This window comes from Paraburkholderia sp., assembly GCF_047605525.1.
Taxonomy (GTDB): Bacteria; Pseudomonadota; Gammaproteobacteria; order Burkholderiales; family Burkholderiaceae; genus Paraburkholderia.
The window spans coordinates 228,919-286,589 of sequence record NZ_JASGFN010000008.1; the positions used below are offsets into that span (position 1 = coordinate 228,919).

A 57,671-nucleotide genomic window follows, 5' to 3' on the forward strand; every position below is an offset into this window, starting at 1 on the left:
GCGCTGCCGGTCGTGCCGCTCGCGCCGCGTCCGGCGCGCTTTCCGCTGCTGTTCGCGCAGGAGCGCCTGTGGTTCCTGTGGTGCCTCGATCCGAATCATGCGGGCTATCACATCACGCATACGCTGCGGCTGTCCGGTGCATTCGATGTCGCCGCGCTGCGGCGCGCGCTCGCGCAATTGATGCAGCGTCACGAAGCGCTGAGGCTGCGCTTCGACGCGCGCGACGGCGTGCCGGTGCAGTATCCGGCCGACGATGCCGGCTTCGGCTTCGTGCACACGCGCGTCGCGAACGCCGCTGCGTCGCTCGACGACGCGTTGCGCGCGTTCGCGTGCGAGCCGTTCGATCTCGTCGACGGACCGCTGTTTCGTGTCGGCCTGTTCGAAACCGGCCTGGACACGCGCGTGCTTCAGTTCGTCGTCCATCACATCGTCGCCGATGCGTGGTCGATGGAAGTGTTGTTCCGCGATCTGCTCGCGTTCTATCACGGCGAACGCGAGCTGCCCGCATTGCCGGTGCAGATGACGGATTTCGCGCTGTGGCAACGCGAATGGGCCGCCGACGATCTGCTCGAACGGCAGATCGGCTACTGGCGCGCGCGGCTCGACGGCGCGCCCGCCGCGCTCACGCTGCCGCGCGACGTGCCGCGGCGCGCGACGCGTTCGCATGACGGCGGGGTCGTGCGGCTGTCGGTTCCCGCCGCGCTCGCCGATGCGGCGCGCGGTATCGCGCGCAACTCGCGCACGACGCTCTTCACCGTGCTGCTCGCGACGTTCGACGTGCTGCTGTACCGCTACTCGGGACAGCGCACGGTCGTGGTCGGCGTGCCCACCGCGGGCCGCGCGCGAACGGAGCTCGAAGAGCTGGTCGGCTTCTTCGTCAATACGCTGATCGTGCGGGCCGATCTCGACGGCGCGCAGCCGTTCGACGCGATGCTCGCCGGCCTGCATGGCCGGGTGCTCGAGGCGCAGGCGCATCAGGACGTGCCGTTTGCGCGGCTGGTCGAGGCGCTGGCGGTCGAACGCAATCTCGACAGTTCGCCGTTGTTTCAGGTGATGTTCGATCTGTCGGTCGACGCGGCGAGCGTCGCCGATGCGGGGATGCCCGATGCCGCGCACGGGCTCGCCGTCGAAGCGATCGTCGACGTCGCCACCACCGCGCGTTTCGATCTCGCATTGAACGCGCGCGACCGCGGCGCGGGCGGCGCGATCGATATCGCGTTGACCTATGCGAAAGACCGCTTTGTCGAAGCGACCGCGCAACGCATGCTCGACGACTACGCCGCGTTGCTCGAACAGATCGCGGCGCAGCCGGCACGCCGGATCGGCGACCTGGCTGCGCATCGGAGCGTTCCGCCCGGCAGCGTCGCGGCGCCGGTCAGCAGCCCGGCGCCCGCGCATGTTCGCGTCGCCGCGCGCGTGCGTCTGTGTCCGGCGCGGGTCGCGCTGCGTTGCGAAGGCGCGTCGCTCACCTATGCCGAACTCGATCGATGGGCGGACCGTATCGCGCTGGCGCTGCGCGCCGATGGTCTGGTGGCGGGCGAGCGTGTCGGCTTGCTGCTCGAACGCTCGCTGGCGCTGCCGGCCGCGTTGCTCGGCGTGCTGAAGGCCGGCGGCGCGTTCGTGCCGCTCGATCCCGAGTATCCGGAAGCCCGCCTGCGCGCGATGATCGACGACGCGCAGGTCGCGCGCGTCGTCGTCGACGCGACGACGCGCGAGCGCTGGCGCGACATGCTGGCACCGCTGCGCGAGATTTCGGCGCCGGACGCGCGCGTCGCATCGAACGGGTTGCCTGCCGGCGAGCTCGCGTGGGACGTGCGGCCGGATGCGCTCGCGTACGTGATCTACACGTCCGGATCGACCGGCACGCCGAAGGGCGTCGCGATCTCGCATCGCTCGCTCGCACTGCATCTCGAGGACTTCCTGCGCGATCACCGCATCGTCGACACGGACATCGTGCTGCAATCGTCGACGATCAATTTCGACGTCGCGCTGCACGAACTGCTGCCCGCGCTGATCGCGGGCGGGCGCGTCGTGATGCGCGGGCCGCAGGCCTGGGAACTGGAGACGCTGAACCGCACACTGATCGACGAGCAGGTCACGTTCGCGCGGATTCCGACCGCGCTGTGGCAGCAATGGCGCATCGCGTTGCCGCCGGCGACCGACATCGCGCTGCGGCAGATCACGGTGGGCGGCGAGGGCTTGCCGGGCGACGCGTTGCAGCGTTGGTACGAAGGGCCGCTCGCGCATGTCGCGATCGACAATCTGTATGGCCCGACCGAAACCACCGTCGCGGCGCTTCATCATCCGGTCACGCGCGACGACGTGGGACACGCGATCGTCGCGATCGGCCGCTGCTATCCGTCGCGCCAAGCGTACGTCGCGGACCTCGACGGCAATCGCGCGCCCGATGGCGCGCTCGGCGAGCTGTGCATCGGCGGCGCGACGCTCGCGCAAGGCTATCTCGCGCGCCCGGCGCTGACCGCCGAGCGCTTCGTTCCCGATCCGTACGGCGCGCCCGGCTCGCGCGTCTATCGCAGCGGCGATCTGTGCCGCGCGCGCGTCGACGGCACGATCGACTTTCTCGGCCGCATCGATCAGCAGGTGAAACTGCGCGGTCACCGGATCGAGCTCGGCGAGATCGAAGTCGCGCTGCGGCGCATCGGCGGCGTGCGCGAGGCGATCGTCGACGTGCGCGGCGATGGCGCGCAGCGCCGCCTCGTCGCCTGGTTCACCGGCGACGCCCACTCCGATGCGGTGCGCGATGCGCTGGCGGGTACGCTGCCGGCGTCGCACGTGCCGTCCGTCTGCATGCGCCTCGATGCGCTGCCGACGCTGCCCAACGGCAAGCTGGACCGGCGCGCGCTGCCCGAACCGGACGACGTGCTCGAAACCGGTTCGATGGCGCCGCAAGGCGCGCTGGAAACCGCGTTGCTCGAGGTCTGGCAGACCGTGCTGGGGCGCCGGGACTTCGGTGTCACCGACAATTTCTTCGCGCTCGGCGGCGATTCCATTTCGAGCTTGCGGGTGATCGCGCAAGCGCGCGCGGCGGGCTGGGCGGTGACCGCGCGTCAGGTGTTCGAGCAGCCGACCGTGCGCGCGCTCGCGCGCGTCGCGCACGCGATCGATCCGCAAGCGGCGCCGGCCGTCGCGGCGTCCGGACCGGTTGATGTGCCGCTCGCGCCGATGCAGCACTGGTTTTTCGAGCGTTTTCCGCAGGCGCCGTCGCGCTGGAACCAGGCAGTGCTGCTGCGCAGCGCGGAAACGCTCGACGCCGATGCGTTGCGCACGGCGCTCGGCGCGCTGCTCGAAGCACACGATGCGTTGCGCGCGCGCTTCCGGCGCGAGCCGAAAACCGGCGCGTGGACGCAAACGATCGAGCCGGCCTCGCATGCGCGCGCGCTCGCGGCCGACGCGCTGGTTGTCGAAGATCTGCGCGCGGCGGCCGATCCCGCCGCGGCGATCGAAACGGTCGCGGAACGAATCCACGGCAGTCTCGATCTGGCGAACGGGCCGCTGCTGCGCGCCGCATGCATCGCGACGCCGGACGGTTCGCGCCTGCTCGTGGTGGTCCACCATCTCGTGGTGGACGGGGTGTCGTGGCGCATCATCCTCGACGATCTGATGACCGCGTACGAAGCCGCGCGCGTCCCCGGCGCGAGTGTCGTCGCCTTGGCCACGCCGGGCACGACGTGGTCGCAGTGGATCGACGCGCTCGGCGCCTATGCGAATCTTCCCGAGCATCTCGGCGAACTCGCGTGGTGGCAGGCACAACTAGGTGACGGCACGGCCATCTCGCAGCCCGTTGCCGCGCCGGACGGCAGCGGCACCCGGCACGCCGACTGGACACTCGACGCGCGGACCACGCGGCGTCTGACCGATACCGGCCTGCGGATCGACGAAGTGCTGCTCGCGGCGCTCACTCATGCGTGCGCTGAACATCTGCCGGACATGCCGGCGATCGTCGAGATGGAAGGGCACGGCCGCACCGATCGCATCGCGGGTGTCGATCTGAGCCGCACGGTCGGCTGGTTCACGACGCAATATCCGCTGCGGCTGACCGCCCAGCGCGATCCACGGGAAACGCGCCGGGCGATTTCGGCCGCGCTGCGCGCGGTCCCCGCGGAGGGCCTTCACTACAATCTGTTCCGCTACGCGGGCTCGGCCGCGACACGCGCGACGCTGGCCGCGCTGCCGGCGGCGACGATCGGCTTCAATTATCTCGGCCGTTTCGAAGAGCGCCTGAGCGAAGGCCGCTTTGCGTTCGCGTCGGAACACAGCGGCGACGGTATCCGCGATAGCGTCGCGGCGGGGCCGCGTCATGTGCTCGACCTGAATGGGCTGATTGCGGACGGCTGTCTGAAAGTGGACTGGAGCGCGGCGGCGTCGGTGCTCGGCGACGCACAGCTCGACGCTCTCGTGGCGGCGTTCGATACGCATGTGCGCGCGTTGGCGCGGGACGCCGGCGCCGCCGCGGATGATCTTGCGGGCAGGCCCGCCGCGCCGGCGCTGGCGCTGTTCGACGGCCTCGCGCGAACCGCGCCGGCGCGCGGACACGACGGCAGCGACGAGCAGGCCGCCTTCGACGTGTGGCGCCAGCGGTTCGTCACCGAGGCGATGCTGTGCCCGTCGGCGGATCCGTGCGTTCAGCCGCTCAATGCGAGCGGCGCGCCGCTCACGCTGTTCTGCTTTTATCCGGGTTTCGGGCTGGTCGGCGAATACCGGTTTCTCGCGGCAGCGTTGCAGGGCGTCGCTTCGGTGATCGCGCTGCGCTCGCCGGGCTTCGCCGCTGACGTGGATGCGGCGGATGGCGCGCAAGCGCCGGCTGAAGCGGCGCCTTCGTTCGAAGCGCTCGCCGAAGCATGCGCCGCGCGCGTGCTCGCCGCGCAACCGGCGGGACCGTTTCGCCTGCTGGGCTGGTCGTTCGGCGGACGGCTCGCGGTGGCGGTAGCCGCTTTGCTGCGCGCGCGCGGTCATGCGGTCGATTTTCTCGGTTTACTCGACACCGCGACGCGCACCAGCGACATGCCGGAGACGACAGGCGCCGACGACGCGCTCGCCGCGTGGCTCGATGCGCAGCCGGACGGCGCGCGGCTGCGCGCGCTGTTCGAGCGCACCGCCACGCTCGACGAATTGCACTACCGGTTGCGGCTCGCGCACGAGCTGCCCCGCATCGACGTGCCGGTGACGTTCTGGCGCGCGGCGCGAGACACGTCGGCGCAACGCGAACGCGACTGGCGGCCGTATACGAGCGGGCCGGTCGACGAGATCGCGATCGACGCGACGCATAGCGGCATCGTGCATCATCCGGTGCTGCACGAGAGCGTCGCGGGCCGGCTGCGCTCGCTCGCGCTATCGCACGGCGGCAATACGGTGAACGAATCGACGTAAGGCAACACGGCAACATGAGTAGTGGAGTTAGTGGATATAAACAAACAGGGCGGCGCGCTTGCGCCGCTTTCCCCATTTCCGACAAGGCAGTTTCGTCATGCAGGCATCCGGCGATCATTCGCTTTACAGGTTGTGCAACGTCGATTTCGAAATCGGCGACAAGCAGTTGCTGCACGATATTTCTCTCGACATCACCGCCGGTCAGGTGGTCGGCCTGATCGGGCACAACGGTTCGGGCAAGACTTCGCTGATCCGTCTGCTCGCGCGTTTGCATCAGCCCACGCGCGGCACGATCCATTTCGACGGCGCGCCGCTCGCGAGCTGGCCGCATCGCCGGTTCGCGCAGCAAGTCGCGCATCTGCCGCAGTACACGCCGGCCACCGACGGCCTGCTGGTCCGCGAACTGGTGTCGCTCGGCCGCTATCCGTGGCATGGCGCGCTCGGCCGCTTCGGCGGCGACGACCATCGGCGCGTCGAGGAAGCGATGGCATGGACCGACGTCGCTCATTACGCGGATCGTCCGGTCGACAGTCTTTCCGGCGGCGAGCGCCAGCGCGTCTGGCTCGCGATGCTGATCGCGCAGGATAGCCGCTGCGTGCTGCTCGACGAACCGACCTCGGCGCTCGACATCAGCCATCAGCTCGAAGTTCTCGGCCTCGTTCGCCAGTTGTGCGACGAGCGCGGGATGACGGCGATCATCGTGCTGCACGACGTCAATATGGCGACGCGCTTCTGCACCCAACTGATCTCGCTGCGCGGCGGCAAGCTGCTGATGCAGACCAGACCCGCCGAGACGATGCGCCCGGAAGTGCTCGAAGCGATCTACGGCGTGCCGATGGGCGTGATGACCGACGCGGTCAGCGGCCATCTGATCGGGTTTCCGCGATGAAACGCCGGCGTGCCTGGTTGCCGCCGGCGCCGGTGGCGTTCGAGCCGGCGCGGCGTCGCTGGCTCGCGCGGAGCGGGACGCTGGGGCTGGCCGCCGTGCTAGGCGCGTTCGGTGCGTTCGGCGGGCTCGCTGTGCCGCTTGCGCTGGCCGCCACGCAACCGCCGGCCGCGCCGGACGCACCGCGTCGCGTCGTCACGATGAACTGGGAATTGACCGAGACGCTGCTCGCGCTCGGCGTCGTGCCGGTCGGCACCTCGCTGCCCGACTGGTATCGCGCGACGATCGTCGAGCCGCCGTTGCCGCCCGGCGTCGCCGACATCGGGCTTCTCTACCAGCCCAATTTCGACGTTCTGCGCATGCTCGATCCGGATCTGTTCGTCATCACGATCGACCATGCGCCGGCGAAACCCGCGCTCGAACGGCTCGCGCCGACGATCACGCTGGGCGCCTACATGTCGAGTCCCACGCCGTTGCAGTCGTTGCGCGACGAGACGGTCGAACTGGCGGCGCGGCTGCAACGGCCCGCGCGCGCGGCCGCGCTGCTCGCCGAAGCGGACCGCACGATCGACGCGGTGCGCGCGCGGATCGCGGCGCGCCCGGTGCTCACCGGCGCGCCCGTGATCGTCGCGGATCTGGTCGACGACCGGCATTTGCGCGTCTATGCACGCGGCAGCCTGTTCGACGAGATGCTCACGAAGCTCGGCGTCGTCAACGCCGCGCATCCGCCGTCCGGAACGGGCGCCTGGGCGACCCAGGCAGGGGCTGCGCTGGTGCCGCTGCAGCGAATCGCCGAGGTCCAGCAGGCGAGTCTGCTGCTGGTCGGGCCGGTTGCCGCGCCGGCGCTCGCTGGACTCGAACGCAACGAAATCTGGCACGCGCTGCCCGCGGTGCGCGCGGGACGCGTCGCCAGACTGCCGGTGATCGCGCCGTATGGAGGACTGGTCTCGATGCAGCGTTTCGCGCACGCCGTCCACGACGCGCTCGATCTGATTGCGGCAGGAGGCGGCGGTGTTGCGTGATCTGACCGCGGTACCCGGACCGCGCGCGCCGCGCGACTATCGTTTCGCGCTCGTCGGCGCGCTCGGTCTGGTGGCGCTGGTGCTGGCGCTCGTCGGCATTCACGCGCAACTGAACGGCGCGTCTTTCTGGTCGACGGTGCTTGCGCCGGATCGCACCGACCTGCGCCAGGTGCTGGTGCGCGACAGCATGTTGCCGCGCATCGCAATGACGCTGTTGTGCGGCAGCGCGCTCGCGCTGGCGGGCACGCTGGCGCAGCAGGTGTTGCGCAATCCGCTGGCCGAGCCGATGACGCTCGGCATTTTCCCCGGTGCGTATCTCGCGCTGATGCTCGCCGAGCTATGGGCGCCGTCGCTGCTTGCCAGCGGGCGCACCGCGGTGGCGCTCGCCGGCGGCGCGCTGGCGATGACGGCCGTGTTCGGTCTGGCGTGGCGGCAGCGGATGTCGTCGCTCGCGGTCATCCTGTCCGGCATGATCGTGAACCTCTACTGCGGGGCGATCGCGCTGGGCATTACGCTCGCGCATTTCGATCTGATGCGCGGTCTGATGATCTGGGGCGGCGGCGCTCTCGATCAGACCGGCTGGCACGAAAGCGCTCGCCTGTTCTGGGGCGTTTTCGCCTGCTTCGCGGCTACCGTACTGATGATCCGTCCGCTCGGCGTTTTCGAGGCGGGTGACTCGACGGTGCAGGGGCTGGGCATCGCGTTGCAGCGCACGCGCTTTGCCGCGCTGCTGATCGCCGTCGTGCTGACCGCGTGCGTGGTATCGGCGGTCGGCGTGATCGGCTTCATCGGCCTCGCCGCGCCGACACTCGCGCGGCTCGCCGGCGCGCGCCGGCTCAGGCAGCGGCTGGTGTGGGCGCCGGCCCTGGGCGCGGTGCTGCTCTGGTGCACCGACGAACTCGTGCGCGTGATCGCGGCGGGCGAGCTGTTTTCCGCGCATCTGGTGCCGACGGGCACGGTCACGTCGCTGCTCGGCGTGCCGCTGCTGTTGCTGTTGCTGCCGCGCCTGCGCACGCAACCGGACCTGCATACCGTGGCGGTCGCGCATGCGCCGCCCGCGAAGCTGCGCAGGCGTTTGCCATTCGCGCTCGCCGGGCTCGTGCTGGTGCTCGTGCTGTGTTTCTTCGTGTCGCGCGGACTCGACGGCTGGTACATCGCCGATCGCGCGGACCTCGACGCGCTGATGTTCTGGCGCTTGCCGCACACGGTCGCGGCGCTCGCGGCGGGCATGCTGCTCGCAATCGCCGGCACGCTGATCCAGCGCGTCACCGCCAATCCGATGGCGAGTCCCGATCTGCTCGGCGTCAGCTCGGGCGGTGCGCTCGGCATCGTCGTGGTGCTGTTCGCCGGCTTCACGCCGTCGCCGGGCGCGCTGTTCGCGGGGTGTCTCGCCGGCGCGATAGCGACGCTTGCGCTGCTGTTGTGGCTGGGTGCGCGCGCGTCGTTCGCTCCTGAACGCCTGCTGCTGATCGGCGTGGCGATCAGCGCGCTGTTCCAGGCGGTGGTCGGCGCGTTGCTCGCCAGCGGCGATCCGCGCGGCGGGCTGCTGATGAACTTCATCATCGGCTCGACGTATTACGTCGAGGCGTCCGCCGCCTATACCGCCGGCGCGATCGCGCTGGCCGGGCTGGCGCTCGCGCCGCTGATGTCGCGCTGGCTCGAAACACTCGGGCTCGGGACGACGATCGCCGATGGTCTCGGCGTGCCGGTCGTGCGCGCGCGCTTTGCGGTCCTGGTCGTGGCGGCGGTGTTGACGGCGGCCTCGACGCTGATCGTCGGGCCGTTGTCGTTTGTCGGCCTGATCGCGCCGCATGTCGCGCGCTATTCGGGAGCGCGCCGGCCCGGTGTGCAGATATGCGTCGCGGCGATCTTCGGCGCACTGTTGATGGGTTTCGCCGAATGGCTCGGACGTCAACTGATGTTTCCCGAAGAGATGCCGGCGGGACTCGTCGCGACTTTGATCGGCGGCCCCTACCTGATCGCGCTGACGTTGCGCAAGTCCGTGTCATCCACATGACGGAACAGCCGGCGCCCGAAGCGTCGGCTGTGCGCCACATGTCGCAAATTGTCCTAGACATATCTTGCAAATAAGAATCATTATCGATAGTATCTTTTCCGAGATACAGGCGCGTGCCGGTGCCATGAGCTTTTCAAAACGCATGAATGGCACGCGATGCGTTCTCCTCCCGTAGCGGGAAAAAATCGTGGCGCTTTCTCCGGAAAGCCCAGTTAGTTATCCGACCAATCACCTTTGGCAGCCCTGATCAAGTCCATCTCGCATGGGCGGGGCGGGCTTTTGACTTCACGCGGAATGCGTCGATAAAGATGAATATAAACAGAGACCGGCGCCGCCTACCGCGGCGTAACCAGGCTTTTGCCGCGCAACCGGGGCTGACGCCGATCACGCTGGCACTTCTTGCGATCTGGGCCAGTCCCGCGCTGGCGCAACAAAGCACGGGCACGCCGGCGAACAGCACGTTGCCGACGGTCGAAGTGATTGCGGTGCCGGATGCGACGACCGAAGGCAGCGGTTCTTACGCGGGCCGCACGGCGACGATTGCGGGCAAGACGGAGCAGCCGATCAAGGAAATTCCCGCTTCGGTGTCGGTGCTGACGCGTCAGCGGATGGACGACCAGAATCTGACGTCGATCCAGGATGCGTTGAGATACGTGACGGGCGTCCAGTCGATCGATTACGGCGACGGCACCGCCTATTTCAAGTCGCGCGGTAATTACCTGAGTGTCCAGTTTGACGGCGTCTCGGTCATCAGCGGTCTGCAGTTTCTGCAGCAGTTCGATCTCGCGATGTACGACCGCATCGAAGTGATGCGCGGGCCGACCGGCGTGATGGACGGCGTAACCGACCCCGGCGGCACGATCAATCTCGTGCGCAAGCGTCCCCAGGACACCTTCCACGTGTCGACGGAAACGCAGTTCGACTCGTTCGGCAGCGCGCGGCAAATGATCGACGTAACCGGCCCGCTGAACAAGGACGGTTCGCTGCGCGGCCGCGCGGTGGTGGTCGGCAGCACCGCATTGCAGTCGGTCGACCGCACGCGCCAGAAAGAAGCGATGGCTTACGGCGCGCTCGACTACGATTTCAGCCCGCGTACGACGCTGTCGTTGTCCGCCGGCTATCAGGTCAACCCGATCAATGGGCTCGACTACGGCGCCCCCGGCGTCACCGACGCCGACGGCAATCTGCTGGGCCGCGTGCAGAGTCCGTTCACGCAGAACTTCAGCCCGAGCTGGAACTACGGCTATACGTCGTTGCAGGAAGTCAACGGCAACCTCGTTCATCGTTTCGAGAACGGCTGGAAGTCGCAGACGACGCTGTTCTACCGGCACGAACTCACCAAGGCCGACTACGCCTATTCCGGTCCCGGCGCCACCGCGGACGGCCTGTCGTACTTCGGCGAGCAGCGCCAGCGCAATACCTACGACTGGTGGGGATTCGACTCGAACGTGACGGGGCCGATCCAGGCATTCGGCCAGACCCACACGCTGACGATCGGCGCGAATTACTCGCTGCTGAACACCACGCAGCAGTCCGGTTTCGTCGCGCTGAACGGCCCGTTCGACGATCAGACGTTCAGCCTGTTCGATCCGAACGCGGTGCTGAAAACCGACGTGCCGTTCACCTTCGGCTCGAACGGCCGCACCGAGCAATACGGGGTGTACGCGCAGGCCCGCATCCATCTGGCGAAGCCGGTGACGCTGGTGCTCGGCGCGCGCGAAGCGTTCCTCTCGGTGGAGTCGCAAACGACGCTGCCGAGCGTCGAAGACTGGCAGACGCAGGCGGATATCAAGCACCGGTTCCTGCCGAACGTCGGCCTCGTGTATGACATCACGCCGTCGCTGACCGCGTATGCGAGCTACTCGAAGTTCCTGACCGCGCAGACGGCGACCACGTTCTCCGGTTCGCTCCTTCCGCCGCGCACGGGCGAGCAGTACGAAATCGGCCTGAAGACCAGCCTGCTGAACAACCGGCTGCAGACGACGACGGCCCTGTTCCGCATCAACGACGACAATCGCGCGGTCACGGACCCGGATCACCCGACGGGCTCGATTGCCGCGGGCAAGTCGACCGACGAAGGCTTCGAGCTCGAAGTGAGCGGTCAGCCGTTGCCCAACTGGAATCTGTATGCGGGCTACACGTATCTGAACGTCAACTACGAGAACGACGCGCCGAATCTGACCGACGGTACGGATCCGCGGCATCTGTTCAAGCTGTGGACCAGCTACAAGTTCACGCAAGGCGCGATGAGCGGCGTGATGATCGGCGGCGGGATGCTGGCGCAAACGCGTATTTCGCGGGGCGTGGAGCAGGGCGGTTATGCGATCTTCAATGCGCAGGTCGGGTATCGCTTCAACAAGCACGTGGAAGCTTCGCTGAACCTCAACAACATCTTCAATCGCGACTACTACCTTCGTCCGCCCGGCACGTTCTTCAGCACGTTCGGCAACAAGCGCAACGTGATGTTGACGGTACGTTCGGACTTCTGATGAGCGTGGCGGCGTGGCTGCTATTTCCATGCCGCAACGTCGTGCCCCGGGTTTCGATGCCGCGTGCATCGGCCTGCAAATCCGGGGCCATCCCTGCTTTTTTCCCACTGCATAAGGCCCTACGGGTTTCTGCATTCAGAGAGGGCTGCTAAAGACTTGACAGCATGCAGCCAGCGCTTTAATTTTCTCGCAATTGACAATCATTCTCATTCCCATTTCGTGAGCGCGACAGCGTTCAGTTCGTATCGCTGAGTGTTTCGCCATCCGGCGCTGGCCGGGGCGAGCAGTACGCAGGCCGCTTCGACAACCGCCCCTGGCCAGTTTCGTCCCGGTTCCAGTATGGCCGCGCCGGCCCTCCCATCGAGTCAGTCGCAGGAATATCGCCATGACGCAATCCACGTCTTCGCTGTTTGATTTTTCGCCCTTCGTCGGTCAAAGCGAACGCTATGTCGACCTCATCAGGCAATTTGCCGCCGCGCAGCCTTTTCGCAGCGCGGAAGTCAGCGAATTGCTTCTCGACGACGACTATCACCGCCGTCCGCTGCGTCCGGAGGACTTCGGGTTCCTGAAGTTTGCGAAGCCGGTTCGCATGCACAACGTGAGCCGCCTGCCGGCGCTCGCGTCGAACCGCACGTTGCTGTCGATCTACGAACTGGGCACGGCGCGTCTGCCGCGCAACGCCGACGCGAACGAATGGGCACACTTCACCGGTTTCTATCGCGACGACGTGCAGGTGCTGGGCGCCCAGATCGCGCCGTTTCTCGAGGCCTATGCATTCGAGTACCTGTCGCAGAACCAGCCGTTGCCGTCCGACGCGGCTAGCGCGGCCGAACGCCTGGCACGCATCGTCGATGACGAAGCAGCTTTCTGGGATCAAACGTTTGCGCGCCTGCTGCGCAACGACTATCTGGAAGAAGGCCTGCGCTTCATCATGGTCCAGCGCTGGGCGCTCGCGCCATCGAAGCACCGCGCGCTGGCACGCGCGGCCGCGAGCGGACTGCTGGACATGCTTGCCGATGACCTGCGCGCTCCGCTCGACACTCCGCCGGACGACGCGGCGCTCTGTCAGCGGGTCGCGGCATCGGTCGGCGTAACGCGTCGGCAGCACGCTTACTGGCAGTTCTATCTGCCGACCAGCATGGCGAAGTGCAATCTGCTGTATGCGCTCGCGCGCCGCCCGGATCGTGCGTTCGGTCTGGCGGGCGCCGCGTTCGCCGCCGCGGCCGAATCGCTCGCGTTCAGCACGGCGCTGGAGCGCGCCTGCGCGCATCTGAATCCGGCCAGACGTGGCGCCGACGACGCCCGGCAGCGCCAGGCGGCGCTCGCCGAGCGTTTCGACTCGGCGTTGCAGTCGATCGGCGCGGCGTTCGGTCCGGCCGCGCAGGCGCAGACCATCCAGGGCATGGCCGCCGGCGAACGGCTGTGCGAACGCGCGCGCTGGGACCTCGGCGAACAGTTGCTGTGGCTGTCGTCGATCCGTCACTACGTCGCGTTCGCGCATCGGATCAGCACGCGGATCGACGCCGAATGCCCGGACATCGACCGTGAAACCTTCGTCGAGCCGCACGAAATGTGCTCGACCACGCACGTGCACAACGACCACCGGCTCGTGACCATTCAGGAAGGCGAGATGCTGTTCTGGGGCAACGTCGGCATGCAACTGAAGATGAACGAAGGCGACATGGTGCTGATTCCCGATGGACGCCTGCATGGCTCGACGGTGATGTCGGGCGAATGCACTTATCACCAGCCGATCATTCCCGACGATTGGGTTCGGGCGCTCGTCGCCGAACTCGACGCGAAGGCCGCGGCCTGAACGTCGTCGCGGCGCCGCGCGCCGCGACCAGCCGTCCCAGAGCGTCCGGTACAGGACGCCTGTTCCCCACGTCAAACCGCTTTCACCCGCAAGCCGCCGGTCTATGCGGCTTGCTGCGTTCGCTCGCATGACGCGAGCGAGCGTGCGACGAACGAGGATATCGAAGATGCGAGCAAACGAGGGAACGGTGGGCGACGAACCGCAGAGCGCCGACACCGCAACGACAGGGCAGCGCGCGCCGGGCGCCGCCGGCGAAACGGCGCCGGCGGGCGCGGGTTTCGATCCGGGCGACTGGAAAAGCCGCATCATCGCGGGCCGCGCCACGGGCGCGGACGTGGAGCCGCCCGCGTGGCTCGACGCGTCCTACCAGACCTTGCGCGCGCAGGTGATGCACCCCGCCTATCCATGTTTTTTCGGCACGATGGCCGAGAAGCGCGGCGAAATGTTCTATTCGTACGTGAACGGCAAGGACATCAGCACGCTCGCCGCCACGATGGAGACGTTCGCACGGCTCGTGTCGCTGCCGCAATATCGCAAGAACAACATCGCGATCTTTTTCGAGCCCGACGCCGAGCCGCTCTCGCACGACGCGTATCACGCGCTGTTCTGGAAGATCCTGCAGCATCTGCACGATGTCGATCCCGATCCGCGCGCGGACGATCAGCCCGAGCCGTCGAGCGAGGACTGGGAATTTTCGTTTGCCGGCGTGGAGACTTTCGTGGTGTGCGCATGCCCGTCGTTTCGCGCGCGCCACAGCCGCAATCTCGGCCCCGGCATGGTGTTGCTGTTCCAGCCGCGCAGCGTGTTCGTCGACACGATCACGAACAAGGTGATCGGCCGCGAAGCGCGCAACCAGGTACGCAAGCGCCTCGAGACATGGGACGAGATCCCGGCGCATCCGGACCTCGGATTCTTTGGCGATCCGGGCAATCTCGAATGGAAGCAGTACTTTCTCGACGACGCCAACGTCCCCGCCGACGATCGCTGCCCCTTCCTGAAACGGCAGCGCATCGCTAGACAGGAAGCCGCCCAGCGCGAACACGCGGAGCCCGCGATGGCCACCGCCGCGCCGTTGCAAGGCAGCGCGCCCGCGCACGATTCGCAGGAGCGCCACACATGGTGGCAACAGCGTCCGCTCGCGCCGAACGACAAGCCGTTCACCCCGCGTCCGGGGTCGCACGCAGTCGAACGCCGTTTCACGCCACATGGCGACAGCGCGCTTCGCGAGTACGAGGAAGAGTGACCCCGAATGATCCGGCGTGAGCGCGTAAACGGGTCCGGGAATCCGGGGATCCGCACAGGCGCTGCGCGCAGACGAGATGGTGATATGGCTGAAAACATGATTGAGCAGTTGCGCGCGCTGGCCGCGTCGCGTGCGCTGGACACCGCCCTGGTGACGGTCGACGCGAGCGGCGACACGCGCTATGGCTATGCGGAACTGGATCGCCGCGCGGCGGCGCTCGCGACGCGGCTGCGCGGCGCGAACGGCTGGGCGGAAGGCGAGCGCGTGCTGCTGATGATGGATAGCGGCATCGACTACGTGGCCGCATTCTTCGGCTGTCTATACGCGGGCGCGATCGCGGTGCCGGCCTATCCGCCGGAGTCGCTGCGCGGGCAGCATCTCGAGCGGTTGCAGTCGATCGCCGCCGACGCGGACGCGCGCTTCATCGTCACCACGCGCGCGCTCGAAGACAGACTCGGCGATGCGTTCGCCGCGATCGCGCCGCATGCGTCGCGCGTGACGATGGACTCTCTCGACGCGGTAAACGATACGAGCGTTTTCGAGCCGTATCGCGCCGCGCCCTCGGATATTGCATTCCTGCAGTACACGTCGGGCTCGACGTCGGCGCCGAAGGGCGTGATGGTCACGCACGGCAGCCTGTGGGCGAACGAGGTGGCGATCCGCGAAGGGCTCGGCGTCACCGGCGACGACGTGTTCGTCAGCTGGCTGCCGCTCTATCACGACATGGGCCTGATCGGCACGCTGTCGCAGCCGGTGTTCAGCGGCATTCCGCTCGTGCTGATGTCGCCGCAGTATTTTCTGGAGCGGCCGGTACGCTGGCTCGACGCGATTGCGCGGCATCGCGGCACGATTTCCGGCGGTCCCGATTTCGCGTACCGGCTCTGCGCGGACCGCGTCAGCGACGACCAGCGAGCCGCGCTCGATCTGTCGAGCTGGCGGGTCGCGTTCTCCGGTTCGGAGCCCGTGCGCAAGGCGACGCTCGACGCCTTCGTCGAACGCTTCGTGCCGGCGCGCTTCGATGCGAACGCGGTGTTTCCGTGTTACGGGCTTGCCGAGGCCACGCTGTACGTGACCGGCGTCACGCGCGGCGCGGGCGCGCATGCGCCGGCATTCGCGAGCGCCGCGCTGGAAAGCGGGAACGCGCGCCCCGGCACAGACGAAGCGCCATCGACCGCGCTCGTGTCGTGCGGCAAGCCGGCGAGCGGACACACGGTCCAGATCGTCGACCGCGAAAGCGGTGTGGTGCTCGATGACGGCCGGCTCGGCGAAATCTGCGTGAGCGGTCCGAGCGTCGCGGCCGGCTACTGGCGGCGCGCCGACGCGAGCGCGGCGAGCTTCGTCGAGCGCGCTGGCGCGACATGGCTGCGCACCGGCGACCTCGGCTTCATCCATGCAGGCGAGCTGTTCGTCGCGGGCCGGATCAAGGATCTGCTGATCGTGCGCGGGCGCAATCTGTATCCGCAGGATCTGGAGCTCGCGATCGAACGCGAAGTCGAGGTCGTGCGACGCGGCCGCGTCGCGGCGTTCGCGGTCGAGATCGACGGACAGGAAGGCATCGGCATCGCGGCCGAAGTGTCGCGCAACGTGCGCAAGCTGATCGCGCCGGAAGATATTGCCGCCGCGCTGAGCGAGACCGTCGCGACGAGTTGCGGCGAGCCGGCGAGCGCCGTCGTGCTGCTCAATCCGGGCGGCTTGCCGAAGACGTCGAGCGGCAAGGTACAGCGCGCGGCGTGCGTGCGCGGCTGGCAACAGCGTTCGCTCGACGCGTATGCGATGTTCGCGCCCGGTCGCCGCATCGATGCGGACGATGCGGAACAACAACGCGAGCCGAATACGGCGGCCGAGCCGCTGTCCGGCATCGAACAGACACTCGCGGCGCTATGGCGCGACGCGTTGCCCAACGGCGGCACGCCGCAAGCCGACAGCAACTTTTTTGCGCACGGCGGCAACTCGCTCGCGGCGGTGCAACTCGCCGCCGCGATCCGGGCGCGCTGGTCGATCGATTTCACGCCGCGCGACGTCTTCGCGGCGCCGCTATTGCGCGACGCGGCGGCCCGCGTCAGCGAGCGGATCGCGCGCGGCCCGGCGCCGGCACTGCCGCAGATGGCCCGGCTGCCCGACGCCGAACGGCTGAACTCGCGCGCATCGGACGCGCAACGCGGTCTGTGGCTGACATGGCATCACGATCCCGCGAGCGCCGCGTACAACCTGAGCGGCGAATTGCGCCTGAACGGCGCACTCGACGTGCCCGCGCTACAACGCGCGTTCGACGTCGTCATGCAGCAGCACGACATCCTGCGCGCGCGCTTCGTGCTGGACGACGAAGGCGAGCCGTTGCAGGTGATCGACGACACGCTCGCTGTCCGTCTCGAACTGACGCGTCTCGATTCGATACCGGAAGCAGCGCACCGGGCGGTGCTCGACGCGCTGATCGAACGTGTCGCGCGCGAGCCGTTCGACCTCGAACGCGGACCGCTGATCCGCGCGCATCTGGTCGGCATCGGCGCGCGCGAGCATCGTCTGTTGCTGGCGTTGCATCACATCGTCGCGGACGGTTGGTCGGTCAACGTGCTGCTGGCGTCGCTGGCCCGCGCTTATGACGCGTGCCGCAACGCGGGCGGCGCCGTGACCGGACCGGCATTACAGGCTGACGCGCCGCGTCCGTTGCAGTATGCGGACCACGCGGCATCGGAACGCGCGACGCTCGACGCCGCCACGCTCGCGCATCAGCTCGGCTATTGGCGCGCGCAACTCGCGTCCGACGGCGACGCCGCGGCGGCGGCCCGTCTTTTCCCGGCTGCCGATGCATCCCGCACGGGCCGTCAGCGCAGCGAATCGTTCGCGTTGCCGTCCGCTGTGGCCGCGCGGCTGCGGCGCTTCGCGGCCGCGCATCGCGCGTCGTTGTTCATGGCCGTGCTGGGCGTTTTTAACGTCGTGCTGCATGGCCTGAGCGGCAAGAACGATATTCGCGTTGGCGCGCCGGTGTCGCTGCGCAAGCGGCCCGAAGCGCACGATCTGGTCGGCTACTTCATCAACATGCAGGTGCTGCGCACGCGCGTCGCGAAGGATCGCGACTTCGATGCGCTTATCGATGCGGTGCGCGAAACGGTGCTCGCCGCGCATGAACATCAGGACGTGCCGTTCGACCGTCTGGTCAGCGAGTTGCTGCCGAATCGCGCGAAGGCCGGTGACGTGCTGTTCCAGGTCAAGCTGACCGAGCAGCGCCCGTTCGACGCGCAGCTATTCGCGCCGCTCGACGCGTCGTTGCGCGTGCTGCTGAACGATGCGCCGCATTTCGACCTCGCGGTCGATTTCACCGACACGGGCGAGCATATCGACTTCCTGATCGCCTACGACGACGCGGTGTTCGACGCTGCGTTCATCTCGCGTCTGGCGCGCGTATTCGCGGCGCTGGCCGCGCGGCTCGTCGACGAACCGGCATGGCCGCTCGAGCGCCACCTGCGCGACATCGCGCACGACACCGGCGACGCCGAAGCACGGCCGCCGCGCGACACCGCGCCGAACGTGTTGACGCTATGGCAAGCGAGCGTGGCGCGCCACCCCGACAGGATTGCATTGCATGACGGCACGCGCCGCGCGACGTTTGCCGAACTCGACGCGGCAGCGAGCGCACTGGCCGCGCAACTGATCGCGCGTGATGCGGTGCGCGAAGCGCGCGTCGGCGTGCTGGCCGAGCGTTCGATCGAGCACGTGCTCGGCATGCTCGCCGCGCTGAAAGCGGGCGCGACGTGGGTGCCGCTCGATCCGCACGCGCCCGTCGCGCGGCTCGGCGCACAGCTTCGCGATTGCGGCGCGCTTGTCGTGCTGCACGCGGCGCCGTTGCCTGCCGGGCTCGATACCGCGCGCGCGGCGCCGCTCGCCATACGCTTCGCGCCTGAAGACATTCCCGCCGCGGCGGCAGCCGGCGACGTGACGCCGCGCGCGACGCGCATCGTCCATCCGGATCAGGCCGCGTACATGATCTACACGTCCGGCTCGACGGGCGAGCCGAAGGGCGTCGTCGTCACGCATCGCGCGCTCGCCAACTACGTGCAGGGCATGCTGGAAACGCTGAACGTCGACGCGCACGCATCGTTCGCGATGGTATCGACGCCCGCGGCCGACCTCGGCCACACGGTGCTGTTCGGCGCGTTGTGCTCCGCGCGCACGCTGCATCTGCTCGGCTCCGAGCTCGCGTTCAATCCCGACCAGTTCGCGCAGTACATGGCCGTGCACCGGGTCGGCGTGCTGAAGATCGTGCCGAGCCATCTGTCGGCGCTGCTCGCCGCCGCGCAAGCGCGCGACGTGCTGCCCGCCGATGCGCTGATCGTCGGCGGCGAGGCGACCTCGGCCGCATTGCTCGACCGGCTGCGCGCGCTCGAACCGTCGTGCCGGATTTTCAATCACTACGGGCCGACTGAAACCACGGTGGGCGTCGCGATGCACGAGTTGCGCGCGACGCTCGACGCGCATCGCGATCTGCCGCTCGGCACCGCGTTGCCGAACCTGCGCATTCATCTGCTCGACGACACACTGGCGCCGGTCGCGACCGGGACTGCCGGCGAGCTGTACGTGGGCGGTCCGGGCGTCGCGCGCGGTTATCACGGCCGCGCGGGCCTGAGCGCCGAACGCTTCGTGCCGGACCCGTTCACCGCGGGCGAGCGCCTGTATCGCACCGGCGACCGTGCGCGGATCGGTCCCGACGGATTGCTCGACTACCTCGGCCGCGCGGACGATCAGGTGAAGGTACGCGGCTATCGCGTCGAACCCGCCGAAGTCGAACGTGCGCTGCGCCGGGTCGAGGGGCTGCGCGACGCGGCGGTGCTCGCGCACGACGGCGCGTCGGGTACGCGGCTGGCGGCGTTCGTCGTGGGCGAAATCGCCGCGGACACGGTGAAGGAGCGCGTGTCCGCGTGGCTGCCCGACTACATGGTGCCCGCCGACGTGGTGACGCTCGCCGCGCTGCCGTTGAATGCGAACGGCAAGCTGGACCGTGCGGCATTGCGCGCGTCGCTGCCTGCCGCGTCCGCTGTCGCGAGTGCTTCGACGAACGATGCCGACGCGCCGCGCACCGCGACGGAAATCGCGCTTGCGCAAATCTGGGCCGACGTGATCGGCCTGCGGGCGGAATCGATTGGCCGTGATTGCAACTTCTTCGAAGCGGGTGGCGATTCGATTCTCGGACTGAAGGTGGTCGCCAAAGCGCGCAAGGCCAGGCTGTCGATCACGCCGAAGCAGCTATTCCAGCGGCTCACGCTCGCGCAACTGGCACAGCGGATCGAGCAGGCGTCTTCCGCGTCCGGCGCACAGCAGCCGCAGGCCGCCACGCAGACGCCGATTGCGCGTCTGCCGGATGCGCGGCGTATGCGCACGCCCGCGTCGTATGCGCAGCAGCGGCAGTGGTTCCTGTGGCAACTGTCGCCGCAAGGCAGCGCGTATCACGTGGCAGGTGGGCTGTGGCTGGATGGCATTGTCGATGCGGCGGCGTTGCGCGCGAGCTTCGAGGCGATCGTCGCGCGTCACGAAGTGCTGCGCACGCGCTTCGTCGCGAACGACGCGGGCGAGGTCGAGCAGTGGATCGACGCGCAGGCTGCGCTCGACTGGCGCGAAGCATCGTTGCCGGAAACGCGGATCGACGAAGCCGCGCGCGCGCTCGCGAACGAGCCGTTCGATCTCGCCCGAGGACCGTTGCTGCGCGCCGCGCTCTATCGCGATCAAGCCGACACGCGGCGCAGCCTGCTCGTGCTGGCGATGCACCATATCGTGTCGGACGGCTGGTCGGTGCAGGTGCTGCTCGAAGAGCTGGTCGCGCATTACCGCGCGGCGGTGCTGAACGAACCGTTGACGCTGCCCGCGCTTGCCGTGCAATACGCGGACTATGCGGCGTGGCAGCGCGAATGGCTCGAAGCGGGCGAGAAGGACCGACAGCTTGCGTACTGGCGCGCCGCGCTCGGCGAAGCGCAGCCGGTGCTCGCGCTGCCGGTCGATGCGCCACGCCGGGCGCACGCGTCGTATCACGCCGCGCGTTACTGGATGAGCCTGCCCACCGGGTTGGCGCAGGCACTCAGGGCGCGCGCGCAGGCGAGTTCGGCGACGCCGTTCATGGTGCTGCTCGCGGCGTTCCAGGCGCTGCTGCATCGCTACACGGGGCAGGAGGACATCCGCGTGGGCGTGCCGGTGGCGAACCGTCATCGTGTGGAGACGGAGCCGCTGATCGGTTTTTTCGTCAACACGCAGGTGCTGCGCGCGCGGGTCGACGGCGAGGCGACGCTGGGGGCGCTGCTCGAGCAGACGCGTGAGGCGACGGTGGGCGCGCAGGCGCATCAGGATCTGCCGTTCGACGTGCTGGTCGACGCGCTGCGCCCCGAGCGCAGTCTCAGCCATACACCGCTGTTCCAGGTGATGTTCAACCATCAGCGCAGCGATTGGCGCGTGCTGAAGCAACTGCCGGATCTGTCGATCGAACCGTACCGGCTGCCCGCGCCGATGGCGCAGTTCGAGCTGCTGCTCGATACCCGCGATGAAGCCGACGGCGCGTTGTCGGTCGAATGGACCTATGCGCGCGAGCTGTTCAGCGAGGCGACGATCGCGCGCGTCGCGCGGCACTATCAGCGCATGCTCGCCGCGTATGCGGACGAGGCGCCGCTCGACCGGCGCATCGGCGCGATCGAACTGGTCGACGCTGCGGAAGCGGCGACCTTGTCGCGCTGGAGCGTAAACCCGACGAGCTATTCCGGTTACGAGCCGGTGTTCCGCGCGTTCGAGCGTCATGCCGCCACGCATCCGAACGACGATGCGCTGCTGTTCGGCGACGCGACGATCAGCTACGGCGACCTGAACGCCCGCGCGAACCGCCTCGCGCACTGGCTGCGCGCGCAGGGCGTCGGCGTCGAATCGCGCGTCGGCATCGCGGCGGTGCGTTCATTCGAGCTCGTCGTCGCGCTGTATGCGATCGTCAAGGCAGGCGCCGCCTATGTGCCGCTCGATCCGTCGTATCCGGCCGAACGGCTCGCGTACATGATCGGCGACAGCAAGCCGGACCTGCTGTTGTGCCAGCGCGATGTGACGCTGCCGGCAGTCGACGGCGTGCCGCGTTTCGATCTCGACACGATCGATACCACCGGTCAGCGCGCCGACAATCCCGGCGCCGCGCTCCACGGCGCGAACCTCGCCTACGTGATCTACACGTCGGGCTCGACCGGGCGGCCGAAAGGCGTCGGTAACCGGCACGACGCGCTGTGGAACCGGCTCGAATGGATGCAGCGCGAATACGGCCTGCGGCGCGGCGAAACGGTGCTGCAAAAGACGCCGTTCAGCTTCGACGTGTCGGTGTGGGAGTTCTTCTGGCCGCTGATGGTCGGCGCGCGGCTCGCGATCGCCGCGCCCGACGCGCATCGCGATCCCGCGTCGCTGGCCGCGACGATCCGCCGCCATGCGGTCAGCACGCTGCATTTCGTGCCGTCGATGCTGCAGGCGTTTATCGCGAGCGGGGCCGCGGCTGGGTGCGGCGAGACGCTCGCGCGGATCGTATGCAGCGGTGAGGCGCTGCCTGCCGATTTGCGCGAGCGGGCCGCCGAGGTGTTGCCGTCGGTCGCGCTGCACAACCTGTACGGGCCGACCGAGGCCGCGATCGACGTCACCGCGTGGACCTGTGTCGACGAACCGGGGCGTCCGGTGCCGATCGGCCGGCCGATCGCGGCGACCCAAACATGGGTGCTCGACGCGCGGATGACGCCGGTGCCGCCGGGCGTGCCGGGCGAGCTGTATCTGGGCGGCGCGGGACTCGCGCGCGGTTATCTGGGCCGCGCGGGATTGACGGCCGAACGCTTCGTGCCGGACCCGTTCGCAACCGAGGCCGGCGCGCGCCTGTACCGCACCGGCGATCTCGTGCGCTGGCGCGAAGACGGTGCGCTCGACTATCTGGGCCGCCTCGACCATCAGGTCAAGATTCGCGGCCTGCGTATCGAACTCGGCGAAATCGAGGCCGCGCTGACCGCGCAGCCGGGCGTGCGCGAGGCGGTCGTGATCGCGCGCGACGCGCGGCTCATTGCCTACGTGACGGGCGACGGCGATGCGCGGGACGCCGCCGCGTTGCGCGCGCGCGTCGCGCGGCAGTTGCCGGACTACATGGTGCCGTGGCGCATCGTGCCGCTCGACGCGTTGCCGCTGAACGCGAACGGCAAGGTCGATCGGAACGCATTGCCGCCGCCGGCCGCCGAGGCCGCCGATGCAACCGGCGACACGCATTGGGAAGCGCCGCGAGACGGCGTCGAGACGGAACTCGCGGCGATCTGGTCGGCGCTGCTCGGTGTCGAGCGGATTGGACGCAATGACGATTTCTTCGATCTGGGCGGCCATTCGCTGCTCGCGGTGCGGCTGAACGCGCGGATCGGCCTCGAACTGGGCGCGAGCCTGCCGCTCGCGGCGCTGTTCAATGCGCCGAGTCTCGCCGCGCAGGCCGCCGCCATCGCGCGGGCACGCGACGCACAGCCGTCGGACGACGCGCTGCGCAGCCTCGATCTCTTTATGGATACGCTTTGAGCATTGCTATGGAAAAGGACGCGGCGCGACGTATCGCCGAACGATTCAGCGAGTTGACGCCCGACAAGCGCCGGCTGTTCTGGCAAAAGATGAACGAGCAGGGCATGAGCCCCGCGCAATTCCCGATTCTGGCGCGCGCGCGTTGCGACGGACAGCGCGTGCCGACGTCGTATGCGCAGCAACGGCAGTGGTTCCTGTGGCAACTGTCGCCGCAAGGCAGCGCGTATCACGTGGCGGGGGGGCTGTGGCTGGACGGCAGCGTCGATGCGGCGGCGTTGCGCGCGAGTTTCGAGGCGATCGTCGCGCGTCACGAAGTGCTGCGCACGCGCTTCGTCGCGAACGACGCGGGCGAGGTCGAGCAGTGGATCGACGCGCAGGCTGCGCTCGACTGGCGCGAAGCATCGTTGCCGGAAACGCGGATCGACGAAGCCGCGCGCGCGCTCGCGAACGAGCCGTTCGATCTCGCCCGAGGACCGTTGCTGCGCGCCGCGCTCTATCGCGATCAAGCCGACACGCGGCGCAGCCTGCTCGTGCTGGCGATGCACCATATCGTGTCGGACGGCTGGTCGGTGCAGGTGCTGCTCGAAGAGCTGGTCGCGCATTACCGCGCGGCGGTGCTGAACGAACCGTTGACGCTGCCCGCGCTTGCCGTGCAATACGCGGACTATGCGGCGTGGCAGCGCGAATGGCTCGAAGCGGGCGAGAAGGACCGACAGCTTGCGTACTGGCGCGCCGCGCTCGGCGAAGCGCAGCCGGTGCTCGCGCTGCCGGTCGATGCGCCACGCCGGGCGCACGCGTCGTATCACGCCGCGCGTTACTGGATGAGCCTGCCCACCGGGTTGGCGCAGGCACTCAGGGCGCGCGCGCAGGCGAGTTCGGCGACGCCGTTCATGGTGCTGCTCGCGGCGTTCCAGGCGCTGCTGCATCGCTACACGGGGCAGGAGGACATCCGCGTGGGCGTGCCGGTGGCGAACCGTCATCGTGTGGAGACGGAGCCGCTGATCGGTTTTTTCGTCAACACGCAGGTGCTGCGCGCGCGGGTCGACGGCGAGGCGACGCTGGGGGCGCTGCTCGAGCAGACGCGTGAGGCGACGGTGGGCGCGCAGGCGCATCAGGATCTGCCGTTCGACGTGCTGGTCGACGCGCTGCGCCCCGAGCGCAGTCTCAGCCATACACCGCTGTTCCAGGTGATGTTCAACCATCAGCGCAGCGACTGGCGCGCGACCGATTCGCTGCCTGGCCTCGCTGTCGCGCGCTACGAACTGCCGGACGAAGCCGCGCTGTTCGAGCTGACGCTGAACATCGTCGAGACGGCGGACGGCGCGATGGACGCCGAGCTGATCTACGCGGCCGAACTGTTCGACGCGGCGACGATCGCGCGCATCGGCGGCCATTATCTGAACATGTTGCGAGCGCTTGCCGACGATCCGTCGCAGCGCACCGGCGATGTCGCGCTGCTCGATGCCGCGCAATGGCAGCAACTGTGCGAATGGAGCGAAGCGGCGTCCGCTCCGCGCGCGGCGGACAGCGCCGATGACTTCGTTCATCGACGTTTCACGGCCCGCGCGCACGCGACGCCCGGCGCGCTTGCCGTGACCGGCGGCGGCAAGCGTTTGACGTATGGGCAACTGAACCAGCAGGCGGACCGGCTCGCCGCGCGGCTCATCCGCGAAGGCGTCGGCCCGGAAGTGCGGGTCGGCCTCGCGGTATCGCGCTCGCCCGCGATGGCCGTCGCGTTGCTCGGCATCCTGAAAGCGGGCGGCGCCTATGTGCCGCTCGATCCTGCCTATCCGGCCGAGCGGCTTGCCTATATGACGGAGGACAGCGGCATCGAACTGATGCTGGTCGATGCGTCGTCCTGGCCGCGCATGCGGCAGGCATGCGGCGCGCGCGTGCTGAACCTGGACGAACACGAATACGAACACGAACACGACGACGAAGCGTGCGCCGATGCGGCGCCCGCACTGCATCCGCACAACCTTGCCTACGTCGTCTACACGTCGGGATCGACGGGGCGGCCGAAGGGCGTGGCCGTCACGCACGGCGCGCTGGCCGCGCATTGCGAGGCTATCGGCGCGTGCTACGGAATCGACGCGTCGGACCGCTGTCTGCACTTCGCGTCGATCAGCTTCGACGCCGCGGCCGAGCAGTTGTTGATGCCGCTGACACACGGCGCGTCGCTCCTGCTGCGCGACGACGACGTGTGGTCCGCGCAGCGGCTCGTCGACGAAATACGCGAGCACGAGGTGACCACACTCGATCTGCCGCCGGCCTATGTCGACGCGTTCGCGCGCGAAATAGCAACCGGGACCACCGGGGCCGCGGGCACGGTCGGCGTGCGAACCTGCATCGTCGGTGGCGAAGCGTGGTCGAAGGCGGGCTTCGACGCGGTGCGCGCGCATCTCGCGCCGCAGCGGATTTTCAACGCGTACGGGCCGTCGGAAGCGGTCATCACGCCGACCGTCTGGTGTGCCGGCGACGCCGCCGGGTTCGATGGCCCGTATGCGCCGATCGGCCGTCCGATCGGCAAGCGCCGCGCGTGGGTGCTCGATGCGCGCAAGAATCCGGTGCCGCCAGGCGTACCCGGCGAGTTGCATCTCGGCGGCGCGTCGATCGCGCGCGGCTATCTCGGCCAGCCGGGCTTGAGCGCGGCGCGTTTCGTGCCCGATCCGTTTTCCGGCGAGCCCGGTGCGCGGCTCTATTGCACCGGCGACCTCGTACGCTGGCGCGCGGACGGTCAACTCGATTATCTCGGCCGGCTCGACCAGCAGGTGAAAGTGCGCGGCTTCCGGATCGAACCCGGCGAAGTCGAGGCGCGGCTGCGCGCGCAGCCGGGTGTCGCCGACGCGGTGGTCGTCGCGCTCGACGGGCCGGGCGGCACGCGCCTCGCCGGTTATGCGACGGCATTGCCGGGCGAGCGGTTGGACGCGGCGACGCTGCGCGCGGGGCTCGCTGCCGCGCTGCCCGACTACATGGTGCCGGGCGCGCTGATCGTGCTCGATGCATTGCCGGTGACGCCGAACGGCAAGGTGGATCGCCACGCGCTGCCCGCGCCGGACGAACTCGCGCCGGCGCAATTCGAAGCGCCGCTCGACGGCGTCGAAACCGAACTCGCGGCTATCTGGGCGCAACTGCTGCGGCGCGAGCGGATCGGCCGTCACGAGAACTTCTTCGAACTCGGCGGCGATTCGATCATGGGCTTGCAGATCGTCGCGCGGGCGCGGCGCGCGGGCCTGGGGCTCAGCGCGCGGCAGATCTTCGAGCAACAGACGATCGCTCAACTCGCGGCCGTCGTGGTGCCGCTCGACGACGCGGCCCGCGCTGTCACGGCGCCGGCCGCCGGCATCGACGCGAACGCGCCGGTGCCGTTGCTGCCGATCCAGGCCTGGTTCTTCACCGAGCCGCTGGCGGTGCGCAATCACTGGAATCAGTCGGTGCTGCTCGACGCCGGCAACACGCTGGACACGGGCGCGCTCGAACGCGCGTGGCAGGCGGTGATCGCGCATCACGACGCATTGCATCTGCGCTTCGAACCGTGCGATCCGGCGCAGTCGGAATGCGGCGCGGCGTGGCGTCAGCGTTATGTGCCGAATGAACCGGCAACCCCGTTGCAAATCGTGACGGCGGTATCGGCCGCCCAGATCGACGCTCACTGCGACGCGCTGCAATGCAGCCTCGACATCGAGCGCGGCCCGCTGATCCGCGCGCTCGCGCTGGGCATCGACGACGGTAGCTGGCGTCTGTTCATCGCAATTCATCATCTCGTCGTCGATACGGTGTCGTGGCGCATCCTGCTCGACGACCTGCAACGCGTGTATGCGCAACTGGCCGCGCGCGAGCCGCCGTCGCTGCCCGCGCGGACGACGTCGTATCAGGCGTTCGGCCGTCAGTTGCTGGAGGCCGCGCGGCAGCCGGAAGTCGAACGCGACAGCGCGTACTGGCAGGCATTGGCCGAGGTGCCCACGGCATTGCCGGACGGCGTTGCGCCGCACGACGCGCACGAGGCGAACGACGGCGCCCGGCCGGTGCGCGCGGCCTTGCAACTCGATCGCGCCACCACGCACCGCTTGCAGCAGGAGGCATCGGCCGCGTACCGGACCCAGCTCGTCGATCTGCTGCTGCTCGCCACCGGCCGCGCGCTGTGCGAGTTCGCGGGTCACGACGCGTTGCGGATCGATCTCGAAGGCCACGGCCGCGAGACGTTCGCCGGCGCGGCGGATCTGAGCCGCACGGTCGGATGGTTCACCAGTGTCTACCCGTTCGCGCTCGCGCCGCTGGGCGAAATCGGCGCGGCGCTCAAGCGCGTGAAGGAAGCGCGCCGCACGGTGCCGCACGGCGGCATGAGCTTCGGCATGCTCAAGTACCTGGGCGCGCCGGCGCAACGCGCGGCGCTTGCGGACCTCGGTCACGCGGACGTGCTGTTCAACTATCTGGGGCAGTTCGAGCAGAGCGCGGCTCCGGGCAGCGAGCATGGCTGGCGGCTCGCGTCGGAGACGGGCGGCCGTGCATCGAGCGAAGCGAACCGCGGCACGCACGCGCTCGAAATTTCCGCGCAGGTGCGCGATGGCGAATTGTCGATCGCGTTGCTGCATCCGCATGGCGACCGCTATGACGCGGCGACGCTGGACGCACTGGCGCTCGCGCTGCATCGCGAACTGCTTGCCGCGCTCGCGCACTGCGAAAGCGGCGCGGCGGGACTCACTCCGTCGGACGTGCCGCTCGCCGCGATCGACCAGGCTCGCCTCGATACGCTGCCGGTTCCCGCGACGGAAATCGCCGACCTGTATCCGCTGTCGCCGATGCAGACCGGCATCGTGTTCCATAGTCTGCTGGGCCAGCAGCCCGGCGCGTATGTGAACCAGTTGCGCGTCGATATCGAGCATCTGGACTGCGCGCGCTTCGAGGCGGCATGGGCCGCCGCCGCGGCGCGCCACGATACGCTGCGGACCGGTTTTTTGCCGTTCGACGATGCGCCGCGCCAATGGGTCGCGCGCGGCATCGCGACGCCGTTCGCGGTGGAAGACTGGTATCAGGCGCAGGGCATCGACGCGGCGCCGCTGGAGCAGCGGCTCGACCGGTTCGCCGCCGCGCGACTCGCGCGAGGCTTCGATCTCGCGCGCGCGCCGCTGTGGCGAGTCGATGTGCTGCGCACCGGGGCGGCGCGTCATCATTTCGTGTGGACCTTTCATCATGCGCTGCTCGACGGCTGGAGCGCCGCGCAATTGCTCGCCGAAGTGCTGGCCGCCTACGAAGGCCGCGCGGCCAGCGCGGCGCCGGGCCGCTATCGCGACTTCATCGCGTGGCTCGGCCAACGTTCGCACGATGCCAGCGAAGCATGGTGGCGCGGCCAGCTCGCCGCGCTCGACGGCCCGACGCTGCTCGCGCAGGCATTGCAGGCGCCGCGGGCCGCCGATGCGTCGCATGCGACGTCGTACGGCACGCGCACGCTCGTATGGGACGAGCCGCGCGCCGCGTCGCTGAGCCGTTTCGCCAGGAGCCGGCGCGTAACGCCCAACACGCTGGTGCAGGCCGCGTGGCTCGTGCTGTTGCAGCGTTACACCGGGCAGCGGACGGTGACGTTCGGCGCGACCGTCGCGGGCCGGCCGGAATCGCTGGCGGGCGCCGACCGTACGCTCGGTCTGTTCATCAACACGATTCCGGTGATCGGCGCGCCGGATCCGGCGACCCGGGTTGCCGCGTGGCTCGAACACATCCAGCAGCACGGCGTCGCCGCGCGCGAGCATGAGCACGTCGCGTTATACGACATTCAGCGCTGGGCACAGGTGGAGGGCGGCCACGCGCTGTTCGACAGCCTCGTCGTCTTCGAGAACTATCCGGTCGACGACATCCTGCACGCGGCCGGTTCGCGCGAGCTGCAGTTCTCCGGCCTGCGCAACGAGGACCGCACCAGCTATCCGCTGACGCTGTCGGTCACGCAAGGCCGCGCGCAACAGGGCGCCGACACGCTGCGCATCGAGTTCGCGTACGCGTGCGATACCTTCGACGGTCAGCAGATCGACCGGCTCGCCGCGCAGCTCTCGACGCTGCTCGACGCGTTCATCGACAATCCCGACCTGCCGCTGGGCGCGATCGACGTGCTGCCCGCGGCGGAGCGCGCGCAACTCGAGCGCTGGGGCAGCGCCCCCGGCGTGCGCGGCCTCGCTCCCGTGCATCTGCGCATCGCGCAACAGGCCGCGCTGCGGCCCGCCGCGCAGGCGTTGGTGCTCGACGGCGAAGCGATCGATTACCGCACGCTCGAGCATCGCGCGAATCAGGTCGCGCATGGCCTGCGCGCGGCCGGCGTCGGTCCCGACATGCGCGTGGGCGTGGCGATCGAACGCTCGATCGCGATGATCGTCGCGATTCTCGGCGTGTTGAAGGCCGGCGGCGCCTATGTGCCGCTCGATCCGTCGTATCCGGCCGAGCGTCTCGCGTTCATGATCGAAGACAGCGGCATCGCGGTAGCGCTGACGGCCGCCACGCCGGATACCGCCGGCGTGCCCGTCGACGCGCTCGCGCGGCTCGGCGTCGCGACGCTCGACATTCACCGGATCACGCACGACAGCGCGACGGGCAACCTTCAGCCGCCCGCCGTCGAGGTGCTGCCGGATCAGCTCGCGTACGTGATCTACACGTCGGGTTCGACCGGACGTCCGAAGGGCGTCGGCATCACGCACGACGGACTCGCGCGGCACACGGAGGTCTCGATCGGCATGTTCGGCATGAGCGCCGAAGACCGCGTGCTGCAATTCTCGACCTTCAATTTCGACGGCTTCGTCGAGCAGGTTTTCCCGACGCTCGCGCTCGGCGCGACGCTGGTGCTGCGCGGTCCCGAGTTGTGGAGCAGCGACCGTTTTCTCGCGGAAGTGGCAAACCAGCGCATCACGGTCGCGGACCTGACGACGGCTTACTGGAACGCACTCGCGCAGGACTTTGCGGCGCGCGCGGGCGACGGCGTGCGCAGCGCCTGCCGCACGTTGCGGCGCGTGCATGCGGGCGGCGAAGCGATGCCCGCCGACGGCGTGCGCGCATGGCGCGCCGCCGGCCTCGCGCACGTCGAACTCACGAACACCTATGGTCCGAGCGAAGCGGTGGTGACCGCGACGTCGTTCGACTGCACGCCGTATCTACGGGGCGAAGCCGACGTGCCCGCGCGGATTCCGCTCGGCGCGCCGCTCGCCGGCCGTGTGCTGCGCGTGCTGGATGCGCAACTGAACCCGGTGCCGCTCGGCGCGGCGGCCGAACTATGCATCGGCGGCACGCTGCTCGCGCGCGGCTATCACGGCCGCGCGGGCCTGACGGCGGCGCGCTTCGTCGCCGATCCGCTCGCGGCCGAGCCCGGCGCGCGGCTCTACCGCACCGGCGACATCGTTCGCTGGAACCAGGATGGCACGCTCGCGTATCTGGGACGCACCGATCATCAGGTCAAGGTGCGCGGCTTCCGGATCGAGCCCGGAGAGATCGAGGCGTGCCTCGCGCGGCAACCGCGGGTGCGTGAAGCGGCAGTGATTACGCGCGACGGTCCGGGTGGCTTGCGCGTGCTCGCGTATGTCGTGCCGTCGGCCGGCGCGCAACTCGACGCCTGCGCATTGCGGGCGGCTCTCGCGACGACGCTGCCGGACTATATGGTGCCGTCCGCCGTGATCGTGCTCGATGCGATGCCGCTCAATCCGAACGGCAAGATCGACCGTCACGCGCTGCCCGCGCCGACCGGGCAGGCGGCCGCCGATCCCGCCGAGCTGCCCGCCGGCGCGATGGAGATCGCGCTTGCCGGCATCTGGTCGGACACGCTCGACGTCGCGCCGGTGCGCCGCCACGACCGCTTCTTCGAGCTCGGCGGCCACTCGCTCGCGGCCATGCAGGTGCAATCGGCGATCCGTTCGCGGCTCGGCATCGACGCGCCGCTTGCCGAGCTGATGCGCAACCAGCCGCTGCACGAGCTGGCCGCCGCGCTGGAATCGCTGCAACGTCCGGCCGTCGACGACGCCGCGATGGCCGACGCAATGCGCGGTATCCTTGCGCAATTGTGAGGGTCGACACTCCGGGCGCGTTCTCGCGCAAGCACATCACGAAGCACACAACGACATAGTCAAGCAACCAAGGATTTACATGTCCCTGCTACTGAACCTGATTCGACAGTCCCGCTGGATACTGCTGCTGGCATTGATCATCAGTATCGTCGGCGGCCTCGCGAACGCGGGGCTCGTCGCGATCATCAACCAGGCGCTCGGCGCGAGCGCCGAGCGCCTGCCGACGCTCGGCTGGCAGTTCCTGCTGCTCGCGCTCGCGGTACTGGTCACGCGCACGCTGTCGCAGACCATCTTCGTGAAACTCGGCCAGAACACGAAGGCCGCGTTGCGGATGAAAACGATCCGCAGCGTGATCGACGCGTCATATCAGAACCTCGAACGGCAGGGCGCGTCCGGCGCGCTGACCGTGCTGACGCAGGATCTCGATACGATCGTGATATTTTTCCTGAGCCTGCCGTCGCTCGCGATGAACGGCTCGATCGTGCTCGGCTGTCTCGCTTATCTCGGCTATCTGTCGTGGCAGGTGCTGGTGTTCGCGGTCGTGACCGTGCTGGTCGGCTCGCTCGGCTTTCATGTCGCGAACACGCGCGCGATGTTCCATCTGCGCAGCTCGCGCAATCGCGAAGACGATCTCGTGAAGGATTTCCGCGCGCTGTTCGACGGCGCGAAGGAACTGAAGCTGCATCGCCGCCGCCGGAACGCGTTCGTCGACGAGTCGATCGCGGCCAACGTGGAAGCGGTGCGCGTGCAGCGCACGCGCGGCTACGTGCTGTACACGGCCGCGGCAAGCTGGGGAAGCATGATCCTGCTGGCGTTCATCGGCTGCGTGCTGTTCGGGCTGACGCGCTTCCAGCCGGTCCAGGCGCATGTGCTGTCGGGTTATGCGGTCGTGTTTCTCTACATGATCATGCCGATCGAAGGGCTGCTGTCGTCGATTCCGTCGCTCAGTTCCGCGAAGGTCGCGCTCGAACGCATCGACCACGTGAATCGCGAGCTGCCGCGCGAAAACGTCGAGCCGGCGGATTCGGCGACATCGTTCGACAGCATCGTGCTGAACGGCGTCACGCACAGCTACTTCCGTGAAAAGGAAAACGAGGTGTTTACGCTCGGGCCGGTGAATCTGACGTTCCGGCCGGGCGAACTCGTCTATCTGATCGGCGGTAACGGCAGCGGCAAGACGACGCTCGCGAAAATGATCGTCGGGCTATACGCGCCCGAGGGCGGCCGCATCGAACTGGACGGCAAGCCGGTCGAGGAAGCGGATCGCGACCGCTACCGGCAGCATTTCTCGGTCGTGTTCAGCGACTTCTTCCTGTTCGACGAACTGCACGGCCTCGATATCGACGGACTCGACTCACAGGCGCAGCAACTGCTCGAATTGCTGCATCTGGAACACAAGGTGACGATCCGCGACGGCAAATTCTCGACGACCGATCTGTCGCAAGGGCAGCGCAAACGGCTCGCGTTGCTGGTCACGTATCTGGAAGACCGTCCGTTCTACGTGTTCGACGAATGGGCCGCCGATCAGGATCCGACCTTCAAGGAAGTCTTCTATCGCCGCCTGCTACCCGATCTGAAAGCGAGGGGCAAGACGGTGCTCGTGATTACGCACGACGACCGCTATTTCTCGCTGGCCGATCGCTATATCAAACTGGATTACGGCCAGATCGTGGCCACCGGCGACGGCCGCGAACTCGAACATCAATCGCTTAATGCGGCTGCGTAAGCATCGTCAGCGATCTTCTTCATCAGAAAAAATTTCAGGCTGACATGCTGCGATTCACCGATTTGCAGTACCGCCGCGGGATCGCGGCCGTACTGGGTATGACCTTGATCTCGGCGCTTGCCGCCTGCCATACGCCGGATACACCCCTCGCACAGTCCGACATTGCCGCCGTCGCGGCGGTCTCGCCTTATCAGGCGACGATCCGGCGCACGCGGGACGGCGTGCCGCACATCGACGCGGCCGATTGGGGCAGCCTCGGCTATGGCGTCGGCTACGCGCAGGCGCAGGATGCGCTGTGCACGCTGGCCGATGCGTTCGTCACATGGCGGGGCGAGCGCTCGGCCACGTTCGGCGCGGACGGTCATCCGCCGGCGCCGTCGACCTTCGGCCAGCCGCGCAATCTCGACGCGGACTTCTTCTTCCGCTCGGTGATCGACGCCGACGCGCTCGCGCGTTTCCGCAACGCGCAGCCGCAGCGTGAGCGCTCGCTGGTTGCCGGCTACGCGGACGGCTACAACCGCTATATCGACGATCTGCACGCGGGCCGTTTTCCGAAAGCGCACGCCGCCTGCGCGAGCGAGCCGTGGGTCACGCACATCTCCGCAGACGACCTGTATCGCCGCTTCATCGCCGCGAATCTGGCCGGCGGCACGATGCCGTTTCTGCGCGGCATCGCGACCGCGCAGCCGCCGGGCGCGGCAACGCCGGCTGCATCGGTGGGCATCGGCGCGGGCACGGCGCGGATTTCATCGGCAAGCGACCCGTTGGCGGTGGGCGGCCACGCGGGGATCGGCAGCAACGCGCTCGCGTTCGGCGCGGCGGTGACGCAGGACGGCCGCAGCCTGCTGTTCGGCAATCCGCACTGGTTCTGGCAGGGCCCGGACCGGCTGTATCAGGCGCAGTTGCGAATCCCCGGCCAACTGGACGTCGCGGGCGCGTCGTTTCTCGGCGTGCCGATGGTGATGATCGGCTTCAACCGCGACGTCGCGTGGACCCACACCGTATCGAGCGCGCGGCGCTTCGGGATTTTCCAGTTGTCGCTGATACCCGGCGCGCCGACGCATTACCGCTATGAGGGGCGCGACGAGGCGATGCGCCCGGTATCCGTCACGATTCAGGTGCGCGACCCGCAAACCGGTGCGTTGAGCCCGGCCACGCGGACGCTGTACCGCACGCGTTTCGGGCCGGTCGTCGATCTTGCGTCGCTCGCGCCGTCGCTCGGCTGGACCGACCGGCAGGCGTTCGCGCTGTTCGATGTGAACGCGGACAACCCGCGGACGTTCTCCAACTTCCTCGACTGGGATCAGGCGCGTTCGCTCGACGACTTCATCGCGATCCAGAAGCGTTACGCGGCGATGCCGTGGGTGAACACGTTTGCGATCGGACGTCACGATCCGAACGTATGGTTCGCCGATATCGGCGCGGTGCCCGGCGTCACCGACGCGCTGGCCGCCGATTGCACGACACCGGCCGGCCGCGCCGTCGATGCGCGGATGCCGGGCGTGCCGTTCGTCGACGGCTCGCGCGCGGCCTGCGCGTGGATCGCGCGGACCTTGCCCGGCGCGGTTCGCGCGGGGCGCCTGCCGGTCGACGCGATGCCGAGCCTGCTGCGCACCGACTACGTCGGCAATTTCAACGGCAGCTACTGGCTGACCAATCCGCGTGCACCGTTGACCGGCTTCGCGCAGGTCGTCGGACAGACCGGCGTTGCGCAGTCGCTGCGCACGCGCCTCGGTCATCAGATCGCCGCGCAACTGATCGGCGCGCCGGGCGGCGTCGGCCGCGACGCGCTGAAGCAGGCGGTGCTCGCCAGCACGTCGATGTCCGCTCAACTGATGCGCCAACCGGTGCTCGACGCGGTGTGCCGGACGGACGGCGCCGCGAATATCGTCAGCGTGGCAGCCGGGGCGGGCACGTCCGCGAAAGCGCAAAGCGTCGACATCGGGCCGGCATGCGCGGTGTTGCGCCGCTGGGACGGCACCGCGAACGTCGACGCGCGCGGCGCCAACCTGTGGGACGAGTTCTGGAATCGCGCGTCCGCGCTGCCGGAACTACAGCACTACACGCAACCGTTCGACGCGGCCCGTCCGTTGACCACGCCCGACGGTCTGGATACCGCGAATCCGGCGCTCGTACGCGCGCTCGGCAATGCGCTCGGCGGCGCGACGCTCGCGCTGCGGCGCAACGGCTTCGCGCTCGATGCGACGCGCGGCGAGATGCTGTACGTGGGGGACGGTGCCGGCCGGATTCCGGCATATGGCGGCTGTGACCGCGAGGGCTACTTCACGGTCGATTGCGCGATGCAGCCGCTGGACCGGCACGGTTATCCGCTCGATCACGACGCGCACGGCAACAGCTATATGCAGGTGGTCAGCTTCGACGCCGCCGGTCCGCAAGCGGACACGATGCTGACCACCGGCGTATCCGACGACCCCGCGTCGCCGTATTACCGGGTGGCCACGCGGGCCTACGCGAGCAAGACGTGGTCGCGGTTTCCGTTCACGCAGCAGGCACTCGACGCATCGCCGGAAGTCGCGAAAACGGTGCTGGCGGGGCCGCGAAACAGGGTGCCCTAAGCAGGCAGGCGGCTCGCGCGGCGCCACTCACACTCAAGCGGCCGGCCGCCATCCCGCGACAAAGTAAGCGTGGATGCCGTGAGCGAACCGGTTGAGTCGGGTGGCGAGCCGCCGGTTGGCGCGCGTGAGCGCGTTATAGCCGAGCACGGCCGGAATGGCGACGAAGAGACCGAACGCGGTCATGATCAACGACTCGCCCACCGGTCCCGCCACATGTTCGATCGTGGTTTGTCCGGTCTGCCCGATCATGATCATCGCGTGGTAGATGCCCCATACCGTGCCGAACAGGCCGATGAACGGCGCGGTGCTGCCGATCGATGCGAGGATGGCGAGGCCTGCCTGCAGGCGCGCGACGATCTCGTCCAGCGTGCCGTTCAGACAGCGTGTGACCCACTCGGAGATGTCCATCCGTTCATCCAGATGCGCTTGCGTGTCACGATGATGTTCGACGGCTTCCTTGCCCGACAACGCGAGCGCGAGCAGCAGATTTCCCGGATGCGGCGAGCCGTCGTCGCCGAGTTCGTCGAGGCCGGCCCCGAGGTCGTTGGAGCGCCAGAACGAATATTCGGTGGCCTCGGCGATGCGCGTCAGCCGCAGCACGTTCCATAGCTTCACGACGATGACGGCCCATGAAAGCAGCGACATCAGCGCGAGCGTGAGCAGCAGCGAGCGGGTGACGAAATCACCCTGTTGCCACACGTTTTCCAGACCATAGTGCTGCATGCCCGTCCTCCTCGTTGCACTGACGACTGCCTGACCGTCCGCGGCTACCGCCGCCCGCGCAAGGACGGCGGCGGCGTTTCATGCGTTACTGCCACGCGCCCGTCTTGCGGTGCGTGAGTCGCATATTAGCGCTAACTAGCGCTAACTGAAGGCGCGGTTACACCATCGCGCGCGGCGAACTTCGCGCGCCGGCGCGCAATGAACACAGGGCTTTCTCCGTCCCCTGCAAGGGGCTTTCAGGCGCGGGAAAAGCACGGACAGGCGCCGCGTCGATGGAATAGAATTTCAGTCACTTTGGGCTTGCGGTCAGGCGATGCACGACACTTCCCATTACTGGTTTCTGGCAAAGCAACATGGCTGGGGGTGGGGATTTCCTGTCCTGTGGCAAGGATGGGCTGTGTTGTCCCTCTATGTCATTTCGCTTGCAGTCGTCTCGAAAGCGTTTTCCCCCGACCGGCGGCCCGGCGCATTTTTTTCGGGCGTGTTGGTGCTCAGCGCGCTGTTTCTGGCGGTGGTTTGGGCAACTGGCGAGCCTGCGCATTGGGCGCGGTAACGCAAAACGCGGTAAGCAAGGGGCGAACGGAAGACCTGCTTTCAGCGTCGAGGTGGTTTGTCGTTGCAGGAGATCCATGCCATGTATGAAATTCGCGCCGCTCGCACGACCGACGCAGACTGCATCAGCCACGTGATCATCCGCTGCCTTCGTGAGACGAACGCCCAGGACTATCCGGATGAGGTCATCAGGCGGGTAGGGCAGAACTTTAGCGCTGCCGCCGTCCTCGCATTGATGGCGAGACGAACGGTTTTTGTCGCCACGCTTGAAAAACGGATTGTCGGTACCGCGAGCCTGGACGGATCAGTCGTTCGGACCGTCTTCGTCTCTCCGGACTTGCAGCATCAAGGGATAGGCCGGCTGCTGATGGAACAGGTCGAGCGGGAAGCCCGTGCAGCCGGCGTGAAGGTATTGGCGGTTCCGTCGTCCGTGACGGCCGGGCAATTCTATTCCCGGCTCGGCTTCAAACCCGTGCGCGAAGACTATTATGGCGAAGAACGCACGATCGTCATGGAGCGCAATCTCGCCGCGCCGTAACGGGGTGCCGTAACGGACCAGGGCGGTGCAGTTTGGCGCGCGAGGCTATGCTCCGGAAGTCGACTGGCGCCCGCGCCCCTCCATCGCCAGCGTTACCTTTCTTCCCACCAGCAGGAGATCGAACCATGAAACAGGACATTGCTCGCCAGGCGTTGATTGCCGCCGCGCTGGCGAGTCTCGCGGCCGTGACCCCTCAGGCCGCGCATGCCGAAAAGAAGGTGCCGTGCTACGGCATTGCCAAGGCCGGACAGAACGATTGCGCGAGCAAGACCGGCGTGCACGGTTGCGCGGGCGAAGCGAAGATCGATAACGACAAGGGTGATTTCAAGAACGTGCCCGAAGGGACCTGCAAGAAGATGGGCGGTATCGTCGGCAAATGATCCCGCGTTTCGCGCGAGACGAACACGTAGCGGCACCGAGCGTTCGCAAGATGACCGGTGACATTCCAGCCGCGCAAGCGCCGTCTGTCGGCGTCGGGTTGCGGCACGCGCACTATGCTGATTTTCTGGCCGCGACGCCCGCGGTCGACTGGGTCGAAGTACACAGCGAAAATTATTTCGGCGACGGCGGCTACGATCTGCATGTGCTCGGCAAGGTAAGACGCGATCTGCCTGTCAGCCTTCATGGCGTCGGACTCGGGCTGGGTTCGGCGACCCCGCTCGATGATGCGCATATGCGCAAGCTGCGGCGCCTCGTCGATCGCATCTGTCCGGACATCGTTTCGGAACATCTGTCGTGGAACGCGGCGCCGTCCGGCTATCTGAACGATCTGCTGCCGTTGCCGCTCACCGACGCCGCGTTGAAGCACCTCTGCACGCGCGTCGACGCGCTTCAGGAAGCGCTCGCGCGCCGCGTTCTGCTCGAGAACGTTTCGGCGTACGTCCGCTTCGAAGCCGACCGGTACGGCGAGACCGCCTTTCTCGCCGAGCTTGCCCGGCGCACGGGGTGCGGCGTGCTGCTCGACGTCAACAATCTCTACGTCAATCAGCGCAACCACGGCGAAGACGCGATTCGCGCGATGGATGCGCTGCCGCCGGCGATCGTCGGCGAAATTCATCTGGCGGGGCATAGCGTGACGCAGGGCATTGCCGTCGACGATCACGGCTCGCCGGTGATACCGGAAGTGTGGGCCCTTTACGACCATGCGCTCGAGCGCTTCGGCAACGTTCCGACGCTGATCGAATGGGACACGCGCATTCCGCCGCTGGCGGATCTGCTGCGCGAAGCGGACAAGGCGCGCGCCTGTCAGGCAGCGCGCCGCGCCGGCTCGACGATGCCGGAGCAGCAAGCATGAAAAATCCGCTCGACGATCTTCAGCAACGGTTTGCCGACGCGATTCGCGATCCGCGCGGCGAGCCCGAACTGGCGGCGCGGCTTGCGACGCGGCGTCACGCGGTGGCGCACCGGCTCGGTATCTATCGCGCCAACGCGCACGCGCATTGGCACAGCGCGCTCGCCAATGCCTATCCCGTACTGCTCGCGCTGACGGGCGACGCATATTTCGCCGCGCTGGCGCGCGCTTACGCGAGCGCGCATCCGTCGCCCAGCGGCGATCTGAATCAGTTCGGCGCGCAACTGCCGGCCTTCGTGGAAGAGCGTGAACGGACTACGCGCTACGCCTGGTTCGGTGATATGGCGCGGCTCGAATGGGCCATCCACACCGCGTGGTACGCGGCCGATGCGGTGCCGTTCAGCGTGCGCGAATGGCAGACGACCGGCAGCGAGAAGTTGCTCGCCAGCCGGCTGGCTGTGCATCCCGCCTGCGTCGCGATTCATTCGCGGTTTGCAATTTCGGACATCTGGCGCGCGCACGAGGCGGACGCCGCGTTTCCGCACGAGGTCGACGCGCTTCGGTGGATGCTCGTCGTGCGGCCGCAATGGAAGCCGTTCGTCATCGAGCAGAGCCGCGCCGCGCATGAGGCGATCATCGCGTTGCAGCGCGGCTGCACGCTCGACGACGCAATCGACGCAGCGCTTGCCGTCGATGCCGGTTTCGACGTTTCCGCGCAGTTGCAAGGCTGGATCGAAACCGGCGCGATTACCGGTCTCGCGCGTTGAGCAGCCGCAATCGCCTACACCGGTACGGCGACCGGCGCGAATGCGTCTCCGGCGTCGAGCATGCGCACGGCAAAGCCAAAGCAGCGTTCGATGAGGTCGGGCCGCATCATCTCGCGCGGCGTGCCTTGCGCCATGATGGTCCCGTCCGCGAGCAGCGCGATGCTATCCGCGTGCCGTGCGGCGAGATTCGGGTCGTGCACGATGGCCAGCGCGCCGATGTGCCAGGTTCGCGTCAACTCGCGCACCGTCGCGAGCAGACGATGCTGATACGCCAGATCGAGTGCGGCGGTGGGTTCGTCGAGCAGCAGGTAGCGGGGCGCATCGTCCGCGGGATCGCGTGGGTCGGACGTGCATGGCCAGAGCTGCGCGAGCACGCGCGCGAACTGCACGCGAGCCAGTTCGCCACCGGAGAGCGTCGTGATCTCGCGTCCGGCGAGTCCGCTCGCATCGGCCAGCGCGAGCGCGTCGGCGACCACCGCGTGATCGTGACGCGACGGCACGCCGTGGCGCGCGTGCGGATAGCGGCCGAGCAAGACGATTTCCTCGACGCTGAACGGAAACGCGGGCTGCGACGCCTGCGGCAGGACGGCGCGCAGACGCGCGAGCCGTCCTGATGGAATCGCATCGAGCGGTTCGCCGTTCAGTGTCGTGCTGCCCGTATGACGGCACGCGTCGCGCAGTCCGCTCGCGCCGAACTCGCCGGCGAGGGCGCTCAGCAGTGTGCTTTTGCCGGCACCGTTGCGCCCGAGCAGCGTGGTCAGCGTGCCGGGGCGCACCGTCAACGAAAGATCGCGCAGGATCGGCGTGCCGCCGCGCGTGATGCACAGATTGCTCGTCATCAACATCGTTCTGTTACTCCGTCGAACACGGCCTGCCTACAGGCCTGCTTGCGAGCGTCTGCGCCACAGCAGCACGAGGAAGAAGGGCGCGCCGAGCAACGCGGTCAGAATGCCGAGCGGCACTTCGGCGGGCGCGGCCATGGTTCGGGCCGCGAGATCCGACAACACGGTCAGCGTGGCGCCGAGCAGCATCGCGCCGGGCAGCACGATGCGCTGATCGGGACCGCAGGCCAGCCGCACGCAATGCGGCGCCACGAGTCCGATGAAGCCGATCGCGCCGGTGCAGGAGACGAGCGCGCCCACGCCGAGCGCCGCTGCCACGAGCACCGTGCGCTTGACGCGCTGGACCGGCACGCCGAGATGCTGCGCTTCGATCTCGCCCAGTTGCAGCGCGTTCAACGCGCGGCTGTGGCGCGCGATCAACCCGATGCCGATTGCGACGAACGGCGTCACCGCGACGATCAGCGGCAGTTGCGCGCCGCCCAGACTGCCGAGGCTCCAGAACGTCAGCGAGCGCAACTGCGCATCGTTGGCGATGTAGGTCAGGAGACCGATCGCCGCGCCCACCAGCGCGTTGATCGCGATGCCCCCCAGCAGCAGGAGCGGGAGCGCGAGCCGGCCGCGCGCGGCGGCGAGCCGGTACACGAGCGCCGACACGGCGAGCGCGCCGGCGAATGCGGCCACCGGCAGCGCGACCGGCAGGGCCGCGCCGAGCGCCGAACCGAGCACGATGAGCGTGGCTGCGCCGAGCGCCGCGCCGCTCGAAATGCCGATCAGGCCGGGGTCGGCCAGTGGATTGCGAAACAGCGCCTGCAACGCGCTGCCCGCCGCGCCGAATCCCACGCCGACGAGCAGGCCGAGCACGACTCGCGGCAGCCGGATGTCGACGAGCACCGTGTGCGCCTGTTGCAGGGCGGCATCGTTGGCCAGCGCGGCGCCGCTCGCGGTCAGCGCGGTCCAGGCCTGCGCCGGTGTTATCGGGTAGGCGCCGATGCAGACCGCGGCAAGCGTCGCCAGCAAAACGGAGAGGCCGAGCGCGCACAGCGTCAGCTTCGCGGCGGCGCGCCGGCCCCGGGCGCGAGCGCGCCGCTTCCGTCCGGCACGCAGGTGAGGCGCGGATGCGGTATGGCCTGAGCGTATGTCGGTATCGGTCGTCATCGAATGGGTCCGTCGGCGGCGGGGAGATCGTGATGCATGACTACGCTGTCGCCAGACGCTGGTTCAACGTCGTGACCGCGCGAGGCAGGCGCGGCCCGAAACCGAGCATGAACAGCGCATCCATCGACACGAGACGCTGCGACTTGCCGGCGGGCGTCGCGGCGAAGCCCGGCGTCGCGAGAAGCGCGTTCGCGCCGCCGACCGCGGCGAGGCCTTCGTCGGTGGTCAGCACGATATCGGGCGCGACGGCGACGAGCGCTTCCGCCGACAGCGGCCGATAGCCGTCGAACCCCTGCATCGCATTGCGTACGCCCGCGTAGCCGAGCATCGCGTCGGCGGCCGTCTTCTGGCCGGCGACGAGCGCCTGATTACCGGCGTGATTGAGCACGAACAGCACACGCGGCGGTTGCGGCCGCCTCGCGAGTCCCGATGCGTCGACGGCGGTTTGCGCACGCTGCCATTCGTCATCGAAACGCGCGAGCAGCGCGGCGCCGCGCGCGGCGACGTCGAGCGTGCCGGCAATGCCGGTGATTTTCTCGCGCACGGTTGCGGCATCGTGATGCTCGGCGAACGACAGCACTTCGACACCCGCCTGCTTCACCTGCGCGAGCACGCCCGGCGGTCCCGCTTCCGCCGAGGCCAGGATCAGATCGGGATGCAGCGAGAGCAGCCCTTCCGCCGACAGCGCGCGCTGGTAGCCGACCTTCGGCAGGCGGCGCGCGGCCTCGGGATAGGTGCAGGTCGTGTCGGTGGCGACGAGCGCGTTGCGCGCGCCGTCCTGCGCGTCGAGCGCATAGACGACTTCCGCGAGCGCGCCGCCGACCACGATCACGCGCCGGACCGCCTTCGCGTGCGCCACCGGAGCAAGCGCGCCGAGCAGCAGGGCGCCGCCGCTCAGCAGGACCTGGCGGCGCGTCACGCGCGGGCTCGCGGCCTTCACGCCGGCACCTCGTCGTAGAGCGGCGCGATACCCGCGATCAGCTCGCGCCAGCCGTCGAGTTCGGGCTGGCCCGGCTTGCGCGCGCCGAACAGCATCGCGATGTTCTCGCCGCTCCCGTCGAACAGTTCAAGCGACGTGACGATGCCGTCGCTCGTGGGCTTGCGAACCACCCAGGCACTCGCGATCAGGTCCGCGCGCAAGTGCAGGTTGAAGCCGGGATCGAGCACGTTGAGCCAGGGCCCCATCACCCGAATGTTCCGCACCGGGCCGGTGTGGATCTGGATCATCCCGCGATTGCCGACGAATACCATGATCGGCAACGCCGTCTGCGCGGCGCGTTCGAGCACGCCTTGTAATGCATCGTTGGCGACCTGCCAGGCGTAGCGGCGCTCGGCGAGCCGCAAGGCCTGCGTGCGCGCGAGGCCGAACTTTTGCAGCATGCCGAAGAACTGATGCGTATCCGTCATCGCGTCCCAGGCGGCATGGAACGCCGGCACGTCGATGGCGCTATCGGGCGTCGCGACGGGCGATGCCGTGCCGACGGAAGGCTCGAAGGGCTCGAAGCCGGCCGACTGGTCATCCATGCGCCAGCGCGCGACGAACGCATCGAACGCGGTGTGGTTGCTGTGCTCGCGCAGGAACACCTTATGCACCGCGTGACCTTGCGCGTCGAAGAACTGCAGGCTTTTCTGCACGCCGTGCGCGGTTTGCTCCTCGACGGCAAAGCCGGCTGCCCAGGTGTGATAGAACACGCGCAGGTCGATCGCCGGGCCGAGTGCGAGACCGACCGTGCCCTGATGGCTCATGTTTTCGTAGACGCCGTCTTTCTCGTGCACAGCCGCCTCGTTGCGCGTGAGCGCCATCACGGAGCCGAGCCGCGGCACCTGCTCGAACAGGTCGATGAACTCGGGCCGCAGCCGTGTCACATGTTCGCCGACGAATGCCGCAAGCGCTTCGCCTTCGCTGATCCCCAACGCATGCGCGGCTTCGCGATTGCGCAGCTTCTGCCCGGCCTTGAGGTTCAGGAAATCGTGACGCAACTGGCTCAACGACGTCGTGTCGGGGCGGGACGTATTCAACATGGCAGACTCCTTGCGGCGCCGACGGGCGCCATCCTGGTGATGACGGGTGATGAAACAGGTGAAGCAGTCACGGCGCCGGTCTCGCGCATGCTCAGAAATCCATCTTCATGCTGACCGACACGTTGCGGCCGGGCGCCGTGTAGGCATCCTTGATCGGCGACGATTCGGCGATGCCGCGCACGTCCGACCAGTTCCAGTACTTGCGGTCGAACAGGTTGAACACGCCGAGATACCCGATGACGTGTTTGTTGAAGCGATACCCGCCGCGCAGATCGACGACGAACGACGACGGCGGAGCGAAACAGGTCGACGAACTGCAACTGCCGGGCGTGATGTCGCTCGACTTCTTCGCGGCCTGGAACAGCAGATCGGCCTGCGCGAACCAGCGCTCGCCGGGCTCGTAGCGAAGACCGAGCACGGCGGAGAACGGATTGATCGTGTCGAGCGGCTGGCTCGCGTTGCCCGCGTTGTCGACGCTGCCTTTGGTGAACGCCATGGCCGTCTTCAGCGAGAAGCCATGCGGCAAGGACCAGTCGAGCCGTCCTTCGAGCCCGTGGATGTACGCCTTCGCGTAGTTCACGTACTGGAACACGAGCGGATCGGTGGGCGTGCCGCGACCGCCGACGGTCTGCTGCGAAATGAAGTCGCGATAGCGGCCCGCGAAGATCGCCGCGCTGTAGCGCAGCGGACCGAGGGCCGTGCCGAGCTTGCCGCGCAGGCCGGCTTCGATGGTGTCGCTCGTTTCCGGCTTCAGGTCCGGATTGCCGATCGACGTGTAGCCGTAAAGCGGATTGGCGAAGCTGTTGTTCACCTGATCCGGCGACGGCGCGCGGAACCCGTGCGCATACTGCGCATAGGGGATCAGCGCGGGCGACACCTGGTAGAGCACGGCCAGACGCGGCGACAGCGCGTGATCGCTCGACGAGACCGGGTTGCCCAGGTACAGCGGATCACCGGTCTTCGCGCCGAGCCGATACGAGTCGAAGCGAAGTCCAGGGGTGACCGTCAGCGCGCCGTAGCTGATCTGGTCCTGCACGAACGCGCCGAGCAGCGTGTAGTCGGTATCGGGGAACGGCTTGTTCGGGAAGGCGGCCTCTCCCGCGCCCGGAACCGTGCCGTCGCGCAGCGACTTCACGCGAGTGACGCTGCCGTCGGCGCCGTATAGCAGCTTGTGCGTGAGGATGCCGGTGCGAAAGCCGCTCTCGGCGAATGCGGAGCCGCCGATCGCCCGCTCGCTATACGTGCTGTCGCGGGTGCGCGAGGCCGATGAACCGCGCGCCTCGAAGGACTTCTGGTCCTGCGACGCATCCTGGTAGTAGAACTGTGCGTGGGCCGTCTGGAAGAAGCGGGCGGCCTGGTCCTGGAAATCGTAGTCGAGACTGTAGCGGTTGCGCTCGAGCCGGTCGTTGCCGTTCAGCGACAGCGTGGTGGGCGGATTGACCGCGGACAGCACGTTGGTGTCGATCCGCTGGCGGACGGTTTCGGCGGTGAAGCGGAACGTGTCGTGCGCGGTGGGCTTCACCACGAGCTTGCCGAGCAGCGTCTGCGAATAGGTATCCTGCGGATTCGGCGTCGTCCTGGATGGGCTCGCCGTGTCGTTCGAGCCCTGGTTGCCGGTTTCATGGCCGCGCCTGCCGTCGGCGATCACCATGCCCTGGAGCATGTCGTTGCCGCCGGCGGCCTGCACGGTCGCGCCGAAGCTGCGGTCCGTCGAATCGTAAATGGGACGCAGCGAGAAGTAGGTCTTCTTGCCGTAGATATCGAGCAAATCCTGAGGGTTCTTCGTGATGAAGTTGACGGCGCCGGTCAGCCCGTCGCTGCCGTAGAGCGCCGAGGCCGGTCCGCGCAGGATCTCGATCCGTTGCAACGTGCCGAGGTCGGCATAGTCGCCGCGTCCGGCTTCCAGTGGTCCGAACGAAAACGCGCTCGGCAGACGGATGCCGTCCTCCATCAGCAGTACGCGATTGCCTTCGAGGCCGCGAATGTTGATGCTCGAATTGTTGTCGCGGCCACCCGCCAGCGCCGCCGAGTTGGGCCGGTAGGGCGTGCGCCGCACGGTCACGCCGGGCTCGTAGCGCAATGCGTCCTTGATATCGACGGCCTGCTGCTCTTCGAGGTCGGTATCGGTGATGACCGATACGCTCGCCGCCGTGCGGCTGGCCGGCGTGGCGGTGCGGGTCGCGGTCACCGTGACGGGATCGAGCAGCGCTGCGTTGGCGGGATGCGTGGCGCTCTGCGCCGTGTTGTCCTGAGGTGGCGCCGCTGTCGTGTCGGCCGCCGCATGGACGGGAACGACGGCTGCGCCGAGTACCCCGAAAAGGCTGAAGAGGGCGGACGCCAGCGGGCGTCGCGCCAGATGAAGATGGTGCACGTGTGATTCCCCCGATCAAACTAATCCCAAGGCTGGCTGGGTGATCAGAGGCACCTGGCTGACGCTCCGCATGACGATGCGGACGCTGTGTGAATGAATCTAAAGTATTACTAAAGCCTTGCGAATGTATTGCAGATGAGAATCATTGTCAATAAGAGGGGAGGCTAAAAGCGTTGTACGACAGTACGTCGTTGCGTTGCTTCGGGGGATCGATTCGGGCTACGAGGCCGTGCCCGGCGCCACGACGCTAGACGGGGCCGCCGTGGCGCGCCACGGCCCGTTCCTGTTCGACGCGCGCCGTGACGTCGCGCGCCACGGCAACGGAGCCGCAGGCCGTGCCATCCGCGCCGATGACGAGCGCGAAGGTCATTTCCACGTAGAGCTTGCGGCCGTCCTTATGGATCGCGCTCGTCAATGTCGGGCGGCCGTGCGTTCTCGTGACGCCGCTCGTCATGGCCGCTTCGAAGCCGCGCCAGTGCGCGGCCCGCAAACGTTCCGGGATGATCAGATCGAGATTCCGGCCCAGTGCCTCGGCGGCGCTATGACCGAACAGCGCCGCGGCGGCACGGTTCCAGCGTGCGATCGTGCCTGAGCGGTCGGCGTAGATCGCGGCGTCGGCCATCTGCTCGAATATCCATTCCGACAACGCGGACGTTTCTGTCATGACGTCACTCCTGAGCGCTTCGAGGACGATGCGGACTTCAGCCCGGTTTGCCGTCGGCCCGGGCGAGGAAAAGCCACGCGGCGTATCGGACGCAATAGAGAATCAGCGCGGCTGCCCAGCATAGACCGGAGACGTCTATCCAGTCCATCGTGAACCGCGGCGCGAGCCACGGGCCGAGCACCCGGATCAACGTCGCCAGAATGAACAGGCCGTAGCATGCGAGTTCGATCCGGCCGGCTACGAGCTCGCGTCCGGTATGTCCGCGCGCGGTGCGCGTGATCATGGCGATGATCGCGCATCCGATGACGCCCACCGTGAACATATGAATCGCGACCGAATGCGGGGCGATACCGGGCGCGGCGAGTGCCAGCATCACGAAGCCCGCCGGAATTCCCGCGTAGGCGATATGCAGGATGAGGAGGATAGGGCGGTTGCCGACGCACCACGAACGCCATCCGCCGAGCCGAAGCCCATGCACGGCCGCCGCCGCGGCGCACGCGGCAACGATTGCCGGCCACGGTGCGCCGAGCGCGTCCAGCAGAAACGCGAGCAGCGTCGCCGGAATGACGGCCGCTTCGACGAAACGCCAGCGCTTCGCGCTGAAACCGGGCACCGCATTGGCGGTAAACGCCGGAATGATGCGCCCGCCGATGATCGTCACGAACAGAACGAGCATGCCGACCGCGAGCCAGCCGCTGCGCAGCGCCCAGTCGCCGTGACCATCGGTGGCCCACACATGGAAGAGGGCGTTGAGAAGCGCGAGCAACCCGAGCGCGACCGGCAAAAAGACGTTGTGGAGATTCTTCGCCCTCAGGAGCACGCGCAGCAGAACGAGCGCAACCACGGGCAGAAACGCGACGTCGACGATCGCGCCGAGCGGACCCGCACCGCGCCACATCATGATCCGGCCCGCGAGCCAGAGCAGCCACAGCGCCGCGAGACCGGCGCCATGCGCGGGATTCGTGCTGGTCCACGCGCGAACCGCCGTCAGCAGAAAGCCCGTGACGATGGCGGCGCCAAATCCGAAGATCATTTCATGGACGTGCCACAGCGTACCCGACATATACGACGCGGAGTCCAGCAGCGGCCACCCTGCCAGCGCGCCGAGCCAGAGCAGCATGGCGATACTGCCGAACAGCGCGCCGCCCAGATAGAAAGGCCTGAATCCGAGCGCCCACAGGGCGATGCGCGGTGGTCTGCGCGGTGAGCGGTTGACTCGATCCGATTCGATCTGGATGGCCGGCTTCATGGCTGCTCCGAACGGCGACTAGGCATGGATTCATCTTATACGCAGGCCTTTTTCGTCGCATGCGACGAATGTTCGCGACAGGCATCCTCAAGCTGATTTTTTCGCAGCAAGCGGTAGCCAGTCCGCCGGATGTTCGATGCTGCGCAGAAAGCTGTCCAGGCTGCTTCGGGAGAGCGATACGCTCGCATCGTTCTCGAGAGGGTGAAACAGAAAGGTTTCTTCGCCGGCCAGTTCGGCGTCGATGACAAGTCGCACCCGCTTCGCTTCGTCGTTGATCAGCGCGAGCGGACTCAACGAACCCGTACGGATACCCAGCAATTCGAAGAGCCTGTCCGCGGACGCGAATGACAGACGTTTGCTGCCGAGCGTTTCGGAGAGCTCACCCAGGTCCAGCGACTTGGCGGCAGTCGTCACGACGAGGAAGTCGTGGCCTTTCCTGTCCCGCAGAAGCAGGTTCTTGCAGCGAGCCCCCACTATGGAAAGCGTCAACGTTCCGGACTCCGCCATGTTGAGTACCGGGTCGTGGTCCTCGCACGAAAACGGAATCTGCCTTGCTTCAAGGAACTTCAATACTTCGTCTTTTCCCGCCATGTCGTCGTTCATCCTGATGATCCAGAAGCAGACCGGCCCCGCCAGCATGCCGGGGCCGGTTCCCGCCTGCCCATTGCTCAGGCATCGAACACAGGGCACGACGCGGTGCGGATCGCCGCGACGGTGTCATCGGGCGAAAGCAATCCGGACTCGTCCAGAATGCTGATCAGCGAGCGGCCTTCGGCCACGGATTGCCGCGCGAGCTTGCTCACGCGGGCATAGCCGAGCTTCGGAACGAGCGCGGTTGCGACGGCCATCGATTCCATCAGATGCTTCTCGTTGCGCGCGACGTCGGCCTCGATGCCCTTCACGCACTTTTCGCCAAAGCGCTGAATGCCACGGGTGAGCAGCGTGATGCTGTCGAAAACGCGCGACGCAACCACGGGCTCGAAATGATTGATCTCCAGTTCGCCATACTGAACCGCCTGAGCGACGGCGACGTCGTTTCCGACCACCGCGAAGCTCAACTGGATCATCGCCATCGGCAGGACCGGATTGACCTTGCCCGGCATGATGGAAGAACCCGCCTGTGCTTCCGGCAGCCTCAGCTCCCCGAGTCCGCCGACGGGACCCGACGACAGCACGGTCAGGTCGGAAGCGATCTTCGCCAGCGACACGGCGCAGGTGCGAAGTTCGGCGGAGACGCGCGAGAACACGTCCATGTTCTGCATCGCATCGAACGGATTGGCCGGCGCCTGATAATCGACGCCGGTGACGCTTTGCAGATGCGAGTACACGGCCGCGCGATAACCTGCCGGCGCGCCGAAGCCGGTGCCGATTGCGGTGCCGCCCAGCGGCAGGGTGCGAAGCCTGTCCCGTACCGCGGCAAGTTCCTGCGCGAGACGTTCGGTCAGCGCCGCATAGCCGCCAAAGAGCTGGCCGAGCCGCATCGGCTGCGCATCCTGCAGGCAGGTGCGGCCCAGGTGCAGAACGTCGGCGAATTCCGTGGCCTTGCCGTCGAAAAGGGCCGCGAGCCGCGAGACCTCCTCGATGAGCGGTCCGAGCATCGCGTACGTGGCAATCTTCAGCGCGGCGGGGTACGCATCGTTCGTCGATTGGGAGCGGTTGACATGATCGTTCGGATGAACGACCTCGTACGTTCCGGCCGCGTGCCCGAGGATCTGCTGGGCACGGTTCGCGATGACCTCGTTGAAATTCATGTTGGTCGACGTGCCGCCCGACCCCTCCATCAGGTCGACCACGAGCGAGGAGTCGAACTGGCCGTCGATGACTTCCTTGCAAGCGGCAACGATCGCCTCGCACTGCTCGCCGGTGATGACCTCGTTGTCGCGATTGGCCAATGCCGCGGCCCATTTGACCTGCGCGAAAGCGTCTCGAAACGCGGGATAGTGGGCGATGTTCAACGGTGACACCGTGAGGTTGTCGACCCCGCGAACCGTGTTCACGCCGTACAGTTTGTCGCCAGGAATGGTGACCTCGCCCACATAGTCGCGTTCGATGCGAGCTTCGCCCTGAACCAGCTTATTCATAAGAATTCCTTCCGCCAACGGTAATGAGTTTTCCAATGTCCCCACCGAGCGCCGTCAGCCTCGGTATGAACGACGTTTCGATCACTTCGCGCGCTGTTTCGCAAGCGTCGTCGAAGAAAGCGTTGTATTCGTCCCGGCGCGCCACGAGATACAGCGAGCGCTCCAGGCCCAGCTTGTCGACCACATGAGTGGCCACGTTGCCCGCATGCGTCACGCCCTGAAGCAGACACATCGGTGAGGTAATGGCCCAGCCGATCCCTTCCGCGACCATCGAGGTCAACGCATCGGCGTTGTCCAGTTCGAGCCGGGCGGGTGCGCGGATCTCGATGCGCCGCAGATACCGTTCGATCTGCATGCCCACCTGGGACGTCCGGTTGAACCTGACGATGGGCAGGCTGTTGATCAGGATCTTCAGGTCGTCGATGGTCTTCACCGGCGTTCCGAGGTTCTTTGGCGTTATCACGAAGTACCGCTCGGAGAACAGCCGATACCGGACCACGTCATTGGCGTCCATCAACGGGTCGCTCGTGACGATCAGATCCAGGTCGCGCCGCAGGAGTGCTTCTCCCTGCTGAGGACTCAGACCGGTGCGAATCGACAGTTGCGACACCTTGCCCAGCAGTTTCTTCGTAAACACCGAACCGCACGTGGACGCGAACGAGTCGACCAGTCCGATGCGCAAGTCGGGTTTGATGCCGCGCCCCGCTTCGACGACCTGTGCCTTGAGATTGGCGATCTCTTCGCTGAGCACCGCGCCCCGGTTTCTCAGCGCGATGCCGAAGGGTGTCAGCGCCATCGGCCGGGTCGTCCGGTTGACCAGCACGACACCCAGTTCGTCTTCGAGCTGCCGGATGATTTGCGATACGCCCGACTGGGATATGCCCATTCTCGTTGCCGCGGCGGACATGCTGCCCTCTTCCGCGACGGCGACGAAGACCTGTACAGCGTGCATATCGATGGGTTTGTTCGACGGCATGTCGTGTCCTGACGTGAGCGTTTCGGTCCATGTTCCCGCATCCGGGCCGCCGCCGGCCTGAACGGTCATCAGATGCGGGTCTTCCTGCCTGCCGGCGCGGTGGCCGCGAAAGATGCGTCATGCTGCCCGGCGGCAACCGGCGGGTCGTCGGCGACATCGTCGGACTTCACGTCGGAGATGTTCTCGCCGCCTGTTTCGGGTGCCATCACGTGGCAGAAGATACCGCCGAAAAGCAGTACCGCGACGCAGGCGCCCAGCGCGGCGTGGATGCCGACGTGCTGAACGGTGAGCGGCAGCAGGAACGTGCTGATGGCCGAGCCGAAGCGGCTCGAAGCGACCGCGAGGCCGACGCCCGATGCGCGAAGATGCGTCGGAAAGAGCTCCGGCGGATAGACGAATTCGAGGTTGGCCGCCGCCGAGAGAATGCACGCGAACAGGCCGAAGACGAGCATCGTACCGACGGGCCCGAAGCTGGCGTAGGTCAGCACCGCGAGGCCGAGCGCCGCAAGATAGAAGGTTCCGATGAGGAACGCGCGCCGGGAGATCCTGTCGACGATCAGCAGGCCAATCACCGCGCCGGCGAAGAGCAGGACGTTGTAGACGAGACCGCCGACGAACTTGTCCTGGACGTGCAGTGCCTCGAGAACTTTGGGCGCGAACGTGCCCAGCGCAAAGTAAGGGATGACCTGGCAGGTGTAGAAGACGCAGCCGACCAGCGTGTTTTTGCGCCAGCGCGGCGAGAACAGTTGCGACCAGGCGCCCTGTCGTTGCTGCGGTGCGATTGTCGTCGTCGTCGGGAGCGTGACTTCGGGGCCGAATCTGCGGCGAATGATGGCAAGCGCTTCGTTGCCGCGACCGTGCTTCATCAGCCACATCGGCGACTCGGGCACGATCAGGCGGAACGGCAGAATGAGCAGCGCCGGAACGCCGCTCGCCGCGAGCATGATCCGCCAGGCATCGGGCCCGATGTCGCGCATCGTGAAGCCCGCCAGATAGGCGCCGACGTAGCCCGCCGCCCATGCCGCCGCGAGCACGCTCAGCAGACGGCCGCGATAGCGGCGCGGCGAGTATTCGGTTACGAGGGATTTGCTCACCACGTAATCGGCGCCGAGGATGAGCCCGAGCGCGACGCGCAAGACCAGCAGTTGCGAGGGCGACGTCACAAAATACTGCGCGGCCGAGACGGCCGCGAAGAGCAGCATGTCGTACGCGAAGATAGTCCGGCGGCCATATTTGTCCGCGACCGGGCCCGCCAGCATGCTGCCGAAAAACAGCCCCGCGAGCGAGGCCGCGCCGAGCAGTCCCATCCATAGCGCGTCAAGATGCAGTGGCCCCGCCGCCATGCTGACCGCGATGCCGATGATACCGAGCACGAAGCCATCGCTGAATTGACCGCCGGTCCCGCTGAACGCGACTCCGACGTGAAAGGGGCGAAGAGGCAAGTCTTCGAGTAATACCTGTTTGCTCACAACCGTCTCCTGTCTCCAGTACGTCTAGTACGGTGCTCGTGTCGTTGCACCTCAGGGACCAGTGTAGGGTGGCAATTTCAAGAAAACAGCAGGTAGGCTGACAGTATCACGAATTCTAATACTGCTACTCAGTACGACTGAAACCGGCAATTCTGATACCGCGCTGGAGATTTCCTGAAGATTGCCGAACCTCGGGCGACTTCCGATTGCGTATGCATCTCCGCTAACGCGGGGTGAACGATGAGCGCGAGGAGCGCGGCGGCTGCGTCGCGGGCCATCGCATCCGTGCGACAATCGCGCATCGCATTCCAGAGCGGATTCGCGTTGCAGGCGTCTGCCGAATGAATGTCCAGCGAGTGCATGACGATGAGCAATCCGGTCGATACGCGAATCGAGGCGGCACTGAGCGATAGATCGCGGCCACGTCGTGACCGCGCGCGATGTGCGTGATCGCACCGCGGACGTGCTCGGCTTTATCGACATCGCGCCGGGTGACCGCGTCGTGGACTTTTTGCCGTTTCGAGGCTATTTCACGCGATTGTTCGCATCGATGGTCGGGGACCACGGATGCGTGTTCGCCGCGATTCCGGCCGGGCTGAATAAAATCGGGCGCATCGACGCCGGGCGACAGGAAGTGGAACGGATCGCGCTCGACAGACGCAACGTCGCGCTGCTCGACGGCGGCGCCGGGGTGGCCGGTGCACCGCCGGCCGACATCGACGTGTTTTTCGTGGGGCAGAACTATCACGATCTGCATGCGCCGCTCATGGGCCCCGTCGATATCCGTTCGTTTAACGACGCAATCTTTCGCGCATTGAGACCGGGCGGCCGCTACATCATCGTCGATCACGTGGCATTGCCGGATGCTCGTCCCGAGGTGCCCGCGACATTGCATCGTATCGATCCCGCCGTCGCGCGGCGCGAGGTCGAAGCCGCCGGATTCGAATACGCGGGAGAGCATGATGCGCTCCGCAATCGCGGCGATCCGCGCACCGCGAGCATCTTCGCGCGAGGAATCCGGTATCGGACGGACCGGTTCATCCTCAAGTTTCGCAAGCCCCTGTAGGTGTAGCCCGCGGAACCGGGCGGCGGTCCCGTCACCCGCTTGATCTGGGTCAAGCAAAACGGCCGGCGCATCATCGGCAACCTGTCGAGCGGGCCTATTCTGATCACATCGGAGTGCCCCGCGTGGCGGCGTGCTCCCGATTGGCCTGGGCCGCCCGGCGGCTTCCTTCGAGCCACGCGTTCCCGCCCATACAGGCACCGGTCATGAATATCCATTTCCCGCATGAACGTCCGGAATACTGCGCGCGTGATCTGGTCATCGCTTTTCCGGCGGAGATCGACGGCACGCGCGTGCAGTGCGCCATTACCGCGGAGGCGCTGGAAGATCACTTCGGCGCGCGGTCGCTGCGCGAAGACGATCTGATCGAAGCGTTCGACATGCACCGCTATCCGATCGAGGCAGCCGCGCGGAATCTGCTGAATGAAGTGGGCGCGAAGCCGGTCATGATGCACAGCGGCTACTTCCGCTTTTGCGATTGATCGACCACGAACCGCCGCATTCCAGGCAATGCCATTGCGGCGCGCGCTCAGGACGGCGCGCGCGGCTTGCGGCGCACGGCGTCGACAGCCGGGCTGCCCGCGGACAGCTCGACGATTTCGGCGGTGATCTCTTCCTGCCTCAGGCGGCGAAAGTCGCCGGTCAACTGGTCGAGCGTGTCGTGAACGTTGGTGCGCGCGGCAATCATGGCTCGCATGCGGGCCTCGTTTTCCGCCGCGAACGACAGCATCAGCGCTTCGCACAGTTGCGCGTAGACATACTCCTCGGCGAGTTGCGCGAGCAGGCGCCGCGGCGCAAGCGTGACGAGCGGCGCCTGCCGGCGTGCGGCAACGGCAAAGCGCGTGAAGTCGAATGGCAACAACGACTTCTGCACGATGTCGATGGCCGTCGACAACTGCGGCACCGCATGCAGTAGCGTCACGCGGGTCGCGCGGCCGCTTTCCAGACGTTCGTAGAGGGCCTCGGTAATCCGGCTGGCAAGCGCCGCGACTTCTTCGGCGTGGGCGACCATGGGCGCGGACCAGTCGACGGCGAGTCCATGCGTGCCGGCCACCACCGCGCCGCGTCCGCCGATCACGAAGCAGGTCCGCGCGCCCCAGATCGGCAGGTGCGCCGCGGCCTCGATCAGGTGTTCGTTGAAGGTGCCGACGAAGCCCTGTTCGGCGCAGATCACGATGACCACGTGCACGCCGGGTCCGGCGTCGGCGGGAGCGGGTTGCATGCCGTGCTCGTCGAGCATCAGCGCGTCGCCGATCGCGGCGCCGATCATATCGGCGCAGGCACGGATGCCGTCGAGCCGGCTGCGCGCCTCCTGTGAACGCGCCGCCGCGATGCCGCGCATCGCGCTCACCACGGATTCCAGTTCGTGCACGCTGGCGATGCGCGCTTCGACGTCGCTGAGCTTGTTGCTCACGGCGACACCGCCTCGCCGGGCGTCGTCAACTGGGTGGCGAGGTCGCGCACCGCCGCGACGACGGTCGCGCGCAGGGCGGCGTCGAGCGTGCCTGTCGCTGTGAACGCGGCCGCCGCCGCCGCGTCGACGTGCGCATCCAGATGCGCGGCCAGCCGCGCGCGCACGGACGGGATGCAGTCGACGGGCAAGCCGTCGAAAACGCCGTCGTCGAGCGCGGCGAGCAGGGCGATCTCGTCGATCGGACGCAACGGCGTAAAGCGCGGCTGCGCAATCAGCGCGCGGATGCGCTCGCCGCGCGTGACCTGGGCCTTGACCCGCGCATCGGTGAGGCCGCCGAAGCGCGTGAACATTTCGAGTTCGAGAAACTGCGAATAGTCGAGCCGCAGCCGTCCCGACACGCCGCGCAGCGCGGCGGTCTGCGCCTTGCCGCCGACCCGGCTCACGCTCAGGCCGACATCCACCGCGGGGCGCTGGTTCGCCGCGAACAGGCCGGAATCGAGCACGATCTGGCCGTCGGTGATCGAGATCAGGTTGGTCGGGATATACGCGGACAGATTGCCGGCGTCGGTCTCCGCGATCGGCAGCGCGGTCAGCGAGCCGCCGCCCAATTCGGCCGACAGCCTGGCCGCCCGTTCCAGCAGCCGCGCGTGCAGATAGAAAATATCGCCGGGGTAGGCTTCGCGGCCGGGCGGCTCGCGAGTCAGCAGCGCCAATTCCCGGTGCGTGGCGGCGTGCCGCGTCAGATCGTCGATCACGACGAGCGCGTGCTGTCCGCGGTCGCGGAAGTATTCGCCGATCGTCATGCCGGTAAACGGCGCGATCCATTGCAGACCGGGCGAGGCCGCCGCCGACGAGACGACGAACACGCACCGCTCGGGCGCGCCATGCTGACGGACCGCGTCGATCGCGCGTTGTACCGCGGTCGCGCGCTGGCCGACCGCCACGTACACGCAGATCATGTCCGAATCTTTCTGGTTGACGATCGTGTCGAGCGCAATCGAGGTCTTGCCGGTGGCGCGGTCGCCGATGATCAGTTCGCGTTGCCCGCGGCCGATCGCGAATAACGCGTCGATGAGCAGAATTCCCGTCGCCACCGGCTGCGTGACCAGATCGCGCTCGATGATCGCGGGTGCCGGCCTTTCGACAGGCATATGCGCGGCAGCCGGCACCGCTTCGTCGCGGTCGAGCGGCCGGCCGAGCGGATCGACGACCCGGCCGAGCAGACCGGGGCCGACCGGCACCTCGACGACCCGGCCGGTGCCGGCAACCCGCGAGCCGGCGGCGATCGCGTCGCCGTCGTCGAGCAGTACCGCGGCGATCGTATCGGCATCGAGCGCGAGCGCGAAACCGAGCCGGCCGTCGTCGAAGCGCAGCAGCTCGTTCAGCCGCACGTCGGGCAGACCCGACACGAGGGCGATGCCGTCGGCCACGTGCTCGACGCGTCCCACGGTTTGCGCATGCGCGGCGAAGCGGGTTTGCGCCAGCCTCGCGCGGCTGCGCGCAAGCCAGTCGTCTGCCGGATCAGGCGTGGTCGGTGTCATGGCTGAGCAGTTCCGTTCTCAGGTGCGCCAGATCGTTGCGAAAGCTGTTGCGCACGATTGCATGAGGTGCTTCGAGTTCGAGGCCGGCGATCACGGCCGGATCGACCGCCGCCTCGAGCGCGACGTCGCGACCGAGCACCCGCGCCAGCGCCGCGCGGCAACTGGCCAGTTCGTCGCCGCTCAACGCGCGGGCGGCGACCAGCCGCAGGCCGGCGCCGCCCGCGTCCAGTTGCGCCCGCGTGGTGTCGGGCAACTCGACGAGCGCGTCGGCGAGACCGTCGATGAAGCCCGCGACCCTGGCTTGCGGCGGCAGGCGGTCAAGCAGCCGGGCGGCGATGTCGAGCGCCAGCAGCGAGGCCCGCGCGGCGTCGGCCTGCGCGGCGTCGCGGCGCATCGCATCGATTTCGGTTTGGGCGGCGGCCCGGATGCGCGCGGCGTCGGCGTGCGCCGCGCTGTCCAGCGACGCCTTCAGCGCGGCGGCTTCCGCGGTGGCGGCTTCGAGAAGCTGCCCGCGCTGTTGCGCGAGCCGTTCCACTTCCGCTGCGGCCTGGGCCTGCGCGTCGACCGCGGCGGCTTTGGCCGCGGTCGCGTCGTTCATCAGCGCGGCGGCGGCCTGCTGGCGTTCGGCGACCATTCGGGCGACCGGCCGGAACAGAAACCGCGCAAGCAGCCAGATGAGGACCAGCGCGTTGACGGTTTGCAGCCCGAGCGTCCACCAGTCGATATGCATGGCGGTCTCGTGCTTACTTGACGAACGGATTGGCGAACAGAACCAGCAGCGCGATCACGAGACAATAAATGGCCATCGTCTCGATCATCGCCAGCCCGACGAACAGCGTGCGCGAGATGGTCCCCGCCGATTCGGGCTGGCGCGCGAGCGCGTCCATCGCGGCCGCGACCGCGCGGCCTTCGCCGAGTGCCGGCCCGATCGCGCCGAACGAGACGGCGATCGCCGCGGCAAGAATACTGACGACCTGGATGAGATTGTTCATGGTTTGCCTTGTTGATTCGTGGATTGCGGTGAAGCGTCGGCGAGCGCCGCGCCGATAAAGACCATCGCCAGCACGGTGAAGATGTAGGCTTGCACCGCGCCGGTCAGCAGATCGAGCGCCATCAGCGGGATCGGCACCAGCAGCCCGGCGAGCGACAGTACGATGCCGACCACGAACACGCCGCTCATCACGTTGCCGAACAGACGCACGACCAGCGAAAAGGTGCG

General features: G+C 67.6%; 35 protein-coding genes (2 of these 35 only partly in view). 18 read left to right on the forward strand and 17 right to left on the reverse strand.

Annotation, left to right across the window (positions count from 1 at the left end):
• From QM685_RS14230 to QM685_RS14280, 11 genes are all read left to right on the forward strand, one after another.
• Nucleotides 1-5,388, forward strand: the 3' portion of a protein-coding gene (locus QM685_RS14230; RefSeq protein ID WP_415116914.1) for an amino acid adenylation domain-containing protein. 195 nt of this gene lie to the left of the window's left edge; the window shows 5,388 of its 5,583 coding nt (coding positions 196-5,583); the start codon falls outside the window, past its left edge; the stop codon is at nucleotides 5,386-5,388.
• A 97-nt stretch (nucleotides 5,389-5,485) separates the two neighbouring features.
• A complete protein-coding gene (locus QM685_RS14235; protein ID WP_415116916.1) occupies nucleotides 5,486-6,277 on the forward strand; it encodes an ABC transporter ATP-binding protein in 792 nt (263 codons plus the stop codon).
• Complete coding sequence (locus tag QM685_RS14240) at nucleotides 6,274-7,296, forward strand: ABC transporter substrate-binding protein (RefSeq protein WP_415116918.1); 1,023 nt, start codon at nucleotides 6,274-6,276, stop codon at nucleotides 7,294-7,296. The genes QM685_RS14235 and QM685_RS14240 overlap by 4 nt, the downstream gene beginning before the upstream one ends.
• Nucleotides 7,286-9,313 (forward strand): Fe(3+)-hydroxamate ABC transporter permease FhuB, encoded by a 2,028-nt coding sequence (fhuB, locus tag QM685_RS14245; protein WP_415116920.1) that lies wholly within the window; start codon nucleotides 7,286-7,288, stop codon nucleotides 9,311-9,313. Before QM685_RS14240 ends, fhuB begins: the two co-directional genes overlap by 11 nt.
• Nucleotides 9,314-9,621: 308 nt before the next feature.
• The gene (locus QM685_RS14250; RefSeq protein WP_415116922.1) at nucleotides 9,622-11,802 is read left to right on the forward strand and encodes a TonB-dependent siderophore receptor; all 2,181 of its coding nucleotides are present in this window, start codon (nucleotides 9,622-9,624) and stop codon (nucleotides 11,800-11,802) included.
• A 385-nt stretch (nucleotides 11,803-12,187) separates the two neighbouring features.
• On the forward strand, nucleotides 12,188-13,618 hold the full coding sequence (locus tag QM685_RS14255; RefSeq protein ID WP_415116924.1) for a peptide synthetase: 1,431 nt from the start codon (nucleotides 12,188-12,190) through the stop codon (nucleotides 13,616-13,618).
• 166 nt (nucleotides 13,619-13,784) lie between these two features.
• Nucleotides 13,785-14,861 (forward strand): YqcI/YcgG family protein, encoded by a 1,077-nt coding sequence (locus QM685_RS14260; protein ID WP_415116926.1) that lies wholly within the window; start codon nucleotides 13,785-13,787, stop codon nucleotides 14,859-14,861.
• An 84-nt stretch (nucleotides 14,862-14,945) separates the two neighbouring features.
• Entirely contained in the window at nucleotides 14,946-23,402 is an 8,457-nt protein-coding gene (locus QM685_RS14265; protein ID WP_415116928.1) for an amino acid adenylation domain-containing protein, read from the forward strand.
• Between the two features lie 8 nt (nucleotides 23,403-23,410).
• Nucleotides 23,411-31,432 (forward strand): amino acid adenylation domain-containing protein, encoded by an 8,022-nt coding sequence (locus QM685_RS14270; RefSeq protein ID WP_415116930.1) that lies wholly within the window; start codon nucleotides 23,411-23,413, stop codon nucleotides 31,430-31,432.
• 79 nt (nucleotides 31,433-31,511) lie between these two features.
• Complete coding sequence (locus tag QM685_RS14275) at nucleotides 31,512-33,158, forward strand: cyclic peptide export ABC transporter (RefSeq protein ID WP_415116932.1); 1,647 nt, start codon at nucleotides 31,512-31,514, stop codon at nucleotides 33,156-33,158.
• Nucleotides 33,159-33,202: 44 nt separating this feature from the next.
• Entirely contained in the window at nucleotides 33,203-35,734 is a 2,532-nt protein-coding gene (locus tag QM685_RS14280; RefSeq protein ID WP_415116934.1) for a penicillin acylase family protein, read from the forward strand.
• Nucleotides 35,735-35,767: 33 nt separating this feature from the next.
• On the opposite strand, the gene QM685_RS14285 is transcribed toward QM685_RS14280, so the two are convergent.
• Nucleotides 35,768-36,457: a MotA/TolQ/ExbB proton channel family protein gene (locus QM685_RS14285; protein ID WP_415116936.1), complete on the reverse strand. Its 690-nt coding sequence runs from the start codon at nucleotides 36,455-36,457 to the stop codon at nucleotides 35,768-35,770.
• 313 nt (nucleotides 36,458-36,770) lie between these two features.
• Here QM685_RS14285 and QM685_RS14290 point away from each other — a divergent pair, with 313 nt between their 5' ends.
• The 5 genes from QM685_RS14290 (at nucleotide 36,771) to QM685_RS14310 (ending at nucleotide 39,605) form a co-directional block, all read left to right on the forward strand.
• Nucleotides 36,771-37,010 carry a hypothetical protein gene (locus QM685_RS14290; RefSeq protein ID WP_415116938.1) on the forward strand — a complete coding sequence of 80 codons (240 nt, stop codon included), beginning with the start codon at nucleotides 36,771-36,773 and terminating at the stop codon, nucleotides 37,008-37,010.
• Between the two features lie 81 nt (nucleotides 37,011-37,091).
• A complete protein-coding gene (locus QM685_RS14295) occupies nucleotides 37,092-37,547 on the forward strand; it encodes a GNAT family N-acetyltransferase (RefSeq protein ID WP_415116940.1) in 456 nt (151 codons plus the stop codon).
• Nucleotides 37,548-37,672: 125 nt separating this feature from the next.
• Nucleotides 37,673-37,927: a DUF2282 domain-containing protein gene (locus tag QM685_RS14300; protein ID WP_415116942.1), complete on the forward strand. Its 255-nt coding sequence runs from the start codon at nucleotides 37,673-37,675 to the stop codon at nucleotides 37,925-37,927.
• 50 nt (nucleotides 37,928-37,977) lie between these two features.
• A complete protein-coding gene (locus QM685_RS14305) occupies nucleotides 37,978-38,841 on the forward strand; it encodes a DUF692 domain-containing protein (protein WP_415116944.1) in 864 nt (287 codons plus the stop codon).
• Nucleotides 38,838-39,605: a putative DNA-binding domain-containing protein gene (locus QM685_RS14310; protein ID WP_415116946.1), complete on the forward strand. Its 768-nt coding sequence runs from the start codon at nucleotides 38,838-38,840 to the stop codon at nucleotides 39,603-39,605. Before QM685_RS14305 ends, QM685_RS14310 begins: the two co-directional genes overlap by 4 nt.
• A gap of 14 nt (nucleotides 39,606-39,619) precedes the next feature.
• On the opposite strand, the gene QM685_RS14315 is transcribed toward QM685_RS14310, so the two are convergent.
• The 11 genes from QM685_RS14315 to QM685_RS14365 form a co-directional block, all read right to left on the reverse strand.
• Nucleotides 39,620-40,450, reverse strand: a complete 831-nt coding sequence (locus QM685_RS14315) for a heme ABC transporter ATP-binding protein (RefSeq protein WP_415116948.1) — start codon at nucleotides 40,448-40,450, stop codon at nucleotides 39,620-39,622.
• 30 nt (nucleotides 40,451-40,480) lie between these two features.
• On the reverse strand, nucleotides 40,481-41,602 hold the full coding sequence (locus tag QM685_RS14320; RefSeq protein WP_415116950.1) for a FecCD family ABC transporter permease: 1,122 nt from the start codon (nucleotides 41,600-41,602) through the stop codon (nucleotides 40,481-40,483).
• A gap of 40 nt (nucleotides 41,603-41,642) precedes the next feature.
• The gene (locus tag QM685_RS14325; RefSeq protein WP_415116952.1) at nucleotides 41,643-42,542 is read right to left on the reverse strand and encodes a heme/hemin ABC transporter substrate-binding protein; all 900 of its coding nucleotides are present in this window, start codon (nucleotides 42,540-42,542) and stop codon (nucleotides 41,643-41,645) included.
• Nucleotides 42,539-43,624, reverse strand: coding sequence for a hemin-degrading factor (locus QM685_RS14330; protein ID WP_415116954.1), 1,086 nt, complete (start codon nucleotides 43,622-43,624; stop codon nucleotides 42,539-42,541). The genes QM685_RS14325 and QM685_RS14330 overlap by 4 nt, the downstream gene beginning before the upstream one ends.
• Before the next feature lie 91 nt (nucleotides 43,625-43,715).
• The gene (locus QM685_RS14335) at nucleotides 43,716-45,980 is read right to left on the reverse strand and encodes a TonB-dependent hemoglobin/transferrin/lactoferrin family receptor (protein ID WP_415117023.1); all 2,265 of its coding nucleotides are present in this window, start codon (nucleotides 45,978-45,980) and stop codon (nucleotides 43,716-43,718) included.
• Nucleotides 45,981-46,242: 262 nt separating this feature from the next.
• Nucleotides 46,243-46,659 carry a PAS domain S-box protein gene (locus tag QM685_RS14340; RefSeq protein WP_415116956.1) on the reverse strand — a complete coding sequence of 139 codons (417 nt, stop codon included), beginning with the start codon at nucleotides 46,657-46,659 and terminating at the stop codon, nucleotides 46,243-46,245.
• A gap of 37 nt (nucleotides 46,660-46,696) precedes the next feature.
• Complete coding sequence (locus tag QM685_RS14345) at nucleotides 46,697-47,908, reverse strand: NnrS family protein (RefSeq protein WP_415116958.1); 1,212 nt, start codon at nucleotides 47,906-47,908, stop codon at nucleotides 46,697-46,699.
• An 87-nt stretch (nucleotides 47,909-47,995) separates the two neighbouring features.
• Nucleotides 47,996-48,511: a prolyl-tRNA synthetase associated domain-containing protein gene (locus tag QM685_RS14350; protein WP_415116960.1), complete on the reverse strand. Its 516-nt coding sequence runs from the start codon at nucleotides 48,509-48,511 to the stop codon at nucleotides 47,996-47,998.
• A gap of 65 nt (nucleotides 48,512-48,576) precedes the next feature.
• Nucleotides 48,577-49,989: an aspartate ammonia-lyase gene (locus tag QM685_RS14355; RefSeq protein WP_415116962.1), complete on the reverse strand. Its 1,413-nt coding sequence runs from the start codon at nucleotides 49,987-49,989 to the stop codon at nucleotides 48,577-48,579.
• Nucleotides 49,982-51,034: a LysR family transcriptional regulator gene (locus tag QM685_RS14360; RefSeq protein WP_415116964.1), complete on the reverse strand. Its 1,053-nt coding sequence runs from the start codon at nucleotides 51,032-51,034 to the stop codon at nucleotides 49,982-49,984. Before QM685_RS14360 ends, QM685_RS14355 begins: the two co-directional genes overlap by 8 nt.
• A complete protein-coding gene (locus QM685_RS14365) occupies nucleotides 51,034-52,434 on the reverse strand; it encodes an MFS transporter (protein ID WP_415116966.1) in 1,401 nt (466 codons plus the stop codon). The genes QM685_RS14360 and QM685_RS14365 overlap by 1 nt, the downstream gene beginning before the upstream one ends.
• A 427-nt stretch (nucleotides 52,435-52,861) precedes the next feature.
• Between QM685_RS14365 and QM685_RS14370 the strand changes: the two genes are divergently transcribed.
• The gene (locus QM685_RS14370) at nucleotides 52,862-53,500 is read left to right on the forward strand and encodes a hypothetical protein (protein WP_415116968.1); all 639 of its coding nucleotides are present in this window, start codon (nucleotides 52,862-52,864) and stop codon (nucleotides 53,498-53,500) included.
• 203 nt (nucleotides 53,501-53,703) lie between these two features.
• Nucleotides 53,704-53,979: a DUF1488 domain-containing protein gene (locus QM685_RS14375; RefSeq protein WP_415116970.1), complete on the forward strand. Its 276-nt coding sequence runs from the start codon at nucleotides 53,704-53,706 to the stop codon at nucleotides 53,977-53,979.
• A gap of 47 nt (nucleotides 53,980-54,026) precedes the next feature.
• Here QM685_RS14375 and QM685_RS14380 read toward each other — a convergent pair whose 3' ends face one another.
• The 5 genes in view from QM685_RS14380 to QM685_RS14400 are tightly spaced (at most 13 nt apart) and all read right to left on the reverse strand, a layout consistent with a single transcriptional unit that may run on beyond the window.
• The gene (locus tag QM685_RS14380; protein WP_415116972.1) at nucleotides 54,027-54,911 is read right to left on the reverse strand and encodes a F0F1 ATP synthase subunit gamma; all 885 of its coding nucleotides are present in this window, start codon (nucleotides 54,909-54,911) and stop codon (nucleotides 54,027-54,029) included.
• Nucleotides 54,908-56,452, reverse strand: a complete 1,545-nt coding sequence (locus QM685_RS14385) for a F0F1 ATP synthase subunit alpha (protein WP_415116974.1) — start codon at nucleotides 56,450-56,452, stop codon at nucleotides 54,908-54,910. The genes QM685_RS14380 and QM685_RS14385 overlap by 4 nt, the downstream gene beginning before the upstream one ends.
• Complete coding sequence (locus QM685_RS14390) at nucleotides 56,433-57,182, reverse strand: F0F1 ATP synthase subunit delta (protein WP_415116976.1); 750 nt, start codon at nucleotides 57,180-57,182, stop codon at nucleotides 56,433-56,435. The genes QM685_RS14385 and QM685_RS14390 overlap by 20 nt, the downstream gene beginning before the upstream one ends.
• Before the next feature lie 13 nt (nucleotides 57,183-57,195).
• The gene (locus tag QM685_RS14395; protein WP_415116978.1) at nucleotides 57,196-57,444 is read right to left on the reverse strand and encodes a F0F1 ATP synthase subunit C; all 249 of its coding nucleotides are present in this window, start codon (nucleotides 57,442-57,444) and stop codon (nucleotides 57,196-57,198) included.
• Nucleotides 57,441-57,671, reverse strand: partial view of a F0F1 ATP synthase subunit A gene (locus QM685_RS14400; protein WP_415116980.1) — the 3' portion only. It continues 465 nt past the right edge of the window; 231 of the gene's 696 nt are visible here — the last part of the coding sequence; the start codon falls outside the window, past its right edge; its stop codon occupies nucleotides 57,441-57,443. Before QM685_RS14400 ends, QM685_RS14395 begins: the two co-directional genes overlap by 4 nt.

What these genes read in the sequence shown, in the direction of transcription:
- QM685_RS14345 (WP_415116958.1), bottom strand. Translation starts at nt 47,908, where the DNA reads ATGAAGCCGGCCATCCAGATCGAATCGGATCGAGTCAACCGCTCACCG.
- QM685_RS14285 (WP_415116936.1), bottom strand. Translation starts at nt 36,457, where the DNA reads ATGCAGCACTATGGTCTGGAAAACGTGTGGCAACAGGGTGATTTCGTC.
- QM685_RS14290 (WP_415116938.1), top strand. Translation starts at nt 36,771, where the DNA reads ATGCACGACACTTCCCATTACTGGTTTCTGGCAAAGCAACATGGCTGG.
- QM685_RS14250 (WP_415116922.1), top strand. Translation starts at nt 9,622, where the DNA reads ATGAATATAAACAGAGACCGGCGCCGCCTACCGCGGCGTAACCAGGCT.
- QM685_RS14265 (WP_415116928.1), top strand. Translation starts at nt 14,946, where the DNA reads ATGGCTGAAAACATGATTGAGCAGTTGCGCGCGCTGGCCGCGTCGCGT.
- QM685_RS14310 (WP_415116946.1), top strand. Translation starts at nt 38,838, where the DNA reads ATGAAAAATCCGCTCGACGATCTTCAGCAACGGTTTGCCGACGCGATT.
- QM685_RS14320 (WP_415116950.1), bottom strand. Translation starts at nt 41,602, where the DNA reads ATGACGACCGATACCGACATACGCTCAGGCCATACCGCATCCGCGCCT.
- QM685_RS14395 (WP_415116978.1), bottom strand. Translation starts at nt 57,444, where the DNA reads ATGAACAATCTCATCCAGGTCGTCAGTATTCTTGCCGCGGCGATCGCC.
- QM685_RS14360 (WP_415116964.1), bottom strand. Translation starts at nt 51,034, where the DNA reads ATGACCGTTCAGGCCGGCGGCGGCCCGGATGCGGGAACATGGACCGAA.
- QM685_RS14355 (WP_415116962.1), bottom strand. Translation starts at nt 49,989, where the DNA reads ATGAATAAGCTGGTTCAGGGCGAAGCTCGCATCGAACGCGACTATGTG.
- QM685_RS14375 (WP_415116970.1), top strand. Translation starts at nt 53,704, where the DNA reads ATGAATATCCATTTCCCGCATGAACGTCCGGAATACTGCGCGCGTGAT.
- QM685_RS14330 (WP_415116954.1), bottom strand. Translation starts at nt 43,624, where the DNA reads ATGTTGAATACGTCCCGCCCCGACACGACGTCGTTGAGCCAGTTGCGT.
- QM685_RS14240 (WP_415116918.1), top strand. Translation starts at nt 6,274, where the DNA reads ATGAAACGCCGGCGTGCCTGGTTGCCGCCGGCGCCGGTGGCGTTCGAG.
- QM685_RS14300 (WP_415116942.1), top strand. Translation starts at nt 37,673, where the DNA reads ATGAAACAGGACATTGCTCGCCAGGCGTTGATTGCCGCCGCGCTGGCG.
- QM685_RS14270 (WP_415116930.1), top strand. Translation starts at nt 23,411, where the DNA reads ATGGAAAAGGACGCGGCGCGACGTATCGCCGAACGATTCAGCGAGTTG.
- QM685_RS14385 (WP_415116974.1), bottom strand. Translation starts at nt 56,452, where the DNA reads ATGACACCGACCACGCCTGATCCGGCAGACGACTGGCTTGCGCGCAGC.
- QM685_RS14235 (WP_415116916.1), top strand. Translation starts at nt 5,486, where the DNA reads ATGCAGGCATCCGGCGATCATTCGCTTTACAGGTTGTGCAACGTCGAT.
- QM685_RS14255 (WP_415116924.1), top strand. Translation starts at nt 12,188, where the DNA reads ATGACGCAATCCACGTCTTCGCTGTTTGATTTTTCGCCCTTCGTCGGT.
- QM685_RS14295 (WP_415116940.1), top strand. Translation starts at nt 37,092, where the DNA reads ATGTATGAAATTCGCGCCGCTCGCACGACCGACGCAGACTGCATCAGC.
- QM685_RS14350 (WP_415116960.1), bottom strand. Translation starts at nt 48,511, where the DNA reads ATGAACGACGACATGGCGGGAAAAGACGAAGTATTGAAGTTCCTTGAA.
- QM685_RS14340 (WP_415116956.1), bottom strand. Translation starts at nt 46,659, where the DNA reads ATGACAGAAACGTCCGCGTTGTCGGAATGGATATTCGAGCAGATGGCC.
- QM685_RS14280 (WP_415116934.1), top strand. Translation starts at nt 33,203, where the DNA reads ATGCTGCGATTCACCGATTTGCAGTACCGCCGCGGGATCGCGGCCGTA.
- QM685_RS14315 (WP_415116948.1), bottom strand. Translation starts at nt 40,450, where the DNA reads ATGTTGATGACGAGCAATCTGTGCATCACGCGCGGCGGCACGCCGATC.
- QM685_RS14260 (WP_415116926.1), top strand. Translation starts at nt 13,785, where the DNA reads ATGCGAGCAAACGAGGGAACGGTGGGCGACGAACCGCAGAGCGCCGAC.
- QM685_RS14305 (WP_415116944.1), top strand. Translation starts at nt 37,978, where the DNA reads ATGACCGGTGACATTCCAGCCGCGCAAGCGCCGTCTGTCGGCGTCGGG.
- QM685_RS14390 (WP_415116976.1), bottom strand. Translation starts at nt 57,182, where the DNA reads ATGCATATCGACTGGTGGACGCTCGGGCTGCAAACCGTCAACGCGCTG.
- QM685_RS14275 (WP_415116932.1), top strand. Translation starts at nt 31,512, where the DNA reads ATGTCCCTGCTACTGAACCTGATTCGACAGTCCCGCTGGATACTGCTG.